Consider the following 43647-nt stretch of genomic DNA (forward strand, 5'->3'; position numbering starts at 1 on the left):
CCGCACCGCGGGGGCACCGCGGTGCGGGAGGTCGGCGTGCTCAGGCGGTGAGGGTCTCCTTGAGCTCGGCGATGCGGGCCAGCAGGCCGTTGACGAACTTCGGCGACTCGTCGGTCGAGAGCTCCTGGCTGATCTCCACGGCCTCGCTGACGGCCACGTGGTCGGGCACGTCCGCGGCGTACAGGACCTCCCAGGTGCCGATGCGCAGCACGGCCCGGTCCACCGCGGGCATCCGGTCGATCGTCCAGCCCATCGAGTACGTGGAGAGCACCTCGTCGATGCGCGCCTGGTGCTCGACGACGCCCTCCACGACCGTCACCGCGTACTCGCCGATCGGCGGGTCGGCGCGCACGATCCTGTCCTTGAGGACGGTCAGCGGGTCCAGCTGGCGCTGGTCGGCCTCGAAGAGGACCTCCAGCGCGCGCTTGCGCGCCTTGCGGCGGGCAGCCATCTCAGATCACGACCCTCAGTCGTTGACGCGGCCGAGGTAGTCGCCCGAGCGGGTGTCGACCTTGACCTTCGTGCCGGTCTCCAGGAACAGCGGGACCTGGATCTCCGCGCCGGTCTCCACGGTGGCCGGCTTGGTGCCGCCGGTGGAGCGGTCGCCCTGCAGACCCGGCTCGGTGTAGGTGATCTCCAGCACCACGGAGGTCGGCAGCTCCACGTACAGCGGGGTGCCCTCGTGGGTGGCGACCATGACCTCGAGGTTCTCGAGCATGTAGTCGGCGGCGTCGCCCACCGTCGCGGCCGGGATGGTGATCTGGTCGTAGGTCGAGGAGTCCATGAAGACGAAGTCCTCGCCGTCCTTGTACAGGTACTGCATGTCGCGCTTGTCGACCGTCGCGGTGTCGACCTTGGTGCCGGCGTTGAAGGTGCGGTCCACGACCTTGCCGGAGAGCACGTTCTTGAGCTTGGTCCGGACGAAGGCGCCGCCCTTGCCGGGCTTGACGTGCTGGAACTCGACCACCGACCAGAGGTTGCCGTCGAGGTTCAGCACGGTGCCGTTCTTCAGGTCGTTCGTCGATGCCACGTCGTCTCTCAGTCCGTCTCGTCTGCGTCTGTCGCGTCCCGCGGACCGGGACCGGACGCGGGTGGGGCGGGGCCATCGTACCGAGCGGGGCGAGGGCGCCCGCCTGCGCGCGTGGCGAGCAGGCGCGCCGGGCGTTGCGCCGGACGGTGGAGAGCCCGCGCGCGTCCGGGTGGCGCGCACGCCCACGACCTCAGTCGCCGCCCCCGGCGCCCGATGCCCGGAGGAGTCCACGGAGGGTCCGCACGAGAGCGCCGGAGGAGGCAGCGGATGCACGTCCCCACGGGCGCGGCCGCAGGCGGCGCCGCGCACGACGCCGGGCTGGGCACCCCCGGCGAGGGCACGGGCGCGCCCCGGCCGCGCCGGGCCGTCGTCGCGCTCGCGAGCGCCGCGACCGTCCTCGCGCTCGCGGCGGCCGTCGTCGCCCCCGTCGTGATCGGCGGGCAGCACGCCGACGCGGCCACCTCGCTGCGCACCGGACTGCAGCAGGTCGCCACCGCCCAGGCGGCCTGGAAGGCCGAGAACGGCCGCTACACGACGCGGCTGGACGACCTGGGGCTGGCGCAGGTCCCGCAGGACGTGGCGATCGTGCACGCCGACGCGACCTCGTTCTGCGCCGGCGCCTACGACGCCTCCACCCGCTCGGTGCTCTTCTACTCCTCGGTCTCCGGCTTCTCCACCACCGCCTGCTCCTGAGGGGCGCGCCCGGCGCCCGGCGTCCGAGCGGGTGAACCCGCCGCCGCGGGCTGCAGGAGCGCCCCGCGGCGTCCGATGCCTGTCCGGAGGAGCGGAGGTCGACCATGTCGCAGGCAGTCCCCACCGGGGAGCACCCCACACCGGACGGCGAGTCCGCCCCGCGCCGGTACCGCCGCTCCGACGGCGTGCTGCTGGACTACGTGCGCGAGGCCGTGCCCGCCCCCGTCGACGAGGAGGTCGGGCACGAGACCGGGCACGAGACCGGGCACGAGACCGGGCACGCCGGTGCGGCCGCGCCCGTCCCCGTGCCGCCGGCCGTGCCGCTGCTCGCGCCCCCGGCGCCCGTCGCGCGGCCGGGCGCCCCGCGCAGCCCCGAGACGCCGGCGGCGCGGGCCCGGGCCCGCGCGCTGCCCGCGACCCCCGCGCCCGTGACCGCGCCGCCCCCGGTGCGCGACGCGTCCTTCGCTCCCGTCGTGGGCCGTCCCGCCCCGTTCAACCCCGGTGGCCGCTCGCAGGCCGCCTACGCCGCCGGCATCGGCCGCGCGAGCACCGACACCTCGGCCCCGGTGCGCCGCAAGCGCCGCGGCTCGGCGCTGCGCGCGCTCGCCACCGTCGGCGTCCTGCTCGTCCTGGCGGGTGCGGGCAAGGTCGCCGGCCCGGGCGTGTGGCAGGCCGCCCAGGACTGGTCGCGCGCGAGCGTGGTCTCGGACCTGGACGGCCTGGCGGCCGCGGAGGCCAGCTACCGGGCGCTCAACGGCACCTACGCCTCGGACCTGTCGCAGCTGTCCGTCCCGGACTCCTTCAACGACGTGCGGATCCTCAGCGCCGGCGCCGACGACTTCTGCCTGCGGGGCGAGGGGCTGGTCGGCGCACCGGTGCACTACTCCCCGCGGACCGGCGTCAGCGACGTGCCGTGCGCCCGCCCGTGATCAGCTCGCGCTGATCTCCGCGTAGGCCGCCTGCAGCAGCGCCGGGTCCGGGCCCTCCAGGCGCGAGGGGCGGCCGATGCCGTCGAGCACGACGAAGCGCAGCAGCGCCCCCCGGGACTTCTTGTCCCGCTTCATGGCGTCCAGCAGCTGCGGCCAGCGGTCGCCGCGGTAGGTCGTCGGCAGGCCCAGCGAGGTCAGCACCGCGCGGTGCCGGTCGGCGTCGGCGTCGGAGAGGCGCCCGGCCATCCGGGCCAGCTCGGCGACGTAGACCAGGCCGACGCTGACGGCGGCGCCGTGGCGCCACTGGTAGCGCTCGACGAGCTCCACGGCGTGGGCGAAGGTGTGCCCGTAGTTGAGGATCTCCCGCAGGTCGGACTCCTTGAGGTCCTCCCCCACGACGCGCGCCTTGACGCGCACGGCGCGCTCGACGAGCTCGGCCAGCACCGACGAGCGCGGGTCGGTGGCCGCCTGCACGCCGGCCTCGACGAGCTCGAGGATGCGCTCGTCGGCGATGAAGCCGCACTTGACGACCTCGGCCAGCCCGGCGCGCAGGTCGTGCGGCGGCAGCGTGTCGAGGGCGTCGAGGTCGCACAGGACGCCGGCGGGCGGGTGGAAGGAGCCGACGAGGTTCTTGCCCTCGGCGGTGTTGATGCCCGTCTTGCCGCCCACGGCGGCGTCGACCATCGCCAGCAGCGTCGTCGGCACGTGCACGACCCGCACCCCGCGCAGCCAGGTGGCGGCCACGAACCCGGCCAGGTCGGTGACCGCTCCCCCGCCGACGCCGACGACGGCGTCGGAGCGGGTGAAGTCCGACTGGCCGAGCACGGTCCAGCAGAAGGCGGCAACCTCGGCGGACTTGGCCTCCTCGCCGTCGGGCACCTCGGCGAGCACGGCCTCCAGCCCCTGGGCGACCAGGTCGTCGCGCACGGCCTCACCGGTGGTGCGCAGCGCCCGCGGGTGCACGACGAGCACCTTGGCCACCTTCGGGCCCAGCAGGCCGCGCAGCTCCCCCAGCAGCCCCCGGCCGATGAGGACGTCGTAGGGCGCCTCGCCCGGGACGGGGATGCGGACGGTCTCGGTGCTCATGGCTCCTCCGGGGAGTGCTGCGGCGCACCGGGCAGCGCGCCGTCGGGAGCGGGCGTGCCCGCCCGGGTCGTGTCGAGCACGGCGAGCGCGCCCAGCACCGCCGCCGCGACATCGGCGGCCGGCCGCCCGTCGGTGAGGACCTCGACGTCGGCGAGCGCCGTGAACACCGCGCGCCGCTCGGCGTGCAACTGCTCCAGGTCCCCGCGCTGCAGCACCGGCCGGCCGGTGTCGCCGCGGGTGCGCTCGCGGACCTGCGTCAGGGAGACGTCGAGGTGGACGACGGTGTGCCCGCGCAGCCGCGCGCGGGTGCCCTCGCGCCCGCACGCCCCGCCGCCGAGGGAGACCACGGCCTGCGGGCCGGCCAGCACGTCGGCGACCGCGGCCTCCTCGAGGTCGCGGAAGGCGGGCTCGCCGTCGGTGCGGAAGATCTCGGGGATGCCGCGGCCGGTGCACTGCTCGATCACCGCGTCGGTGTCGGTGGAGGGCAGCCCCAGCTGCGCGGCGAGCAAGCGCCCCACGGTGCTCTTGCCGGCGCCCATGAAGCCGACAAGCACGATCACGGGGAGGCTCCTGCGGTCGGGGACGGGCTGCGTCCCGCATCCTAGGCCGGGACGCAGGAAGGGCCCGCACCCCGAGGGGTGCGGGCCCTGCGCGCAGCGGCCGGCGTCAGCTGACGGCGGCGTCGCCGAAGTAGACGCGGTTGACGTCCGGGGCGGCCGGCGTCAGCGCCGCGTTGGGCGACGTGGTGACGACCTTGAGGTTGTCGACACCGCGCACATCCACGTCGAAGGCCACCGGGGCGCCCTTCGCGACGACGCCCGAGGCCAGCAGCTTCTCGTCGCCGTAGACGGCGACGGTGGAGGTCAGACCGCTGGTGTTGCCGTCGGCGATCCCGGCCACCATGGTGAAGCGGGAGCGCTTCGCGCCCAGCGACCAGGTGCCGTAGTCGGAGTTGCGGGGATCGGCGTCGAAGGCGGTCGAGCGCGGGTAGAAGCGCCCCGCGATCGTCGCGTGGTCGTGGCGGTAGCGACCGCTGCCCTGCACGTAGGGGAGGCCGTCGAGGTAGGTCTTCGGCGCGGTCCCGGGCGGCTGGCAGTTGGTGCGCTTGGCCGCCTCCTCGGTGATGCGGCTCGGGCCGCCGATCGCGTCGAGGTCGGCGTCCTCGCCGTACGGAGCCTGCAGCCGCTCGATCTCCAGGTTCGTCTGCTCGGTCAGGCAGGTGCTGGCCGTGAGCAGCAGGGGTCCCTCGTGACGGCCGGCGCGCGCGCCGGCCGCGAGGGCGTCGGCGAACGTCTCCCCGGAGGCGAGCGTGACCTCCTCCGCGTCGCGGAAGAACGCGGCGCTGACGCGGTTCGCCGTGTCGTAGCGGTCCGTGCCCGCGATGCGGGTGACCGGGCCGGAGGTGAACTCCCGCAGGCGTGCCAGCACCGCGTCACCGACCCGGTTCGCGCCGCCGACGACCGTGATGGCCTGCGGGCGCAGCCGCTGCAGCTCGGCGACGACGGACGCCGGGACGCTGTCGCCCTGCACGAGCAGCAGGGGCGAGTCCACGTGCGCGGCCGCGGCGCTGCCCGCCAGCGCGTCCGGGTAGTCGTACCCGGTGGCGATGACGACGTTCTGCACCCCGGCCGCCCCGGCGGCCGGGGTCGGGTACGAGACCGCCGACAGGGCCGCGGCGGTATCGAAGCGGTCCGCACCGCTGACCCGGCTGAGAGCGGCCCGAGTGTTCTGCTGCAGCCAGGTCATGACGTCGGCGCCGACGGAGGCCTCCCCGCCGACGACGACGACCTTGGAGGCGTAGACGATCCGCTCGCGGACGGCCTGCGGGAGCGCACCGCGTTCGGTGAGGTAGACGTTGCCACCCTCCACCGGCTTGCCCTTGCCGGCCACCGCGCCGGCGGTCAGGCCGTCGGGGTAGTTCGTGCCGGACACCACGTACGCGGTGTTCGTGGGCAGGTCGTCGACGAGCGCGGAGGTGATGTAGCGGTCCGCGCCGTAGACCTGGTGGAAGCGGACGGGAGAGGCGTCCGCGGCCGTCGCAGCCGCTCCACCGACGAGGCCGGCGAGGACGACCGCGGCCGTGGCACGCCGAGTGGCGGCGGGGGACGTGCGGATCATGGTGGTCTCCGAGGTGGTGGAGGGTCTGGTCGGGGTGGGCGGCGTCTCAGAAGGTGATGCCGGCGTTCTCGCCGCCACCGATCACGGTGAAGTACTGGGTGCCGCCGGCGGTGAAGACCGCGACGTCACCGCGCGCGATCGAGTCCAGGCCGATGCCCTTGAAGACCAGCGGGGTTCCGGGGACGGCCTCGCCGGCCTCGACCCAGACACCGGGCTCGTCGTTCACCTGGACGAGGTACTTGTCACCGCGCCCGCCGATCCAGCGGATCGTGCCCGTGACCTTGCCGACGACCGCGTCCGCGAGCTTGGTGTCCGCGGCGACGATCCAACCGAAGGCCTCGGTGTTGGTGTCGGCGAGCTTGGCCTGGCTGCTGGGCACGAAGACGGCCTGCCACACGTAGTCGTCGGTCACGCTGCAGTTCTTCGTCGTGCGGTTGATCCTCGCCGCGTCCTCGGAGGTGGCGGCGTTCTTGACCTGCTGCTCGCAGGCAGCCTTCTCCTCCGCGGTCATCGGCCGTTCCGTCGTGATGCCCCACGGGCGGTACACGGTCGAGGTGGAGGGGACGAGCGAGCCGGCGGTGAGCGAACCGGCGACGGGGTTGGTGCCGTCGGCGTCGAGGGTGAAGCCGCCCTCGCCGGTGGTGCTGCCCTCGGGGATCCCGTCGAACCTGACGACCCCCTTCTGCCAGGCGGGAGCGGTCGAACGGCTGACGGTCGGCGTCGCCTTCGGCGGGGTGGCGGGCGTCGTGGTGGTCGCCGTCGGGGCCTTCGTCGTCGTAGCGGTGGCCTTCGCGGTCGCCGACGGCTTGACGGTCACCGCAGAACCCCCCGCCGCCGGGGCGCTCGTCCCGGTGACGCCGGTCGAGCCGGTCGAGCCGGTCGAGGTGCCGCTCCCCTCCGCCTGCGCGGTCGATTCCACGTCGGCGGCGGCAGCGGGGGTGGCCAGCTGGTCGAAGATGTCGCGGCCGTTCGCCGCGAAGGCGACGGAGGAGGACGGTCCCGTCGTCTCGGACACCGAGGGTGTCGCGAGAGCCCCCGGTGCGCCGACGGCGGAGGCGTCCGCGGAGGGGACGCTGCCCAGCCACAGGAACGCACCGGCACCGCCGGCGAGGACGGCCACGGCCGCCACGCCCCCGAGCACGGCGCGCACCGGCCGGCGGTCGCCCGGCACCTCGTCGAAGAACCCGGGCAGCTCGACCTCGGGCAGCTCGGCGGACTCGTCAGCGGGCTTGCCCCACATCAGCTCTCACTCCCGTCGGTCGTGGTGGTGGCGGTGCCGGCCTCGGTGGTGCCGGCGGTCTGCGCGTCGCGCATGACGAAGACGCGGCCGGTCACCGTCGTGGTCACGCCCTCGCCCCCGTCCGTCGTGCTGGTGGCGAGGCTGAGGTCGTCGACCAGCAGGAAACGGCCCATGTCGGCCTGCAGCTGCTTGAGGAACAGCTCGGTGCCGGCGAAGGCGCCCTCGGTGGTCAGGGTGATCGGGAGGTCCACGACGACGGGACCGCTGGTGTCGGCCGCCGCGCCCGTGGCGTCGACGCCGTGCAGCACCGGGGCACCGGGGGCGACCGACAGCAGGGTGATCCCGCTGGCGGTGGCGTAGGTCTCAACCTGCCGCAGCAGCTGCTGCGTCTGCGCCTCGGCCGGCAGCTCGGCGGTGATCGCGGCGATCTCGGCGCGGCGCTCGTCGAGGGTCGCGAACTGCGCCTCGAGCAGCGCCGTCTCCTGCTCCAGCACCTGGTTGTCCTGCTGCGCCTGCAGCGTCTGGGTCGCCAGGTCCGCCGCCTCCGCGCGCTTGGGCGCGATCAGCAGGAAGTAGGTCGCCAGCAGCACCAGCACCGCGAGGACGCCGGTGCCGGCGATCCAGACGGTGTTCTTGTTCTGCGTCATCTCGTCGGGCCTCCTGTCGTCTCTCGGGTCACCGCGTCGACGACAGGGCGTCGTCGGTGAGCGTGGTGGTGGTGGTGAAGGTGATGAGCCCGGTGGCGGGATCGAGGGTGGAGCTGCTCAGGCGGGTGCCGGTCATGCCGCCGATGGTGTCCACCGCGTCCATGAACGCCGCCACCTGCGCCTGGCTCCTCGTCTGGCCGGTCACCGAGACCGTGCCGATGCCGGCGACCGCGAGGGGGTCGGCGCCGACGACCTCCTCCGCCGCACCCGTCGCCGCACCGGTCGCCGCACCCGGGGTGACCTTCAGGTCGACGGCCGTGAGCGCCAGGTCGAGCGGTGCTCGGCCGGCGAGCTGGTCCAGGAGCAGGTACGTGGGCACGTCGCCGGCCGTGACCTGCCGCTGGACGTCCTTGGCGTCCTCCAGCTGGCCGAGGACGACGGGCACGTCGGCGTAGGCGCGCTGGGCCTGCTGCAGCTGCAGCGTGCGCTGCTGCTCGGCGGCGAGGGCCTCCTTGGCCGTCGAGACGTGCCCGGCCGTGACGAGGGTGGCCGCGCACGCGACGCCGGCGACGGCCGCCAGCCCCGCGCCGAGCCCGATGCGCAGCAGCCGGCTGCCGCGGGCCGCGGCGACCTCGCGCGGCAGCAGGTCGACGCGGACCACGCTGGTGCGCGTGGTGAGCGCGTCGAGCGTCTGGAGGCTCATGAGACCGCTCCGAGGGCGAGGCCGACGGGCACCGCCGCCAGCGGGTGGATGGCTGCGAGCTGGTGCTCGTCCAGGCCGGTGCGGCCGAGGCGCACGTTGGAGAGCACGTCGGCGGGGGCGACCGGCTTGCGGGTGACCTGCTGCAGCTTGTGCGAGACGTCCGCCAGCAGGGACCCGCCGCCGGAGACGAGGATCCGCTCGACGGGGAACTGGGGGTTGGAGGCCGCGTAGTAGTCCAGCGAACCGCGGACCTCGTCGACGAAGACCTCGGTCATCAGCTCCACGGCCGAGGCCGCCAGCTGGGCCTCGGCGTCCGTCAGCTCCTCGGCGTTGCCGCGCTTGACCGCCTCGGCCACCGAGGAGGGCAGGCCCACGCGCTCGGCGATCGCGTCGGTGATGTCCTGACCGCCCATGAGCAGGATGCGGACGAAGCGGGGCGAACCGCCGGAGTGGATGACGAGGTTGCTGACCCGGGCGCCGATGTCCAGCAGCGCCTCGGTCGCGACGTCGCTGTGCTGCTTGCCCGCGGCGCGCAGCACGGCGAAGGAGGTCAGGTCGACCGACGTCGCGCGCAGGCCGGCCGCCTCCACCGCGTGCACGTTGGACAGGACCGCGTCGCGGGTCGCGGCGACGAGCAGGCCGCGCAGGCGCCGGCCGTCCTCGTCGTTGAGCTCCTCGGTGACGTGGAAGTCCAGGACGGAGTCCTCGACGGGCATCGGCAGGTACTCCTGCACCTGCAGCGGCAGCGAGGACTTCAGCTCGGCCCGAGGCAGCCACGGCAGCTCGAGCTGGCGCACGACGACGCGCTGGCTGGCGACGCCGAGGGCCACGCGCTTGCCCTTGAAGCCGCTGGCCTTCCACAGCGTCTTGAGCGCCTCCACGACCGCGGGGCGGTCGAGCACCTCGCCGTCGCGGACCGCCCCCTCGGGGAGGGCGACCTGCCCGAACTTCTCCAGCGTGATGCCGTCACGTCCGTAGGACAGCTCGGCGGCGCGAACGCCCGAAGTGCCGATGTCGAGACCGACGGCGGTTCGTCCGGGCACGTCGCCTCCTCCAGAGTCGGTGGGTGGTGGGCCCGGTGGGGCCCGAGGTGATGATCGGAACCGCCGGCACCCTCCTTGAGGCCGCTGCGGCGATGTCGCCCGATGGGACCCGGGCGCGCGGGTTCAGACGGTGCCCAGTCCCACGAGGGAGAGGTACCAGTCCCCGACCGGCTCGGCGACGACGAGGGCGAGCAGCGCGCCAACCAGCATCGCCGGCCCGAAGGGCATCTTCGAGCGCCGGCCCGCGGCGGTGAACAGCACGAGGGGGACGGCGACGAGACCGCCGAGCAGGAAGGCCAGGAAGCCGCCGACCGCCAGCGCGTCCCAGCTCCACCAGGCGAGGTAGAGACCCAGGACCCCGGCCAGCTTCACGTCCCCGAGGCCCATGCCGCCGGGTTTCACCACGAAGACGACCGCGTACAGCAGGAAGAGCGCGCAGCCGCCGGCCAGGGCGCGCAGCAGGGCCGCCCAGTCCCCCGACCCGGCGCTCGCCGCGGTCAGCAGGACCAGGGCGACGCCGTAGGACGGCAGGACGATGCGGTCCGGCAGCCGGTGGACCTGGAGGTCGATCAGCGTCAGGGGGACGGCGATCCCGGCCAGGTACAGGTACGCGGGCAGGGCCCAGGTCGGCCCCACCACGGCGGCGGTGGCGGCGAACAGGACCCCGGTCGCGAGCTCCACGAGGGGGTAGCGGACGCTGATGGGCGCTGCGCAGTCCCGGCAGCGCCCGCGCAGCAGCACCCACGAGAGCACCGGCACGTTGTCGCGCCGGCGCACCTCGTGGCCGCACCCGGGGCACCGGCTGGCGGGACGCACGACCGAGAGCCCGAGCGGCACCCGGTGGGCGACGACATTGAGGAAGGAGCCGACGAGCAGGCCGAACAGGCCGGCGGCGACGACCTCAGGCGACATCGTGCTGGACCTCGCGCACCGCGCTGACGCCAGGGTCGCTGATGAGCTGCGGGGCGTTCCACTTCTGCGCCGAGCCGCCGTTGCAGGCCGCCGAGACCATGCGGGAGAAGTTCCCGTTGTTCCACCTCGGCCCGACGCTCAGGCAGCGGCCGGAGAAGTCCACGAACGTGTAGCTGTCGGCGTAGTCCGGCATCTTGTAGAAGCGGGTGAACCGCTGCTCGGCGCGGCCATCGCAGGTGCGGAAGACGAGGTTGGCGTCCGCGTCGGCCACCGACGCGGCCGCCGCGGTGAGGCAGTACTTCCTCGCCGGGTCGTTGTGCTGTAGGACGTAGATGCTCTGCGTGGCGGCGATGTTCTCGGTGTAGTACCACTTGTGGTTCCACTTGAGCTTGCTGCCGCCCGACGGGTCCTGCTTGCAGGGATAGATGATCATCAGCGAGTAGTTGATGTCCTCGTTGGTGACGTCCATGCAGCGGCCGAATTCGAAGTAGTTGACGATCTGCTTGGTCTGGTAGGACGCCGCACCGGCACCGACGCTGGGGTCGGGGGCGAAGGAACCCCACTCCTGGTCGCTGGCGCAGGCGCCGTTGCGCAGGACCCTGCCGGCCATCGCGGTGTCCGCGACGTTCGAGCCGGTCCCCAGGCAGCGGCTGCCGTAGTCGGTGTTGCCGTTGTTCTGCCCCTTGAACCGGGCACCACCCTCGTAGCTCCACAGCTGTGCGGGCTTCGCCGGGTCGCACACCGCCAGCTCGACGTCGGCGTCGGCGTTAGTTTTGCCCTGCAGGCACAGGCGCGTGGCCTTGAGCGTGCTGGCGAGCACGATGGTGTAGTCCGTGTTGTAGACCCACATCTGCCTGACGTCGTTGAAGGCGCAGGCGCCGGACGCGACGTACTTGACCTTGGCGCCGACCGTCGCGGACTCCGCCTGCAGGCAGTACTTGCTCCCGGGCGCGCTCCACATGATGCCGCCGGCGATGTTGCCGTTGTCGAGCTGGAAGGAGTAGAGCGCCTTCAGCTTGCGGTTGCCCACATCCGCGGCCTGACCCTTCACGGCGGGCGCCGCGCCCTCGGAGGTGATGACCGCGTGCGAGGGGACGTACTGCGTGCCGCCGCCGGGGGTGCAGGTGATCCTGCGGATCGCCTGCTCGGCGGCCGACAGCTCGGTCGGGTCGGTGTCGTAGTAGGTGATGGACACCGAGTAGTTCTGGTTCCCGACGGCTCCGGTGAGCGAGCAGGGCAGCTTGTTCTTGCCCCCGAAGGCGACGTTGTCGGCGTTGTAGGTGCCGATGGCCGCCCGCATCTGGGAGGTCGCCGCGTCGATCCCCGCCTGCGCGGTGGCCAGGGTCGCGGTGCGCTTGGCCTGCACGCGCGTGGGCAGCATCTGGCTGAGGACGAGGCCGAGGATGACGACGCTCAGCGCCGCCGTCACGAGCACGCTCGTCATGACGATGAGCAGCGCGGCGCCCTCGTCCTGCCGGCCGTGCTGCGCGTCGAGGCGGGTCCGCAGGATCCGCACGAGTCCAGTCATCGTCCTCACCGGGTCCGGTTGGTCGTCGGGGAGCAGACCGCGGACCCGAGGTTCGAGTCGGACTGCGAGCTGCTGTTCTGTGCCGTGAAGGTGGTCTGCAGGACGTCCACCGCCCGGCGGCTGCCGTCGGAGGCGCGGCGCGGGGACTCCAGGCGCACGGCGATGGTCTGCTGCCTCAGCTCGTCCGTCGTCCCCGCGGCCTGGGTGGCCAAGGTCCGGGTGAAGGGCTGCCGGGTGGCGTCCGTCAGCAGCGCCGCGTCGGTGGACAGGCCCGTCGCCAGCGTGCGCCAGGTGGACCCCGCGGGTTGCGTCGAGTCCCACGACCGCTCCTCGAGCAGGCCGGAGGAGACCGCGTAGCGCCACTGCGTGCACCGGGGGTTCCCGCCGTCGACGATGGGGTCGCGGAACTCCACCCACCACGCGCCGTCCACGACGGCCGGCGCGTTGACAGACTCCGCGTAGCGGGCCTCGAGGTCCATCGCCTGGAACGCCTTGCGCATCTGGTCGGTGGCGTCCGACACCTGCTGCGTGCGGTTGGTGTCGCGGACCATCAGCTGCAGACCGGCCACGAAGACGGCGAAGCAGATCGAGAAGATCAGCATCCCGACGAGGGTCTCGACGAGGGTCATGCCCTCGTCGGCGGGCTGCTCGCTCACGCGATCACCTGGACCGTGAGGTTCGTGGCGGCGGTCCTGAGGTTGCTGGAGTCGCCGACACCGCGCAGCACGTACGTCCACCGGCACGTCTCCAGCGCGTTCGCCGTGGTGACGGTGAACCGGTTGCTCGTGCCGACGCGGGTCAGACCGCAGCTGCCGGCCGTGCGCACGGGGGTCTCGACGTACACGGACGGCCCTCCGGTGGGCTTGTCGTTGGCGAGCACGTCGATCGTCGTGGCGCTCGTCAGGAGCTTGGCGGTGAAGGTGTCGGCGGTGGCGACCGGCTGCACCGGGACGGTCATCGTCACCGTCTTGGAGGCCTGGCCGTCGTTGTTGCGCACGAACCAGCGCACCCAGTAGGTGCCCACCGTGTTCAGCGGCGGCGTGAACGTGAGCTCCTTGCCGGAGAAGCGGGTGGCGGCGTCGTAGGGCGCGCCGTCGATGTTGAAGCTGCCGGTGCCGGCATTGGTGGAGCTGACGTAGATCCGGGAGTACTGGTCGGTGTTGCCGGCGTCCACGAGGGTGCGCAGCGACACGGCGCTGGAGGTGCCGGTCTGCGCGGTGGTTCCCTGCGTGCTCGGCTCGATGACGGGAGCCGGCGTGACGCTCCAGCGCAGCTCGGCGGAGGGGTCCACGAGGGTGTCGGTGCGGTAGGTGCAGGTGCCGGCCTGGCAGCGCGAGGAGCGGGCGCCGTTGGACCAGCTCACCTCGACGATGACGCGGTACATCCGGACGTGGCCGGTGACGGTGCTCTGCGCGTTGCTCGCGCCGGCCCTCGTGCACTGCTCGTTCGAGACGCTGCCGGTCGGCCGGAAGCAGACCCCGACGAGCGTGGAGATCCGGTAGGTCTGCCCCTGCTGCTGCACGGTCGACGTCAGCGGCAGCGCGGGCACGGAGGCGGCACCGGCCGAGGAGTCCCAGGCGGGGAGCGTGCTGGTCTTGAGCGGCGCGGTGGAGGCGCTCCACTGCGTGTTCACCGCGTTCTCTGAACGGCCGGCGAGGAGGTACTTGACCTGGACGGCGCGCGCGGAGTCCATGGCCTGGGTCGCCAGCGCGGTGGCGGCCTGGTTGCGCTGCTGCTCGCTGGCGGCGACGGAGCCGCGCAGGAAGAAGGCGGCGGTCGAGGCGGCGATCGCCGCGAGCAGCACGAGGGCGACGACCACCTCGACGAGGGAGAAGCCGGCATCGCGGTGGTCTCCCGGCGACGGGTCCGTCATGTCCGGCCCTCCCTGAACGTCGTGCGCCCCGTCGGGCGGTCGGTGCACCACGGACCTGCCGCGGGGCCTTCGGAGTGGTGATCGGTGCCCGTTCCGCACGTCTTGAGCGCGCGCCACGGCCAGGGGGCCGGGTTCACCCGAGCGGGCTCGTGCAGGCCTGATCCTGGCTCACCGCACCGGAGCGGCTGCTCGTGATGGCGATCCAGGACCCGGAGCGGGAGCGGACCGAGATGCAGTAGTCGTCTCTGCTGTGCTGGTAGACCAGGGATGCGGCTCCGGCGGCGACGTCCTTGGACCGCTTGACGGTGGCCGCGTTCGCCGGCACGGGGGTGGTGTCGGACCACACCACGGCGTCGGGATAGGTCTGCGACCCGCTGAAGTACGCCTCCAGCTCGTTCTGAGCAGCGCGTACGTCGGCGCGGGCCTGGGCATCGAAGGCGCGATTGCGCTGCGCGAGGAAGCTGGGGATGGCGATGGCGGCCAAGATCCCGATGACGATCATGACGACGAGCAGTTCGATCAGGGTGAAACCCCCGTCCTGCGCACACCGATTCCTACGCACCGCAACATCTCGATTCTTCGATGGGAACGACGAACGGCGCCCGACTCATGGCCGGGCGCCGTTCGACGTGCTTCAGGGTCAGGCGGTGGCGCTGGTGCAAGCACCGGTGACGACGCCGGAGGTGGCGTTCGTCACCTTCCAGAAGGTGCCGGACTTCGACTTCACGGAGACGCAGTAGTTGCCCGTGGCGTCGTCCTTGAAGTAGGCGGGAGCCGCGGTGTCGACGTTGGCCGAGCGCTTGATGTAGACCGTGGTGGCAGAGGCGTTGGTGGTCGGCGCCGGGCCCCAGGCCACAGCCGTCGGGTACGCCTGAGCGTCGGTGTAGTAGGTCTCGAGCTCGGTCTGAGCAGCACGCACGTCGGACTTCGCCTGGGTGTCGTAGCCCTTGTTGCGCTGGTTCAGGAAGGTCGGGATGGCGATGGCGGCCAGGATCCCGATGATGATCATGACGACGAGGAGCTCGATCAGGGTGAAGCCCTGGTCCTTCTCGTCCATGGCCTTGCGGATGCGAGCGAGCATTCGACGCTCTCCTTCGTGAGTGTGAGTACCGGAGCCGCTCGCGTCTCGCGCACCGGCTGGTGTGCGGCTCTGATGGAGGTATCGGTGCGGCCCGCGGAAGCTTGAGCACCTTCGTCACCGCGTCACCCGAACGGTGCATCCGCCGGCGGGCAGGAGAACGCAGACGGCCCGTGCGCCATCGCGCACGGGCCGCCGGAGGTGCTGGGATCAGCCCTGGACGAGGTCCATGACCTTGAAGATGGGCAGGTACATGGCCACGATCATCGAGCCCACGATGCCGCCCAGGAAGGCGATCATGAGGGGTTCGATGAGGCTCGTCAGGGCCTCCGTGGTCGCCTCGACCTCCTGGTCGTAGAAGTCGGAGATCTTGTGCAGCATGGCGTCCAGGGCACCGGTGTCCTCGCCGACGCTCATCATCTGCACGACCATCGCCGGGAAGACGGCGTGCTCGGCGAGCGGGCCGGCCAGCGAGCGCCCCGAGCGCACGCTCTCCATGACGTCCTTGGCTGCGCGCTCGATGACGACGTTCCCGCTGGCGTCACCGACGATCTCCAGGCTCTGCAGGATGGGCACGCCCGAGCGCAGCATGGTGCCGAGGTTGCGGGTGAAACGGCTGAGCGCGATCTTCTGCGACAGCAAGCCGAAGATGGGCACCTTGAGCTTCAGCGGGTCGACCAGCTCGCGGACCTTCCGCTCGTCCTTGACCTTGCGCCAGACGATCGGAGCGACGATCGCCAGCACCACGCCGATGGGCGCCGCGTACTTCATGAGGTGGGAGAGCACCACGAGGATCCGGGTGGGCAGCGGCAGCGTCCCGCCCATGTCCGCGAACATCTGCGCGAAGATCGGGACGATGAACAGCAGCATCCCGACGACGGCGAGGATGGCGATGACGAAGACGACGACCGGGTAGGTCATCGCCGCCTTCACCTTGGCCTTGAGCTTCACCTCGGCCTCGAAGTTGTCCGCGATCTGCACGAGGACCTGGTCGAGGAAACCGCCGACCTCGCCGGCCCGCACCATGTTGACCATGAGCGGGGGGAAGACGTCGCGGTGCTTGACGAGGGCGCTCGACAGCGAGGTGCCCGCCTCCACCTCGGCGCGGCACTCCTGCAAGGTGGCGGCGAGCTTCTTGCTCTCGGTCTGCTCCGCGAGGATCGACAGCGCCTTGAGCAGGGAGAGGCCGGAACTGACCATCGTGGCGAACTGCCGCGACATCAGCGCCAGGTCCTTGAGCTTGACCCGGTTCCCCCCGGGCAGGTTGATCTCCATCTGCATGCCCTTGCCGGCCTGGCTCTGGGCGATGGAGACGGGGGCGAGCCCCTGGCTGACGAGGCGCTGGGCGACGAGCGAGCGGTCGTTGGCCTCGAGGGTGCCCTTGACGAGCTTTCCGGTGCGGTCGCGCGCGGAGTAGTCGAACGTCGTCATGCCCGGCTTGGCAGCCGGCTTCGCGGGCGCCTTGGTGGCGGTGGCCATCGTGTGTCGTCCTCTCAGCGCCCGGTCAGGCGACGGAACTCGTCGGCGGCGTGGCACTTCTCCAGGCCGTGTTCGAACGTGATCTGGCGGGTGCGCACGAGCTCGGCGAGGTGCTGGTCGAGGGTGTGCATGCCGAACTGGGCGCCGGCCTGCATCGCGGAGCCGATCTGGTGGGTCTTGCCCTCGCGGATGAGGTTGCGGATGGCGGGAGTGGCGACGAGCACCTCGGTGGCGACGACGCGGCCTCGGCCGTCGGCGCGCTTGCACAGCGTCTGGCAGACGACGCCCTGGATCGCCGAGGCGAGCTGGACGCGGATCTGCTGCTGCTGGTGCGGGGGGAAGACGTCGATGACGCGGTCGATGGTCTGCGCGGCGTCCTGGGTGTGCAGGGTGCCGAAGACGAGGTGGCCGGTCTCGGCGGCGGTCAGGGCCACCGAGATCGTCTCCAGGTCGCGCATCTCGCCGACGAGGATGATGTCGGGGTCCTGGCGCAGGACGTGCTTGAGGGCGTTGGCGAAGGACTTGGTGTCCTCCCCCACCTCGCGCTGGTTGATGAGGCAGCTCTTGTGGCGGTGCAGGAACTCGATCGGATCTTCCACCGTCATGATGTGGTCCTTGCGGGTCCGGTTGGCCAGGTCGATGATCGACGCGAGCGTCGTCGACTTGCCGGAGCCGGTCGGGCCGGTGACGAGGACGAAACCCCGCTGGAGGTTGGCGAAGGAGCCGACGACGGGCGGGACGCCCAGGTCCTCCAGCGGCTTGATCTCGAACGGGATGCGCCGGAACGCCGCGCCGACGGACTCGCGCTGGCGGTAGACGTTGACGCGGAAGCGGGAGTGCCCGGGGACCTGGTAGGCGAAGTCCAGCTCGAGGTTCGCCTCGAAGACCTCGCGCTGCTTCTGCGTGAGGATCGCGTAGACCATCTCCTGCAGCGAGCGCGAGTCCAGCTTCGGGAAGCCCTCCATCGGCGTCAGCTCACCGGACAGGCGCGCGGTGGGGGCGGCGCCGCTGGTGAGGTGCACGTCGGAGGCGCCCAGCTCCAGGCCGGCGATGAGGACGTCGTTGACGCGGACCTTGCCGCCCTCGTCGGGCTCGCCGCCCGCGGTGACGAGGACCTCGGTGGGGGTGGCGACGGGTTCGGGTTCGGGGGCCAGCAGGGGGCGCACCGGCTGCGGCGGGGCGGCGGGCGCCAGGGAGTGCCGCGCGGGCTCGGCCGCGGCGGGTGCCAGGCCCACGCCGCCGGTGATCTCCTGGGAGTCGTTCTCCAGCTGGCGCAGCAGGGCGCTGATGTTCGGGCGCGGCGCGGGGACGCCGTCCTCGGGGCGCATGTTCACCGGGACGTACGGCTGCACCGGCTGCCCGCCCTGACCAGCGTTGTCCATCTCGCTCCCCACACCCGACACGACCGAGCACGCGCACGGCAGCGCTGGGTCCCCAGCGCTCTCCGGTGCTCATCGGCGCCGGGCGAGGGCCTCTTGAGGTCGGCGATCACCGGTGTCAGCCGTTCGGGTGCCCTCCCCGGGTGGCCGCCGGAGCGCGCCCGGGGCACCGTGGAGGCCTGCCGCCCCGCTCGGGGAGCGGAGCGAGCGGGAGGGGCGGCGGTGGCGGCGAGGGACCGGGGGCCGGGCGCGGTGCGCCGCCGGGACCGCGACCTGTTCGTGGTGCGCGAGGAGCGCCCGCGGGGCGGGCCGCTGGGCTGGGCCGCCCTGGTCGTCGGCGTGCTCGCCGCGTTCGGGCTCCTGGCGCTGGCCCTGACCGTCGTGGGCGCCGTCCGCAGCCGCGACGAGGTGCAGCGGGCCGAGCGGAACCTGCCGGCCGTCGGGCGCTACGACTTCGCGGCGGCCCCGGCCGACCTGCGCAGCGGCTCCCCCGCCAGCGCGCCGGACCTGCGGGTGAGCGTGGTCTCCGTGCTCGTCGACGAGGACGCGGTGCGGGTGGACCTCCGCTGGACCACCACCGGGGACGCCCCCGCGAGGTGGGACTGCGGCCGCGACACGCTCCAGGCGGGCCGGTGGGAGGTCTACTCCCCGCGCCTGGAGCGGGAGGCCTCCGACGACACCGCCTCGCTGTGCGCTCAGGCGCGGGACGCGGCGCCGGTCGTCCTCGCGCCGGATGCCGAGCTCGCGGACTTCCACGTCTTCCCCCGCGACGCCGCGTGGGGGGCCGGACCGGCGCTGATCGGCGCGCGCACCCGCGAGCAGACCTCCCCGAGCGGCGACGACCCGGCCGACCTCACCCTCACCGTCGACCTGAGCACCGCCGAGCGCCGCTGAGCACGGGCGCACCCGCGGGCCCGCTCACCCGGCGGTCCTCGGCGGAGGGTCTGGTTCAGGCCCGGGCGCGCTCGGCCAGCGCCGCGAGCCCCGCGGCGCGCATCGCCGCCACCGGACCGGGCCGGCCGGTCATCAGCTCCACCTGCGCGACGGCCTGGTGCAGCAGCATCTCGAAGCCGCCGACGACGGTGCCGCCCCACTGCCGGGCCAGCGGCGTCGGCCAGGGCGCGTAGACGACGTCGAGCAGCAGCGGCCACCAGACGGGGCGGAAGGCGCCGAGCAGGGCCTGCGCCATGGCCTCCGAGCCGCCGATCGGCACGGTCGACAGCACGACGTCGGCGGTGAGGGCGACCGGCAGCTGCGACCAGTCGCGGACCTCCACCTCCCCGCCCAGGCGGGCCGCGACCGCGCGCAGCTCCAGCGCGCGGTCGGGGCTGCGCACGACGACGACGGGCCGGGGGCAGCCGGCCTGCAGCAGCGCCACCACGGCCGAGCGGGCGGTGGCCCCGCCGCCGAGGACCACGCCGCGCGAGATGCGCTCCGCGCCGGCCTCGGCGAGCGCGGTCACCAGGCCGATGACGTCGGTGTTCTCGGCCCGCAGCCGCACCCCGCGCCGGCCGGGGGTGTTGCGGCGGTCCAGGCGGGGGGTGACGACGACGGTGTTCACCGAGCCGACGGCGCGGGCGAAGTCGCTGACCTCGTCGACCAGCGGCACGACCGCCTGCTTGAGCGGCATCGTCAGGCTCAGCCCCGCCCACGAGGCGTCCAGGCCCTCGACGACGGCGGGCAGGCGCTCCTCGTCGACCTCCAGCAGGTCGTAGGTCCACCCGGTCAGGCCCAGGGCCTCGTAGGCCGCCCGGTGCAGGGCGGGCGAGAGGGAGTGCTGGATCGGGGAGCCGCAGACCGCCGCCCTCACGGTGCGGCCCCGCGGCCCGCCGACCGCCCCCGCCTGGGCGGCGGAGCCGGGGTCGGCGTCGGAGTGGGGGTCACTGGTTCTCCGGGTGCTCCCGCAGGTACGTGCGGAACAGCTCGACGTTGGCGGCGTGCTCGGTGTCGGTGGTCGCGAAGCGCGTCTCACCGGTGGCCAGGTCCACCGTGACGAAGTACAGCCACGGGCCGGGCTCGGGGTTCATGGCCGCCCGCAGGGCGTCCTCCCCCGGGTTGCTGATGGGCCCGGCGGGCAGGCCCGGGTGCAGGTAGGTGTTGAAGGGCGAGTCCGTGGCGCGCTGCTCGGCGGTCGTGGTGACCTTGGAGGAGCCGACGGCGTAGCTGACGGTGGAGTCCAGCTGCAGGTTCATCCCGATCGCCAGGCGGTTGGCCAGCACGCGCGTCACCTTGGCCATGTCCTCGGCGGTGCGGGCCTCCTTCTGGGCGATGCTGGCCTCCACGACGACGTCGTGGACGCGCTCGGCGGGCACGCCGAGGTTGGCCAGCACCTTGTTGGTCTGCCCGACCATCGCCGACAGCAGCTCCACGGCGCTCTCGTCGGGGTCGACGTCGTAGGTGGCCGGGAAGAGGTAGCCCTCCACGTTGCCGTTCGCGGCCGCCGGCAGGCCGAGCGCGGCCGGGTCGGCCAGGGCCGCCTGCAGCTCCTCGGCGCCGATGGACGTCTCGCGGCCGATGAGCTCCAGGACCTGCTGGGCCCGCAGGCCCTCGGGCACGGTCAGCTTGGTCGTCACCTTGGAGGCGGGGTCCAGCAGCAGGGCGACGGCCGCGGCCGAGGACATGCGCTCCCTGAGCCGGTAGGTGCCCGGCTGGATGCCGGCCATGCCCGGCTGGGCCTGGGCGGCGGAGACGAAGGCCCCGGACGTCTTGACGACACCCGCCTCGGCGAGGGTGCGGCCGATGGCGCGGCCGCTGTCGCCCTGGGAGACCTTCACGTCCACCGATCCGGTGCCCGAGCCCTCCCAGTCGTCGCTCTCGGTCAGCCGGGCGACGACGGGCCCGAGGGTGCCCCAGGCGGCCCAGGCGCCGCCGCCGACGACGCAGACCGCCAGCAGCAGGGCCACCAGGGCGCGCCGGCGGCGCACGCGGCGGCGCCGGCGGGCGCCGTCCGAGCGGGTGTCGGCAAGATCCATCAGGTCCATCATGAGCCTCAGCCCTCCGTGGCGTCGGGTCGTGCTCCGCCTGCGTCGAGTTCCGGGTGCGCGTGCTGCTGGTGGTGCTGGTCGTGCCGGTCCGCGCCAGCCTGCCCGCGGTGGCGGCGCTTGGTGCGGCCCTTCGGCGGCTGCACCACCCGTCCGGGGGCACGTCCGCTGGAGCGCTCGGCGTCGAGCGCCGCCTGCAGCAGCACGACGGCCGCCGCCTGGTCGACGACGGAGCGGAACTGCTTCTCCTTCTTGCCCGCGGCGTGCAGGACCCGGTGCGCGTCGACGGTGCTGAGCCGCTCGTCGACCATGCGCACGGGCACACCCGGCACGGACCGCACGATCTTCGCCGCGTACTCGAGCGCGCGCAAGGCCGCGGGGCCCTCGCTGCCGTCCAGCGACAGCGGCAGCCCCACGACGACCTCGACCGCACCGCGCGAGGAGACCTCCGCGGCGATCTCCGCGACGTCGGCGTCGTGCTCGGCGTCGCGGGCGAGCGTCCGCACCGGTGAGGCGATCACACCGGCAGGGTCGCACGCCGCCACGCCGACGCGGACGCTGCCGACGTCGACGGCGAGTCGGACTCCCGGGCGCACCCGCTGCCCGCCCCGGTCCCCGAGCCCGCTCAGCGCGAGCCGGTGACGCGCTGGCCGACGGCGTGCTCGATGCCCGCGAGCGCCTCGGCGACCTTGGAGGCGTCCTGGCCACCGCCCTGGGCGACGTCGTCCTTGCCGCCCCCGCCGCCGCCGAGCACCTGCGCGGCGGCGCGGACGAGCTCACCGGCCTTGACGCCCCAGCGGCGGGCCTCCTCGTTGGTCGCGACGACGACGACGGGGCGCTCCTTGGCGATCCCGGCGACGGCCACGACGCTGGGGCGCGCGTCCCCCAGGCGCGAGCGCACGTCGAGGACGAGCGTGCGCAGGTCGTCGGCGGAGGCCGGCCCGGCGTCGTGGGTGACGACGCTGACCCCGAAGGTGTCCTTGGGCGCCGCGGCGATCTGCGGCGCGAGGGCGAGGACCTGCCCGCCGCGCAGCCTGGCGATCTCCTTCTCCGCCTCCCCCAGCCGCGTCAGCAGGGAGCCGATGCGCTCGGGCAGCTCCTCCGGGCGCGCCTTGACGACGTCGGTGAGCTGGTTGACCAGCAGGTGCTCGCGGGTGAGGAAGTCGAACGCGTCGGCCCCGACGAGCGCCTCGATGCGGCGGGCGCCGGAGCCGATGGAGGACTCAGCGACGATCGAGACGAGCCCGACCTGCTGGGAGGTCAGGGTGTGGGTGCCGCCGCACAGCTCCTTGGACCAGTCCTCGCCGATGGAGACGACGCGCACCCGGTCGCCGTACTTCTCCCCGAAGAGGGCCATGGCGCCCGAGTTCAGCGCCGACTCGCGGTCCATGACCTGGGCGGAGACCTCCAGGTCGTCGTGGATGCGCTCGTTGACGACGGCCTCGATCTCGCGCACGACCTCGCCGCCGACCTGCGCGGTGGAGCGGTAGTCGAAGCGCATCCGGCCCGGGGCGTTCTGCGACCCCGCCTGGGTGGCGGTGTCGCCGAGGTGCTCGCGCACGACCTGGTGCACGAGGTGGGTGGCGGTGTGGGCGCGGCTGATGGAGCGGCGGCGGCCCGCGTCGACGACGGCGTGCACGGCGTCGCCGGCGACGAGCTCACCGCCGGTGACGGTGCCCCGGTGCACGTACAGCCCGCGCACGGGCTGCTGCACGTCGGTGACCGTGACGACCGCGCCGGAGGCCGTGGTGATCGTCCCGTGGTCGGCGAGCTGGCCACCGCCCTCGGCGTAGAAGGGGGTGCGGTCGAGGACGACCTCGACGTCGGTGCCGGCGGGCGCCGACGGGGTGCTGACCCCGCCCTGCAGGACGACGGAGACCCGCGCCTCCTCGGAGGCGACCTCGTAGCCGGTGAAGACGACCGGGCCGGTGAGGCCCTCCAGCGTCGAGCGGTAGATCGACAGGTCGACCCCGCCGGTCTTCTTGGCCTTCGCGTCCGCCTTCGCGCGCCCGACCTGCTCGGCCATCAGCGCGCGGAAGCCGGCCTCGTCCACGCCGACACCGGCCTCGGCGGCCATCTCCAGCGTCAGGTCGATGGGGAAGCCGTAGGTGTCGTGCAGCGCGAACGCGCGCTCGCCCGACAGCGACGAGCGGCCCGCCGCACGCGTCTGCTGCACGGCGGTCTCGAAGATCGCGGTGCCGGAGACGAGGGTGCGCCGGAAGGCGTCCTCCTCGGCGTAGGCGACGCGGGAGATGCGCTCGAAGCCGTCGCGCAGCTCGGGGTAGGAGGCGCTCATGACCTCCATCGAGGCCGGCAGCAGGTGCGGCAGCGCGGGCTCCTCGACGCCCAGCAGGCGCATCGCGCGCACGGCGCGGCGCACCAGGCGGCGCAGCACGTAGCCGGCGCCCTCGTTGCCGGGGGTGACGCCGTCGCCGATGAGCATGAGCGCGCTGCGGACGTGGTCGGCCACGACGCGCATGCGGACGTCGTCCTCGTGCACCGCGCCGTAGCGCTTGCCGGACAGCTCCGCGGCCTTGTCGAGGACGGGGCGCACCTCGTCGATCTCGTACATGTTGTCGACGCCCTGCTTGAGGAACGCCACGCGCTCCAGGCCCATGCCGGTGTCGATGTTCTTGGCCGGCAGCTCGCCCGCGACGTCGAAGTCGGTCTTCGTGCGCACCGCGGACAGCTGGTACTGCATGAAGACGAGGTTCCAGATCTCGATGTAGCGGTCCTCGTCGGCCTCGGGGCCGCCCTCGGCGCCGTACTCGGGGCCGCGGTCGAAGTAGATCTCCGAGCACGGGCCGCCGGGACCGGGCTGGCCGGTGTTCCAGTAGTTGTCGGCCTTGCCGCGGCGCTGGATGCGCTCGGCGGGCACGCCGACCTCGCGCCACAGCTGGAAGGCCTCGTCGTCGTCGAGGTAGACCGTCGTCCACAGCCGCTGCGGGTCGAATCCCAGGCCGCCCTCGGCCTCGGGGGTGGTCAGCAGCTCCCAGGCGAAGGCGACGGCCTCGCGCTTGAAGTAGTCGCCGAAGGAGAAGTTGCCGTTCATCTGGAAGAACGTGCCGTGCCGGGTGGTCTTGCCGACCTCGTCGATGTCCAGGGTCCGCAGGCACTTCTGCACGCTGGTGGCGCGCTTGTACGGCGCGGGCACCTGGGCGGTGAGGTACGGGATGAACGGCACCATGCCGGCCACGGTGAACATGAGGCTCGGGTCGGTCGACACCAGCGAGGCGCTCGGCACGACCACGTGCCCCTTGCGCTCGAAGAAGTCGAGCCACCGGCGACGGATCTCTGCCGTCTGCATCGGACGTGCCTCCTGTGTCGGGACTGCCGCGCGCGGGCCCGGGGGTGCGCGCGCGAGTGCTGCGGATCGTGCTGCGGAACGAGGTCCGACCCTACCCGCCCGGCCGGGCACCGGTGCGGTCGCGGTGCACGGGGTGATCACCGGGTGACCACCCGCCGATCACGGGCCGAGCACCTCGCGGGCGCGGCGCGCGACGGCCTCGAAGCGCTCGCGCCCCAGCGCCGCCCCCTCGCGGCGCACGTCCGCCGCGGCCACCCGCAGCAGCCGGTCCAGGCGCACCTCGCTGGGACGGCCCTGCCGGTCCCAGGCGCCGGAGCCGACGTCCATCCACACCCGCCCGCGGCGGGCCTCCTCGGCGGCGTCGCGGTCGTGGTCCTTGCTCGTGAGCATCAGCGCCAGCAGGTCCGCTCCCGGCTGCGGGCCGGTGCGGCCGACGACGAGCACGGGCCGGTCCTTGCCGCGCCCGTCGCCCTCCTCGTAGGGCACCCACGCCCACACGACCTCCCCCGGGTCGGGCCGGCCGTCGGCGCGCGGGGCGTACTCGATGCGCAGCGCCCCCGGGGCTGCGCCCGCGGCGGCGGGGGCGGCGGCCGACCCGGCGGGGCGGGCGACGTCGACGGCCCCGCCCGGTCGGCGGCCGGCGCGCGGACGGGGGCGCTCGGCGCCCGCGTCGGCCGCCGGCGGCGTGCTGCGGGGCGCGGCGCCGCGGGGGGCGGCCGAGCGCTGCAGCTCGCGCAGCGCCACCTCGCCGGCGCTGCGCAGGACCGAGGACAGCAGGCGGGTCAGGGCGGGCACCCGCGCGACGCTAGCGCGACGCCGGCGACGGGCGCCCGCCGCCGCTCAGCGGCCGCGCACGATGCGCCGCAGCCGGGCCACCCGCTCGCGCAGCTGCGCCTCGAAGCCGCGGTCGGTGGGCCGGTAGTAGTCGGTGCCGACGAGCTCGTCGGGGGCGTACTGCTGCTCGGCGACCCCGCTGGGCACCTCGTGCGCGTAGACGTACCCCCCGCCGTGGCCCAGCCGCTGCGCGCCGGCGTAGTGGCTGTCGCGCAGGTGCGCCGGCACCGACCCGCCCCGGCCGGCGCGCACGTCGGCGATGGCGGCGTCGATCCCGGCGTACGCGGCGTTGGACTTCGGGGCCGTCGCGTTGTGCACGACGGCCTGCGCGAGCACGATCCGCGCCTCCGGCATGCCGATCTGCGCGACGGCGTGCATCGCGGCCACCGCGGTCTGCAGCGCGGAGGGGTCGGCCATCCCGACGTCCTCCGCGGCCGAGATGACGATGCGGCGGGCGATGAAGCGCGGGTCCTCCCCCGCCTCCACCATCCGCGCCAGGTAGTGCAGCGCCGCGTCCACGTCGGAACCGCGCATCGACTTGATGAACGCGCTGGCGACGTCGTAGTGCTGGTCCCCGGCGCGGTCGTAGCGCACCGCGGCCCGGTCCAGCGCCCGCTCGGCCAGCGCGAGGGTGATCCGCGGGCGGGCCTCGGCGCCCCGGTCGTCGAAGGCGGCGCCCGCCGCGGCCTCCAGCGCCGTCAGCGCGCGGCGCGCGTCGCCGTCGGCCACCCGCACCAGGTGCTCGAGGGCGTCCTCGTCGACGTCCAGCTCCCCGGCCAGGCCCCGCGGGTCCGCCAGCGCGCGGTGCAGCAGGCCGCGCACGTCCTCGGGGGTCAGCGGGCGCAGCGTCAGCAGCAGCGAGCGCGAGAGCAGCGGCGTGACGACGGAGAAGTTCGGGTTCTCCGTCGTCGCGGCCACGAGCACGACCCAGCGGTTCTCCACCCCCGGCAGCAGCGCGTCCTGCTGGGCCTTGGTGAAGCGGTGGATCTCGTCGAGGAAGAGCACCGTCTGGCGGCCGTACAGGTCGCGCTCCCGGCGCGCGCCCTCCACGACCCCGCGCACGTCCTTGACGCCCGCGGTCACCGCCGACAGCTCGGCGAAGGTGCGGCCCGCGGCGTGCGCGAGCACGTGCGCCAGCGTCGTCTTGCCGGTGCCCGGGGGCCCCCACAGGACCACCGACGCCGGCCCGGCGCGGCCCAGGTCGCCGTCGGCGGCCAGGCGGCGCAGCGGGGACCCGGCGGCCAGCAGGTGCTGCTGGCCGACGACCTCGTCGAGCGAGCGCGGCCGCATCCGCACCGCCAGCGGGGCGCCGGCCAGGACCGCGGGCACGCCCGGGGCGCCGGCACCGGCCGCGGTGCCGTCCGCGGCGTCGGGGGAGAACAGGTCGGCCACGCGCCGACCGTACGTCCTGGCGGACCGGCGCCGGCACGACCCCCGGCGGCACGACCCCCGGCGGCGCGACCGGCCGCCGCGCGGGCGCCGGCCCGGTCGCCGACGGGCCGGTCCACCGCCTCCCGGGGCCCGCGCACACCCGGTGCACGCCCCCGGCACGCCCGGCGCTGGTCCGATCCGGTGACGACGCACAGGAGAAACCCAGCGTTCACCCCACCCGCTGGCAGGTCGCGGGCCGAGCATGGAGGCATGACCGCTCCCACCACCGGCCGCCGCTCGGAGCTCACCCGCCCCGACGGCACCCCGCTGCGCGTGCTCGTCGTCGACGACGAGTCGACGCTGTCCGAGCTGCTGAGCATGACGCTGCGCTACGAGGGCTGGGAGGTGCAGACGGCGGGCAACGGCCTGGACGCGGTCCGCGCCGCCCGCTCCTTCCGCCCCGACGCGGTGGTCCTGGACATCATGCTGCCGGACATCGACGGCCTGGAGGTGCTGCGCCGGCTGCGCGCCGACGCCACCGACGTCCCCGTGCTGTTCCTGACCGCCAAGGACGCCGTCGAGGACCGCGTCGCCGGGCTGACCGCGGGCGGTGACGACTACGTGACCAAGCCCTTCAGCCTGGAGGAGGTCGTGGCCCGGCTGCGCAGCCTGCTGCGGCGCTCCGGCCTGGCCGCCGCCAAGCAGGAGCCCGTGCTCGCCGTCGGCGACCTGCTGCTCGACGAGGACAGCCACGAGGTCTCCCGCGCCGGTCAGGAGGTCCGCCTGACGGCGACCGAGTTCGAGCTGCTGCGCTACCTCATGCGCAACCCGCGCCGCGTGCTGTCCAAGGCGCAGATCCTGGACCGGGTGTGGAACTACGACTTCGGCGGACAGGCCAACATCGTGGAGCTGTACATCTCCTACCTGCGCCGCAAGATCGACGCCGGGCGCGCCCCGATGATCCACACCGTCCGCGGCGCCGGCTACGTCCTCAAGCCCGCCGACGTCGGCTGAGCCCGCACCGCCGGCGCCGACGCACCACCCTCGGACCGTGACCTCCGCACCGGCCGGCCCACCGGCCACCCCACCGGCCACCCCACCGGCCACCCCACCGGTCAGCGCCCCGCGCCGCCGCCTGCGCGCGCCCACGACGCTGCGCAGCAGGCTGCTGCTGACGACCACCGCGCTGCTGGTGGCCGTCGGCCTCGTCATCGGCGTGGTGACGACGCTCGCGCTGCACCACGAGCTGTCCCAGCGGGTGGACCAGCAGCTGGCCGACGCGGTGCAGCGCTCGCAGGTCCTCGGCCGCGGGGGACCACCGGGCGGCGGACGCGGCGGGGCCGGGGTCTACACCGGGTGCGGCACCGGCGCGGTGGCCTCGTTCGTGGGCCCCGGCCAGGCGGACGGCACCCTCAACGCCGTCTTCGCCGACGGCGCGTTCGCCGCCGGGCAGTCCGGGGTCGTGGACACCGGCTCCGACGACGCCGTCGGCTGCCGGACGCCGCTGACGGCCGCGCAGGCCGAGGTGCTGCGCGGGGTGGGCCTGGACGAGCGCGAGAGCGTGACGCTGCCCGGCCTGGGCGCCTACCGCGTCCAGGCCGCGCTGCGCGAGGACGGCTCCCTCGTGGTCGTCGGCCTGCCGCTGGCCGACGTGCGCGGCACGCTCGCGCGGGTCGTCGCCGTCGAGGTCGCCGCCGTCCTGCTCGGCGTGGCCGCGGCGGCCGGCGTCGGCGGCGTCCTCGTCCGCCGCGACCTGGCGCCGCTGCGCCGGGTCGCGGCGACCGCCGCGCGCGTGTCCGAGCTGGAGCTGGACCGCGGCGAGGTGGACCTGGAGCACCGGGTGAGCCCCGCCGACGCCGACGAGCGCACCGAGGTCGGCCGGGTCGGCGCCGCGATCAACCGGATGCTCGACCACGTCGGCTCCGCCCTGGCCGCGCGGCACGAGTCCGAGCAGCGGGTGCGCCGCTTCGTCGCCGACGCCAGCCACGAGCTGCGCACCCCGCTGGCCGCGATCCGCGGCTACTCCGAGCTGACCCGCCGCAGCCGCGACGCCGTGCCCGCGGACGTGCTGCACGCCATGGGCCGGGTGGAGTCCGAGGCGCTGCGGATGACGGGCCTGGTGGAGGACCTGCTGCTGCTGGCGCGCCTGGACTCCGGCCGGCCGCTGGAGCGCGAACCGGTCGACCTGACGATGACGGTGCTCGACGCGGTCGGCGACGCGCAGGTCGCCGGCCGCGAGCACGTGTGGCGCCTGGACCTGCCCGCGCAGGCCGTGGAGGTCGTGGGCGACCCCGGCCGGCTGCACCAGGTCCTGGCGAACCTGCTGGCCAACGCGCGCACCCACACCCCGCCCGGCACCACCGTCACGGTCGGCCTGCACCCCGACGGCGACCGCGTCCACCTCGACGTCGTCGACGACGGCCCGGGGATCCCGCCGCAGCTGCTGCCGCGGGTCTTCGAGCGCTTCGCCCGGGGGGACTCCTCGCGCTCGCGCGCGGCCGGCAGCACCGGGCTGGGCCTGGCGATCGTGCAGGCCGTCGTCGCCTCCCACCACGGCGTCGTCGGCGTCGACAGCCGGCCCGGGCGCACCGCGTTCCGCGTCACGCTGCCCGCGCACGAGCCCGCCGCCGCTCCGGGCGGAGGTGGGCGGCCGGCGGTGAGGGCGTGACGGCGACCACCGCCGGCGAGCGCCGGCCGGTCCCGGGGGCGGCCGCGGTGCCCCCGGCGGCGCTACCGGTCGGCGTCGGCGCCGCCGACGGCGCGCAGCGGCGCACCGGTGCCGTCGCCGTGACGCTGCGAGCGAGCGCGCCACCAGGCGGCCGCGCCGACCAGGGCCGCCGCCAGCAGCCAGCCGCCCAGCACGTCCGTGGGCCAGTGCGCTCCCAGCCACACCCGGTCCACGGCGACCACGAGCAGCAGCAGCGCGCCGAGCACGCCGACGAGGCGGCGCAGCGCCCCGGGGCGCAGCAGCAGCACGACGGCGATCAGGACGACGGTCGCCGACGACATCGCGTGCCCGGAGGGGAACGAGCCGCCGCCGGCGCTCGTGAGCCCCGCCTCCAGCGCCGGGCGCTCGCGGGCCAGCAGCAGCTTCAGCGCCGGCGACAGCAGGGCGGCGACCGCCCCGGTGACCAGGGCGGTCAGCGCGTCGCGCCCGCGGCCCGCGCGGGCGCACCAGGCCGTGGCGAGCGCACCGAGCAGGTACAGCCACACGGGCTGGGTGAGCGCCTCGACGACCTGCGCGACGCGGGTGGGTCCCGGGTGCTCCAGCGCCGCGGAGACCGCCGCGCGCGAGAGCGGCCCGTCCAGGCCGGCGCTCGCGCCCGTGGAGACCAGCACCGCGAGCGCGGCGGCCGCGGCCGCGCAGACCACGGCGACCGCGGCCGCGCGGCCGGACCTCACGCGGGCTGCTGCCCGGGTTCCTGCGCCCGCTGCTGCGGCGCCTGGCCGGTCTTCGCTTCCGGCTTCGGCTCCGGCGTCGCGTCGACCCCGGCCTCCTTGCGCTGCTGCGCGGTGATGGGCGCGGGCGCGGAGGTCAGCGGGTCGAAGCCCCCGCCGGACTTCGGGAAGGCGATGACCTCCCGGATGGAGTCCGCACCGGCCAGCAGGGACACGACGCGGTCCCAGCCGAAGGCGATGCCGCCGTGCGGCGGGGCGCCGTAGGCGAAGGCGTCGAGCAGGAACCCGAACTGCTCGCGGGCGGTCGCCTCGTCGATGCCCATGACCGCGAACACGCGCTCCTGCACGTCGCGGCGGTGGATGCGGATCGAGCCGCCGCCGATCTCGTTGCCGTTGCAGACGATGTCGTAGGCGTTGGTCAGCGCCGAGCCGGGGTCGGCGTCGAAGGTGGCCAGGTGCTCGGGCTTGGGCGCGGTGAAGGCGTGGTGCACCGCGTTCCACTGACCGGCGCCCAGCGCGACGTCGTCGTCCTCGGCGGCGGGCTTGAACATGGGCGCGTCCACGACCCACAGGAACGACCAGGCGGACTCGTCGACCAGGCCGCAGCGGCGGGCGATCTCACCGCGGGCGGCGCCCAGCAGCGCCCGCGAGGGGTTCACCGCGCCGGCGGCGAAGAAGACGCAGTCGCCGGGGGCCGCGCCGACGTGGGCGGCCAGACCGGCCCGCTCGGTCTCGGAGAGGTTCTTGGCCACCGGGCCGGACAGCTCCCCGTCCTCGCCGACCAGGACGTACGCCAGGCCGCGGGCGCCGCGCTGCTTGGCCCAGTCCTGCCAGGCGTCGAGCACCTTGCGCGGCTGCGAGGCGCCGCCGGGCATGACGACCGCACCGACGTAGGGGGCCTGGAAGACGCGGAAGGAGGTGTCCGCGAAGTACTCCGTGCACTCCACGAGCTCCACGCCGAAGCGCAGGTCCGGCTTGTCGCTGCCGTAGCGGGCCATCGCCTCGGCGAAGCTCATCCGCGGGATCGGCAGCGGCACGTCGACGCCGATGAGCTTCCACAGCGCCGCGACGATCTCCTCGCCGAGGGCGATGACGTCGTCCTGCTCGACGAAGCTCATCTCGATGTCGAGCTGGGTGAACTCCGGCTGCCGGTCGGCGCGGAAGTCCTCGTCGCGGTAGCAGCGGGCGATCTGGTAGTAGCGCTCCAGGCCGCCGACCATGAGCAGCTGCTTGAACAGCTGCGGGCTCTGCGGCAGCGCGTACCAGGAACCGGGCGCCAGGCGGGCGGGGACGATGAAGTCGCGCGCGCCCTCGGGGGTGGAGCGGGTCAGGGTGGGCGTCTCGACCTCGGTGAAGCGGTGCGCGTCGAGCACGGCGCGGGCCGCGCGGCCGGCGTCGCTGCGCAGCCGCAGGGCGCGGGCGGGCCCGCTGCGGCGCAGGTCCAGGTAGCGGTGCTTCAGCCGCACCTCCTCGCCGACGTTGAGGGTGTCGTCGATCTGGAAGGGCAGCGGCGCGGCCTCGGAGAGGACCTCCAGCGCGGTGGTGTCGACCTCGACCGCGCCGGTGGGGATGGCGGGGTTCTCGTTGCCCTCCGGGCGCAGCCGCACGTCGCCGGTGATGCGCACGCAGTACTCGTTGCGCAGCTCGTGCGCGCCGCCGGCGTCGAGGATCTCGTCGCGGGCGACGACCTGCACGACGCCCGAGGCGTCGCGCAGGTCCAGGAAGGCCACTCCCCCGTGGTCCCGACGACGCGCCACCCAGCCGGTGAGCGTCACGGTCTGTCCGGCGTGACCGGCGCGCAGGCTGCCGGCCTCGTGGGTGCGGAGCACGGGGAGTCCCTTCGATCGTCAGTGCGCGGGGAGTGCGCAGCGACGATCCTACGGACGTCCGCGCCGGGGCGTCCTCGAGCGGGCGCCCCGGCGCGACGGCGTCAGCGGCGCGGCCCGGGGACCCCGGCCTCCGCGCCCGCCAGCTCGGCGACCAGCCGGCGGGCCAGGCGCTCCAGCAGCACGAGGTTCACCTGCGGGTCGACGACGACGGCCAGCAGGTGCGCGGCGCCGACGGCGTGGACGACGAGGGTGCCGTCGGCGCCCTTGACGGTCGTGGAGGAGAAGGCGCCCAGCCCCGCGGTGCCGGCGGCGCGCTCGGCGATGCCCAGGACGGTGGCGACGACGGCCGCGGCGGAGTCGTGGTCGCTCTCGGGGCCGTCGTCGTGGAAGGCCAGGCCGTCGGTGCGGGCGATGAGCACGCGGCGCACCCCGGGGACGTCCCGCTTCAGCGCCAGGCTCACGCGCGTGGCGTGGTACTTGACGATCACGCGTGCGCTCCACCGGTCGTGGCCGCGGACGCCGCGGACGCCGCGGCGGCGCGGGCCGCCAGCACGGCGACGCCGTCGAGCAGGACCTGCAGGACGGCGGTGCAGTCGGCGGGGTCGCGGGGGTCGCAGGCCGCGAGCGCCTGGGGCGAGGTGCCCAGCTGCGCCGCCAGCCGCGCGCGGGTGCCCGCGGGGTCGGCCCAGCGGCTGACGGCGACCAGGCGGGGCGTGCTCGGCGCGGTGCGGGCGAAGGCGGCGACGATGCCCGCGGCCTCGGCGACGCTCTCCGGGCGGCTGGCGTCGACGAGGACGAGGTAGCCGTCCATGCCGCGGGCCAGCAGCTCCCACGTGAACGCGAAGCGCTCCTGGCCGGGCGTGCCGAAGAGGGCGATCCGGGTGTCCGCCCAGGACGCGCCCGGCGGGGCCGGCACCAGCGCGGTGGTGTGGTCCAGCGCGACCGTCGTCGACGTCTTCAGCGCCGCGGTCGCGTCGCTGACGCCGGTCTCGGTGGTGACCAGCGGGCCGGAGCCCAGGGCCCCGGTCACGGTGGTGGCGAACGTCGTCTTGCCGGCGCCGAAGGGACCGGTCACGACGATCTTGCGGGTGGTGGGCACGGCGGCTCCTCGGGCGCTGGGCCGGGCGGCGGCTGCGCCCGGGCGGGGTGCACCGACGGCGGCCGGCCGGGCGCTGGGCACGGTCCGGCCGCCGTGGGCTGGTGCGGTGGGGCCGCGCGGGGCGGCGGCGGCCTCGGACGGCCTCGGACGGCCTCAGATGGCCAGGTCGCGCTCGAGGATCGTCAGCTGGCGGCGGGCCATGGCCAGGTTCGACTGGGCCTTGTTGAGGACCAGGTAGAGGAACAGGCCCTGGCCGGACTGCGACTGGATGAGGCGGATCAGGTGGATCTGGGTGCCGAGGGTGATGAGGATGTCCTCGATCGACTCGCTCAGGCCCAGGCGCTGCATCGTGCGCAGCTTGGCCCGCACGACGTCGGTGTTGCCGGCGGCGGCGACGTCGAGGTCGAGGGCACCCCCGCCGGCCTGGCCGAGCGACATGCCGCTCTCGTAGTCGACGAGGGCGGCGGCGGTGGCGCCGTCGATCTCGAGGCAGGCCTTCAGGGTGGCGTCGACGTTGGTCACGTCCGGTCCTTCCGTTGCGGGCTCCCGGACCGCGGCTGTTCCCCGGTCCGTTGCTGTCCTCCAGTGCTTCGACGTGCGAGCACTTCGACTGAACGGCGCCCGCCGTGCCGACCGGGTGAACTCGGCTGCGACGAACGGGTGAGCGGGCTCTCCGCGGGCGGTTCCGGCCCGTCCGGCGCAGGGGTCCGCGCACCCCGGCCCGTGCGGCAGGCTGGGGCCGTGAGCGCACCGAGGAGGGCGGCCGGCGGCCGCGGGCTGCCCGCGCTGCCGCAGCCGGACGTGGCGCGGCTGCAGCCGGCCGCCGGCCCGCCCGCGAGCGGGGCCCTGCACGACGGGCTGCTCTTCGACGGCGTCGACCTGACCGGCGTCGACGCCGGTGACGGCCGCTTCCTCGGCTGCGTCCTGCGCTCCGCGGCCGCCGACGGCCTGCGCCTGGCCGGTGCCCGGCTGGTGGACTGCCGGCTGAGCGGGCTGGAGGCCGGCGAGGCGCCGTGGGCCGGTTCCAGCTGGCAGGAGGTCGTGCTCGGCGACTGCCGGGTGGGCGCGTGGGGCCTGGCGGGCGCGCAGTGGACGCGCGTGGCGGTGGAGCGGGTGCGGGTCGACTTCGCCGACCTGCGCGGCACCACCTTCACCGACGTCACCTTCCGCGGCTGCGAGCTGCGCGACGTCGACGCCTCCGCGGCCCGCTGGACGCGGGTGCGCTTCGAGGACTGCCGCACCGGGCACCTCGAGGTCACCGGCGCACGGCTGCAGGACGTCGACCTGACGGACTGCGAGCTGGAGGCGGTCTCCGGCGTGGGCGACCTGCGCGGCGCCGTGGTCAGCCAGGTGCAGCTGGCCCGGCTGGCGCCGCTGCTCGCCGCGCACCTGGGCGTGCGCGTGGCCGGCTGAACCGCGGGCGCCGGCTGAACCGCGGGCCGGCGCGCCGGTTCAGCGCCCGCGCAACCCCGCCAGCTGCACCAGGTACGGGTTGCTCGCGCGCTCCCGGCCGATCGTGGTGGCCGGGCCGTGCCCCGGCAGGACCTCGGTGGCGTCCTCGAGCGGCAGCACCCTCGTCAGCAGGCTGCGCAGCATGGCCCGGGAGTCGCCCCCGGGCAGGTCGGTGCGCCCGATCGAGCCCGCGAACAGCACGTCCCCGGACAGCAGCAGGTCCGCCTCGCCGGGACGCTCGACGGTGAACAGGACCGAGCCCTCGGTGTGGCCCGGCGCGTGCGCCACCCGCACCGACAGCCCCGCCACCTGCAGCCGCGCGCCGTCGCCGACCAGGACGACGTCCTCCGGCTCCCGCCACGGCTGGGCACCGGTCGCGGCCCGCAGCGCGGAGCGCAGCGACGCGTCGAGCCCGGCCAGCGGGTCGCGCAGCAGGTGCGCGTCGTCGGCGTGGACGGTCGCGGCGACGCCGTGGGCGCCGCAGACGGGGGTCACCGACCAGGTGTGGTCGAGGTGGCCGTGGGTCAGCAGGACGGCGGCCGGCCGCAGGCGGTGGCGCGCGAGGACCTCGGCGAGCCGGTCGACCACGCCGACGCCGGGGTCGACGACCACGCACTCCTGCCCCGGCCCCGGTGCGAGGACGTGGCAGTTGGTGCCGAACGCGCTCGCCTCGAGCGTCTCCACGAGCATCCGGCGACTGTAGTGAGCCCCGCGGGGCCTCGCAGACCGTCACCGTGCGCGAACCGGGACGGGCACGCCGTGACCGACTGCTCCGATCGAACGACCTGGCACCTAGAATGCCGCGGGTGAGCGAGCACCCCCAGGAGCCGGCGTCCTCTGCGGACGTGGCGGACACCCCCGACAGCCCGACCACGACGACCGGCGCGAGCACCGAGGAGGCGCCGCAGGCGGCACCCCCGGCGCCCGAGGCGCAGGCCGACCAGCCGCAGGAGGCCCAGCCGCTCGACGAGGTCCACCCGCTGGACGGGGCGGACGCGCCGGCCGCGGACGTCACCGCCGACGTCACCGCCGACGTGCCGACGGGCGGGTCCGCTGAGCCTGCGGAGTCCGCGCCGGCGCCGGGCGGCGCCGTCGAGGGTCCCGGCGACGCCGCCGGTGGGGGCACGAGCACCGATGCCGGCTCGCCCGCCGCGCCGGCCGCCCGACCGAGCCCCGCGCGGCTCGCGGGCCGCCCGGCGCCGCGGCCGGCGCCCGCGCCCTCGCCCGCCGCCGAGGCCTCCGAGACCGCTCCCGCGCTGGAGGCCGCGCACACCACGACGGTGGACCGCGAGGCGGCCGCCGCCTTCGGCCGGGTCGACGAGAACGGCACCGTCTGGGTGCGCCGCGCCGACGGCGAGCACGAGGTCGGCGCCTACCCGGACGCCACCCCCGAGGAGGCCGTCGCCTACTTCGTGCGCAAGTACGAGGAGGTCGTGGCCCAGGTCGACCTCTTCGAGCAGCGGCTGCGCAGCACCGAGCTGGCCGGCAAGGACATCGTCAGCGGGGTGAGCGCGCTGCGGACCGCGCTGGCCGAGACCCGCGCCGTGGGCGACCTGGACGCCCTCGCCGCCCGCGTGGAGGCCCTGGCCACCGTCGCCGACGAGGCGCGGGCGGCGGCCGACCGCGCCCGTGCGGCCAACCGCGAGCGGCTGCGCGCCGCCCGGCTGGCCATCGTGGAGGAGGCCGAGGCCATCTCCGGGCAGGACCCGGAGAAGGTGCAGTGGCGCACCGCCGGCGAGCGGCTGCGGACGCTGTTCGAGGAGTGGAAGGCCGCCCAGCGCGAGGGCCGGCTGGACAAGCGCAGCGAGGACGAGCTGTGGAAGCGGTTCAGCCACGCCCGCAGCGCCTTCGACAAGATGCGGCGCCACCACTTCGCCGCGCTCGGCGAGCAGCGCTCCGGCATCCGCGCCGAGAAGGAGAAGCTCGTCGCCGAGGCCGAGGCCCTGTCGACGTCGACGGACTGGCGGGGCACCACGAACGCCTACCGGGCCCTCATGGACCGCTGGAAGGCCGCCGGCCGCCTGGGGCGCAAGGACGACGACACGCTGTGGGAGCGCTTCCGCGCGGCCCAGGACGTCTTCTTCGCCGCGCGCAGCGCGGCCAACGACGAGGTCGACGAGGAGTTCCGCGGCAACCTGCAGGTGAAGGAGCAGCTGCTCGTCGAGGCGGAGGCGCTGCTGCCGGTGCGCGACGTCAACGCCGCCAAGGCGGCGCTGCGCGGGATCCAGGACCGCTGGGAGGCGGCAGGGAAGGTCCCCCGCGCGGACCTCGGCCGCGTCGAGGGCCGCCTGCGCGCCGTCGAGACGGCCGTGCGCGACGCCGAGCAGGCCCGCTGGGCGCGCAGCAACCCGGAGGCGCAGGCGCGCGCCGGTGGGCTCGCCAGCCAGCTGGAGAACGCGATCCGCGACCTCGAGGCGGACGTGGAGAAGGCGCGCGCCTCCGGTGACGCGCGCGCCCTGGCGCGCGCCGAGGAGGCGCTGCGGGCGCGCCGGGCGTGGCTCGACGCCGCGCAGGCGACGCTGCGCGAGGTCCGCTGACCCGGCGCCCGACCTCCGGGAGCTCCGGCCGCGCCACCGCCGTCCGCACAGGACGGCGGGGGCGCGTGCTCGTCCACAGCGGCGCGGCGGCCGCTGGCGGCAGGCCGCGGCGGGCGGTGCACTGCCGGGTGTGAGCTCCACGACGCACCTCCGCAGCACCCCCGCCCGGGAGGGCGGGCAGGGCGGCGGCAGCTGGCTGACCGCCGTCCTGCAGCGCGGCGCCGATCCCGACCCGGCGCTGCCCTGGCGGCCCCGCGGCGCCGGGGAGCGCGCGTGGACCGAGCGCGACGTGCGCGACGGTCTGCTGCGGCGCGTCGTCGGTGACGTCGTGGTGGGCGCCGACGTGCCGCTGGAGCTGCCCGTCCGCGCCCGCGCGCTGGCCCTCCTGGTGCCCGCGGGCGGTGTGGTGCTCGCCGGTGCGGCCGCGTGGGTGCACGCGGGAGCGCCGCTGCCCGCCCCGGCTCAGCTGCTCGTGGGCGGTGTGCGCCTGCCGCCCGGCGCCGGGACGGGGTTGCCGGTCACGGCCTCGCGGGTGCGCCCCGACGAGCGCGACGTCGTCGCCGTGGCCGGGCTGCTGCTGACGAGACCGGCCCGCACGCTGCTGGACGTGGCCCGCACCAGCCCCCACCAGGCCGAGCGGGTGCGCGAGGCGCTGGAGGCGGCCGGTGCGCTGGAGGCCGGAGCCCTGGCCGAGGCCGCCGGGCGCGCCCGCGGCCGGGCCCACGTGCGGACGGCCCGCGAGGTGCTGCGGCTGGCGGGGCCGGCCGCGCCGGTCAGGGCTTCTGCTGCTGGCGCGAGGCCATGACCCGGTACGCGTCGAAGACGCCGTCCACGCGGCGCACGGCGTTGAGGACGTGACCGAGGTGGTTGGGCTCGGCCATCTCGAAGGAGAACTTCGACAGCGCCACCCGGTCCCGGCTGGTGCTCACCGTCGCCGACAGGATGTTCACGTGGTTGTCCGACAGGACGCGCGTGACGTCCGAGAGCAGCCGCGCGCGGTCCAGCGCCTCCACCTGGATCTGCACGAGGAAGAGGCGGGACTGCGCCGACGGCAGCGCCGTGGCCCACTGCACGTCGACGATCCGCTCGGGCTCCTGGCGCAGCCGCACGACGTTCTCGCAGTCCTCGCGGTGCACCGACACCCCGGCGCCGCGGGTGACGAATCCGACGATGGGGTCCTGCGGCACGGGGGTGCAGCAGCGCGCCAGCTTCACCCACACGTCCTCGGCGCCGCTGACGACGACCCCCGCGTCGCCGCTGCTGCGCCCGGGACGGGCCTGGCCGGGGGTGGTGGCCTCGGCGAGGTCCTCCTCGACGGCCGCCTCGCCGCCGACGGCCGCGATGAGCTTGTCGACCACGTGCTGGGCGGAGACGTGCTTCTCCCCCACGGCGGCGTAGAGCGCGGAGACGTCGCCGAGGTTGAGCTCGCGGGCCACGACGAGGAGGGAGTCGTGCGACATGAGGCGCTGCAGCGGCAGGTGCTGCTTGCGCATGGCGCGGGCGATCTCGTCCTTGCCGTCCTCGATCGCCTCCTCGCGCCGCTCCTTGGAGAAGTGCTGCTTGATCTTGTTGCGGGCGCGGGGGCTCTTGACGAACTGCAGCCAGTCCCGGCTCGGGCCGGCCCCGTCGGCCTTGGAGGTGAAGATCTCGACGAGGTCGCCGTTGTCGAGGGTGGAGTCCAGCGGCACGAGGCGGCCGTTGACGCGCGCACCCATGGTGCGGTGGCCCACCTCGGTGTGCACCGCGTAGGCGAAGTCGACAGGCGTCGAACCGGCCGGCAGGGGCAGGACGTCGCCCTTGGGGGTGAACACGAACACCTGGCTGGCGTTGATCTCCCAGCGCAGGTCGTCGAGGAAGTCGCTGGTCGCCGACTCCCGCTGCCAGTCGACGACCGACTTCAGCCAGTCCATCTCGCCCTGGCGGGCACCGCCGCCGCCGCTGGAGGTGGGGTCGTCCTTGTACTTCCAGTGCGCGGCGATGCCGTACTCGGCGCGCTGGTGCATGTTGTGCGTGCGGATCTGGATCTCGACGGGCTTGCCCTCGGGCCCGATGACCGTCGTGTGCAACGACTGGTACATGTTGAACTTGGGCATCGCGATGTAGTCCTTGAACCGGCCGGGCACCGGGTTCCAGCGCGCGTGCAGCGCGCCGAGGACGGCGTAGCAGTCGCGCACCGAGTCCACGAGGACGCGGATGCCGACGAGGTCGTAGATCTCGGCGAAGTCGCGGCCCCGCACGATCATCTTCTGGTAGATCGAGTAGTAGTGCTTCGGCCGGCCGGTGACCGTCGCGCGCACCCGGGCGCTCTTGAGGTCGTCCTCGATCTGGGCCCGCACGCCCTGCAGGTACTCCTCGCGGGCGGGGGCGCGGTCGGCGACGAGCCGGACGATCTCGTCGAACACCTTGGGGTAGACCGTCGCGAACGACAGGTCCTCCAGCTCCCACTTGATGGTGTTCATGCCGAGCCGGTGGGCCAGCGGGGCGTAGATCTCGAGCGTCTCGCGGGCCTTCTTCTCCGCGGAGGAGGCGGAGACGTAGCGCCAGGTGCGGGCGTTGTGCAACCGGTCGGCGAGCTTGATGACCAGGACGCGGATGTCCTTGGCCATCGCGACGATCATCTTGCGGACCGTCTCGGACTGCGCGGCCTCGCCGTAGGTGACCTTGTCGAGCTTGGTGACCCCGTCCACGAGCAGCGCGATCTCGTCGCCGAACTCCGCGCGCAGGTCGGACAGGGTGTAGTCGGTGTCCTCGACGGTGTCGTGCAGCAGCGCCGCCGCCAGCGTGGACGGTGTCATGCCGAGCTCGGCGAGGATGGTGGCGACGGCCACGGGGTGGGTGATGTAGGGGTCGCCGCTCTTGCGCCGCTGGCCGTCGTGGGCGCGCTCGGCGCGCTCGAAGGCCTTCTCCACCACCGACAGGTCGGCCTTGGGGTGGGTGGTGCGGACCGTGCGCAGCAGCGGTTCCAGCACCGGGGAGACGTTGGACTGCCGGTGCTGGCCGAAGCGCGCCAGCCGCGACAGCATCCGGCTCGCGGTCACCGGCCCCGGGGAGGTCTCCACCCCGCGGCGGCGCTCGGGCCCGTTGGGCCGGCCCGAGGCGGGTGGCCGCGGCGGCTGCGGCACGGGCACGACGGCGCCGGCGGGGCCACCGGCGGAGCCGGTGGTCGGGCCGCCCGTGGAGCCCGCGGTCGCCGTGGCGGTGGGAGTGCTCGACGGCGCGGGCGACCCGCCGCTGGCCGTGGCGCCCGTGGCGCTGGGACCGCCGGTGGGCGCACCCGTGGTCAGGGCGTGGGTCTCGGTGCCGTCGGCCATGCCGCTCCTCCGTGTGGTCCGGAGTCCAGTCTAGGTCGGCCGGGCACCCGCCGCGGTCCGAGCGCAGGACCGCGGCGCGCCACGGGTGGGCCGGCGGGTGCGCCCGCGCCCGCCCGGACGGCTCAGGGGGTCGTGTGCAGCGCCACCACGGGCCGGTCCCCCAGGCGCGGGCGGCCGCCGAGGGCGGCCAGCTCCAGCAGCACCGCGAAGCCCGCCACCTGCGCCCCGGCCTCCTCGACCAGCTCGCACGCGGCGAGCGCGGTGCCGCCGGTGGCCAGGACGTCGTCGACGACGAGCACGCGCCCGCCCGCCCGCGCCGCGTCCGCGCTGAGCTCCAGCACCGCGGTGCCGTACTCCAAGGCGTACTCGCGGCGCAGCACCGCACCGGGCAGCTTGCCGGCCTTGCGCACCGGCCAGAACGCCAGCCGGGCGCGTTCGGCCGCCGGGGCGGCGAGCATGAACCCGCGCGCCTCCACCCCCGCCACGGCGCTCGCCCCGACGGAGCGCGCGAGGTCGGCGAGGGCGGCGACGACGAGGCCGAAGGCCTCGGGGTCGGCCAGCAGCGGGGTGATGTCCTTGAACACCACCCCGGGCTTCGGGAAGTCCGGGACGTCGCGCACGCCCGCGAGGACCGCCGCCTCGACGCGGTCGGCGTCGGGCACGCGCAGCGGTGCGCTCACGCGGTGCCACCGCCACCGAGCGCCGGCTCCGGCTGCGCGGTGCGGCCCTCGCGGACGTCGGCCTCGAGGGCCTTGACCCCCGCCTCCCGCGAGCGCAGCACGACCAGCAGCGGCGTCGCCACGAAGATCGAGGAGTAGGCCCCGACGAGCATGCCGACGAAGAGGGCCAGGCTGATGTCGCGCAGCGTCCCGGCCCCCAGCAGCAGGTCCCCGATGAAGAGGATCGCCGCCACCGGCAGCAGCGCGACGACGGTGGTGTTCACGGACCGGACGACGGTCTGGTTCACCGCCAGGTTGGCCGCCTGGGCGAACGTGCGCTCGCGCGTGGCGAAGGCGGCGGCGGTGTTCTCGCGCACCTTGTCGAAGACCACGACGGTGTCGTAGAGGGAGTAGCCGAGGATCGTCAGGAACCCGATGACCGAGGCCGGGGTCACCTCGAAGCCGACGAGGGCGTACACGCCGGCGGTGATGACCAGGTCGTGGACCAGCGCCACCAGGGAGGCCAGCGCCATCGCCCAGGTGCGGAAGTACAGCGCCATGACGATGGAGACGATGACGAAGAAGACGACCAGGGCAGTGAGCGCCTTGTCGGTCACGTCGGCGCCCCAGCTCGGCCCGATGCTGGAGGAGGTCACGTCGTCGGCGGGCACGCCGAGGCGCTCGACCAGCTCCGCGCGGATCTCGTCGAGCTGAGCGGGGGTCACCGTCTCGGTCTGGATGCGCACGCCGTCGGTGCCGACGGTGGTGACCGTCGGCACGGAGCCGGGCAGCACCTCCTCGACGGCCTCGCGGGCGGTGTCCTGGTCGGAGCTGCCGCTGACCCGGAACTCCGAGCCGCCCTCGAACTCGATGCCGAAGGTCAGCCCCGGCTTCCACAGCAGCAGCCCGGAGACGAGGACGAGCACCGCGGCGACGAGGAACCAGAGCTTGCGGCGGCCCACGAAGTCGAACGAGGACTCACCGGTGTAGAGCCGGTTGCCCAGCTGTGCCATGCCCATCAGGCGTCGTCCTCGCTGTCGTCGCTGTCGCGCGGCCCGGTGGCCGCCCCGTCCCCGCTGCCTGCGCCGGCGCCGCTGTGGGCCTTGGCCCGCTCCTGGGCGCGGCGCTCGGCGACCGTCGGCCGGTGCGCCCCGTGGTGCAGGGCGTGCCGGGCGACCACGGAGCCGAGGTGCTCGGGGTCGAAGCCGGACCACTTGTGCCCGCTGCCGAAGAACTTCGTCCTGGCCAGCAGCGCCACGACCGGGTGCGTGAAGAGCATGACGATCGCCACGTCGACGAGCGTGGTGATGCCCAGCGTGAAGGCGAAGCCGCGGACGTTGCCGACGGCCAGGACGTAGAGCACGACCGCGGACAGCAGGCTGACCGCGTCGGAGATGAGGATCGTGCGCCGCGCGCGGTGCCAGCCGGCCTCGACGGCGGTCGACAGGGCGCGGCCGTCGCGGATCTCGTCGCGCACGCGCTCGAAGAAGAGGATGAAGGAGTCGGCGGTGACGCCGATCGCGACGATGAGACCGGCCACCCCGGCCAGGCTCAGGCGGAAGCCCTGCAGCCAGCTCAGCAGCAGCAGGACGCCGTAGTTCAGCGCCGCGGCCAGCACGAGGCTGCCGACGGTCACCAGGCCCAGCGCGCGGTACTGCAGCAGCGAGTAGGCCACGACGAGCACGAGGCCGACGACGCCCGCGAGCAGACCGCGCTGCAGCTGCTCGGTGCCGAGCGTGGCGGAGACCTGGTCCTCGGTCTGCACCGTGAAGGAGATCGGCAGCGCGCCGAACTGCAGCTGCTGCGCCAGCGCCTCGGCGCTCTCGCGGGTGAAGTTGCCCGTGATGTCGACGTCGTTGGTGAAGGTCTGGTCGACGCTCGGGGCGGTGACGACGAGGCCGTCGAGGACCGCGGCGAACTGGTTCTGCGGCGAGGTCAGCGTGGAGATGCGCGTGGTGAGCGCCTGGAAGGCGTCGGCGCCGGCGGCGTCGAAGTTCAGCCGCACGACCCAGCCGCCGGTGGCGAAGCCCTGGTCGTTGGAGGCCTGGGTCGCGATCGCGCTGTTGAGGTCGGTGCCCTCGATCTCGGCCGGGCCCAGCACGTACTTGGCGAGCCCGTCCTGGCTGCAGGTGACCAGCGGCTTGGCCGGGTCGTCCACGATGCCGCCGGTGCGCTGGGCGGGGTCGGAGCAGTCGAGGTTGGTGAACAGCGGGTACAGGTCCTGGATCGACAGCCACGCCTGGTCGCTGGCGTCGGTCGGGGAGGCCGTGGGGGTGCCCGTGGGCTGGCCCGGACCGGGGGTCGGCGTCGGGGTGGCGATGTCGGCCAGCGACGGCGGGGTGGTCGCCGCGGGAGCTGCCGGCTCCGCGGGCGCGGCCGGCTCGGCGGGCGCGGCCGGGGCGCTGGTGGGCGCGGCCTGCAGCGCGGCCGGGGCGGCGGCGCCGTCCGCGCTCTGCGTGGGCGCGGGCGTCGCGGTGTCCGCGGGCGCACCGGTCGGCGCGGCCGTCTCGGTGGGGGCCGCGGGGTCGACCGGCACCGCGCTGTCCGAGGGGGCTGGCGAGGCCGGGTCGGTCGGCGAGGCCGGGTCGGTGGGGGCCGGCGAGGCCGGCGGGGCGACGTCCTCGGCGTAGAGCACCACGCGCATGCGCAGCTGCGCCGAGGAGGAGATGAGGTCCAGCTGCTCGCGGGTCGCCTTGCCCGGGATGGACACCGAGATGTTGCGCCCGCCCTGGACCTGCACCTCCGCCTCGGCCAGGCCGGTGGCGTCGACGCGCTGGCGGATGATGTCGGCGGCGCGCTGCACCTGCTCCGGCGGCACCTCGGCCCCCTCGGTGGAGCGCGGCGTCAGCACCACCTGGGTGCCGCCCTCGAGGTCGAGCGCGAGGCCCGGTGTCCAGCGGGCCGTGCTCCAGATCGAGCCGGCCGCCACCGCTCCGAAGAGCGCGAGGACGACGAGGACCAGCACCACGAGGGTGCGGCCCGGGTGGGGTCGGCGGATCGGGGGGGGGGGGGGGGGGGGGGGGGGGGGGGCGGGGGGGGGGGGGGGGGGGCGGGGGGGGGGGGGGGGGGGGGGGGGGGGGGGGGGGGGGGGGGGGGGGGGGGGGGGGGGGGGGGGGGGGGGGGGGGGGGG

The 43647-nt window shown here is 74.6% G+C and carries 41 protein-coding genes; 8 read left to right on the forward strand and 33 right to left on the reverse strand.

Annotated elements, in window-relative coordinates; all coding sequences use genetic code 11:
* Nucleotides 1-40: 40 nt before the first annotated feature.
* Together nusB and efp are read right to left on the reverse strand one after the other, a co-directional pair.
* The gene (gene nusB / locus ACRYM2_RS11445) at nucleotides 41-451 is read right to left on the reverse strand and encodes a transcription antitermination factor NusB (protein WP_432522453.1); all 411 of its coding nucleotides are present in this window, start codon (nucleotides 449-451) and stop codon (nucleotides 41-43) included.
* Between the two features lie 15 nt (nucleotides 452-466).
* Nucleotides 467-1030 carry an elongation factor P gene (gene efp / locus ACRYM2_RS11450; protein WP_166617906.1) on the reverse strand — a complete coding sequence of 188 codons (564 nt, stop codon included), beginning with the start codon at nucleotides 1028-1030 and terminating at the stop codon, nucleotides 467-469.
* Nucleotides 1031-1297: 267 nt separating this feature from the next.
* Here efp and ACRYM2_RS11455 point away from each other — a divergent pair, with 267 nt between their 5' ends.
* Together ACRYM2_RS11455 and ACRYM2_RS11460 are read left to right on the forward strand one after the other, a co-directional pair.
* A complete protein-coding gene (locus ACRYM2_RS11455) occupies nucleotides 1298-1723 on the forward strand; it encodes a hypothetical protein (protein WP_432522455.1) in 426 nt (141 codons plus the stop codon).
* A gap of 104 nt (nucleotides 1724-1827) precedes the next feature.
* Nucleotides 1828-2652, forward strand: a complete 825-nt coding sequence (locus tag ACRYM2_RS11460) for a hypothetical protein (RefSeq protein ID WP_432522457.1) — start codon at nucleotides 1828-1830, stop codon at nucleotides 2650-2652.
* On the opposite strand, the gene aroB is transcribed toward ACRYM2_RS11460, so the two are convergent.
* The 15 genes from aroB to ACRYM2_RS11535 form a co-directional block, all read right to left on the reverse strand.
* Nucleotides 2653-3738 (reverse strand): 3-dehydroquinate synthase, encoded by a 1086-nt coding sequence (gene aroB, locus ACRYM2_RS11465; RefSeq protein WP_432522459.1) that lies wholly within the window; start codon nucleotides 3736-3738, stop codon nucleotides 2653-2655. It abuts the gene before it with no gap.
* On the reverse strand, nucleotides 3735-4298 hold the full coding sequence (locus tag ACRYM2_RS11470) for a shikimate kinase (protein WP_432522461.1): 564 nt from the start codon (nucleotides 4296-4298) through the stop codon (nucleotides 3735-3737). Before ACRYM2_RS11470 ends, aroB begins: the two co-directional genes overlap by 4 nt.
* A 106-nt stretch (nucleotides 4299-4404) precedes the next feature.
* Nucleotides 4405-5856: a cell wall-binding repeat-containing protein gene (locus ACRYM2_RS11475; protein WP_432522463.1), complete on the reverse strand. Its 1452-nt coding sequence runs from the start codon at nucleotides 5854-5856 to the stop codon at nucleotides 4405-4407.
* 46 nt (nucleotides 5857-5902) lie between these two features.
* The gene (locus tag ACRYM2_RS11480) at nucleotides 5903-7096 is read right to left on the reverse strand and encodes a hypothetical protein (protein WP_432522465.1); all 1194 of its coding nucleotides are present in this window, start codon (nucleotides 7094-7096) and stop codon (nucleotides 5903-5905) included.
* Nucleotides 7096-7743 carry a type 4a pilus biogenesis protein PilO gene (locus ACRYM2_RS11485; protein ID WP_432522467.1) on the reverse strand — a complete coding sequence of 216 codons (648 nt, stop codon included), beginning with the start codon at nucleotides 7741-7743 and terminating at the stop codon, nucleotides 7096-7098. The genes ACRYM2_RS11480 and ACRYM2_RS11485 overlap by 1 nt, the downstream gene beginning before the upstream one ends.
* Nucleotides 7744-7771: 28 nt before the next feature.
* The gene (locus tag ACRYM2_RS11490; protein ID WP_432522469.1) at nucleotides 7772-8446 is read right to left on the reverse strand and encodes a hypothetical protein; all 675 of its coding nucleotides are present in this window, start codon (nucleotides 8444-8446) and stop codon (nucleotides 7772-7774) included.
* On the reverse strand, nucleotides 8443-9489 hold the full coding sequence (gene pilM, locus ACRYM2_RS11495; RefSeq protein WP_432522471.1) for a type IV pilus assembly protein PilM: 1047 nt from the start codon (nucleotides 9487-9489) through the stop codon (nucleotides 8443-8445). The genes ACRYM2_RS11490 and pilM overlap by 4 nt, the downstream gene beginning before the upstream one ends.
* A 123-nt stretch (nucleotides 9490-9612) precedes the next feature.
* Nucleotides 9613-10401, reverse strand: a complete 789-nt coding sequence (locus ACRYM2_RS11500; protein ID WP_432522473.1) for a prepilin peptidase — start codon at nucleotides 10399-10401, stop codon at nucleotides 9613-9615.
* Nucleotides 10391-11929, reverse strand: coding sequence for a ricin-type beta-trefoil lectin domain protein (locus tag ACRYM2_RS11505; protein ID WP_432522475.1), 1539 nt, complete (start codon nucleotides 11927-11929; stop codon nucleotides 10391-10393). The genes ACRYM2_RS11500 and ACRYM2_RS11505 overlap by 11 nt, the downstream gene beginning before the upstream one ends.
* Before the next feature lie 5 nt (nucleotides 11930-11934).
* Nucleotides 11935-12585, reverse strand: coding sequence for a PulJ/GspJ family protein (locus tag ACRYM2_RS11510; RefSeq protein ID WP_432522477.1), 651 nt, complete (start codon nucleotides 12583-12585; stop codon nucleotides 11935-11937).
* On the reverse strand, nucleotides 12582-13802 hold the full coding sequence (locus ACRYM2_RS11515; RefSeq protein WP_432522479.1) for a prepilin-type N-terminal cleavage/methylation domain-containing protein: 1221 nt from the start codon (nucleotides 13800-13802) through the stop codon (nucleotides 12582-12584). The genes ACRYM2_RS11510 and ACRYM2_RS11515 overlap by 4 nt, the downstream gene beginning before the upstream one ends.
* Before the next feature lie 133 nt (nucleotides 13803-13935).
* A complete protein-coding gene (locus ACRYM2_RS11520) occupies nucleotides 13936-14364 on the reverse strand; it encodes a type IV pilin protein (protein ID WP_432522481.1) in 429 nt (142 codons plus the stop codon).
* A 78-nt stretch (nucleotides 14365-14442) separates the two neighbouring features.
* Complete coding sequence (locus ACRYM2_RS11525; RefSeq protein ID WP_432522483.1) at nucleotides 14443-14883, reverse strand: type II secretion system protein; 441 nt, start codon at nucleotides 14881-14883, stop codon at nucleotides 14443-14445.
* A 207-nt stretch (nucleotides 14884-15090) separates the two neighbouring features.
* The gene (locus tag ACRYM2_RS11530; protein WP_432522485.1) at nucleotides 15091-16359 is read right to left on the reverse strand and encodes a type II secretion system F family protein; all 1269 of its coding nucleotides are present in this window, start codon (nucleotides 16357-16359) and stop codon (nucleotides 15091-15093) included.
* A gap of 14 nt (nucleotides 16360-16373) precedes the next feature.
* Nucleotides 16374-17741, reverse strand: a complete 1368-nt coding sequence (locus ACRYM2_RS11535) for a type IV pilus twitching motility protein PilT (protein ID WP_432522487.1) — start codon at nucleotides 17739-17741, stop codon at nucleotides 16374-16376.
* Nucleotides 17742-17960: 219 nt separating this feature from the next.
* On the opposite strand from ACRYM2_RS11535, the gene ACRYM2_RS11540 reads away from it, so the two are divergent.
* Nucleotides 17961-18632: a hypothetical protein gene (locus ACRYM2_RS11540; RefSeq protein WP_432522489.1), complete on the forward strand. Its 672-nt coding sequence runs from the start codon at nucleotides 17961-17963 to the stop codon at nucleotides 18630-18632.
* Between the two features lie 55 nt (nucleotides 18633-18687).
* Here ACRYM2_RS11540 and ACRYM2_RS11545 read toward each other — a convergent pair whose 3' ends face one another.
* The 6 genes from ACRYM2_RS11545 to ACRYM2_RS11570 form a co-directional block, all read right to left on the reverse strand.
* Nucleotides 18688-19548, reverse strand: coding sequence for a shikimate dehydrogenase (locus ACRYM2_RS11545; protein WP_432522491.1), 861 nt, complete (start codon nucleotides 19546-19548; stop codon nucleotides 18688-18690).
* Nucleotides 19549-19618: 70 nt separating this feature from the next.
* Nucleotides 19619-20710: an endolytic transglycosylase MltG gene (gene mltG, locus ACRYM2_RS11550; RefSeq protein WP_432522493.1), complete on the reverse strand. Its 1092-nt coding sequence runs from the start codon at nucleotides 20708-20710 to the stop codon at nucleotides 19619-19621.
* 17 nt (nucleotides 20711-20727) lie between these two features.
* Nucleotides 20728-21315, reverse strand: coding sequence for a Holliday junction resolvase RuvX (gene ruvX, locus ACRYM2_RS11555; protein ID WP_432522495.1), 588 nt, complete (start codon nucleotides 21313-21315; stop codon nucleotides 20728-20730).
* A 29-nt stretch (nucleotides 21316-21344) separates the two neighbouring features.
* Nucleotides 21345-24026, reverse strand: a complete 2682-nt coding sequence (gene alaS, locus ACRYM2_RS11560; protein WP_432522497.1) for an alanine--tRNA ligase — start codon at nucleotides 24024-24026, stop codon at nucleotides 21345-21347.
* Between the two features lie 159 nt (nucleotides 24027-24185).
* The gene (locus ACRYM2_RS11565) at nucleotides 24186-24821 is read right to left on the reverse strand and encodes a type II toxin-antitoxin system PemK/MazF family toxin (RefSeq protein WP_432522499.1); all 636 of its coding nucleotides are present in this window, start codon (nucleotides 24819-24821) and stop codon (nucleotides 24186-24188) included.
* A gap of 45 nt (nucleotides 24822-24866) precedes the next feature.
* Complete coding sequence (locus tag ACRYM2_RS11570; RefSeq protein WP_432522501.1) at nucleotides 24867-26252, reverse strand: replication-associated recombination protein A; 1386 nt, start codon at nucleotides 26250-26252, stop codon at nucleotides 24867-24869.
* Between the two features lie 249 nt (nucleotides 26253-26501).
* Here ACRYM2_RS11570 and ACRYM2_RS11575 point away from each other — a divergent pair, with 249 nt between their 5' ends.
* Together ACRYM2_RS11575 and ACRYM2_RS11580 are read left to right on the forward strand one after the other, a co-directional pair.
* Nucleotides 26502-27245 carry a response regulator transcription factor gene (locus ACRYM2_RS11575; protein WP_432522503.1) on the forward strand — a complete coding sequence of 248 codons (744 nt, stop codon included), beginning with the start codon at nucleotides 26502-26504 and terminating at the stop codon, nucleotides 27243-27245.
* A 121-nt stretch (nucleotides 27246-27366) separates the two neighbouring features.
* Nucleotides 27367-28899, forward strand: coding sequence for a sensor histidine kinase (locus ACRYM2_RS11580; protein ID WP_432522532.1), 1533 nt, complete (start codon nucleotides 27367-27369; stop codon nucleotides 28897-28899).
* A gap of 62 nt (nucleotides 28900-28961) precedes the next feature.
* Here ACRYM2_RS11580 and ACRYM2_RS11585 read toward each other — a convergent pair whose 3' ends face one another.
* From ACRYM2_RS11585 to ACRYM2_RS11605, 5 genes are all read right to left on the reverse strand, one after another.
* Nucleotides 28962-29633, reverse strand: coding sequence for a phosphatase PAP2 family protein (locus ACRYM2_RS11585; RefSeq protein WP_432522505.1), 672 nt, complete (start codon nucleotides 29631-29633; stop codon nucleotides 28962-28964).
* Nucleotides 29630-31459, reverse strand: a complete 1830-nt coding sequence (gene aspS, locus ACRYM2_RS11590; protein WP_432522507.1) for an aspartate--tRNA ligase — start codon at nucleotides 31457-31459, stop codon at nucleotides 29630-29632. The genes ACRYM2_RS11585 and aspS overlap by 4 nt, the downstream gene beginning before the upstream one ends.
* A gap of 101 nt (nucleotides 31460-31560) precedes the next feature.
* The gene (locus ACRYM2_RS11595) at nucleotides 31561-31947 is read right to left on the reverse strand and encodes a roadblock/LC7 domain-containing protein (RefSeq protein WP_432522509.1); all 387 of its coding nucleotides are present in this window, start codon (nucleotides 31945-31947) and stop codon (nucleotides 31561-31563) included.
* Nucleotides 31944-32558, reverse strand: a complete 615-nt coding sequence (locus ACRYM2_RS11600; RefSeq protein ID WP_432522511.1) for a GTP-binding protein — start codon at nucleotides 32556-32558, stop codon at nucleotides 31944-31946. Before ACRYM2_RS11600 ends, ACRYM2_RS11595 begins: the two co-directional genes overlap by 4 nt.
* Nucleotides 32559-32711: 153 nt before the next feature.
* On the reverse strand, nucleotides 32712-33080 hold the full coding sequence (locus ACRYM2_RS11605) for a hypothetical protein (RefSeq protein ID WP_432522513.1): 369 nt from the start codon (nucleotides 33078-33080) through the stop codon (nucleotides 32712-32714).
* A 219-nt stretch (nucleotides 33081-33299) separates the two neighbouring features.
* On the opposite strand from ACRYM2_RS11605, the gene ACRYM2_RS11610 reads away from it, so the two are divergent.
* Nucleotides 33300-33971 (forward strand): pentapeptide repeat-containing protein, encoded by a 672-nt coding sequence (locus tag ACRYM2_RS11610; protein WP_432522515.1) that lies wholly within the window; start codon nucleotides 33300-33302, stop codon nucleotides 33969-33971.
* Between the two features lie 39 nt (nucleotides 33972-34010).
* Here the strand turns inward: ACRYM2_RS11610 and ACRYM2_RS11615 are convergent, their stop codons facing one another.
* The gene (locus tag ACRYM2_RS11615) at nucleotides 34011-34700 is read right to left on the reverse strand and encodes an MBL fold metallo-hydrolase (protein ID WP_432522517.1); all 690 of its coding nucleotides are present in this window, start codon (nucleotides 34698-34700) and stop codon (nucleotides 34011-34013) included.
* A gap of 116 nt (nucleotides 34701-34816) precedes the next feature.
* On the opposite strand from ACRYM2_RS11615, the gene ACRYM2_RS11620 reads away from it, so the two are divergent.
* Both ACRYM2_RS11620 and ACRYM2_RS11625 read left to right on the forward strand, forming a co-directional pair.
* A complete protein-coding gene (locus ACRYM2_RS11620; protein ID WP_432522519.1) occupies nucleotides 34817-36547 on the forward strand; it encodes a DUF349 domain-containing protein in 1731 nt (576 codons plus the stop codon).
* Between the two features lie 130 nt (nucleotides 36548-36677).
* The gene (locus ACRYM2_RS11625) at nucleotides 36678-37352 is read left to right on the forward strand and encodes a hypothetical protein (protein ID WP_432522521.1); all 675 of its coding nucleotides are present in this window, start codon (nucleotides 36678-36680) and stop codon (nucleotides 37350-37352) included.
* Here ACRYM2_RS11625 and ACRYM2_RS11630 read toward each other — a convergent pair.
* The 4 genes from ACRYM2_RS11630 to secD form a co-directional block, all read right to left on the reverse strand.
* Nucleotides 37321-39858, reverse strand: a complete 2538-nt coding sequence (locus tag ACRYM2_RS11630; RefSeq protein WP_432522524.1) for a RelA/SpoT family protein — start codon at nucleotides 39856-39858, stop codon at nucleotides 37321-37323. The two genes, ACRYM2_RS11625 and ACRYM2_RS11630, sit on opposite strands and share 32 nt — an antisense overlap.
* A 122-nt stretch (nucleotides 39859-39980) precedes the next feature.
* Nucleotides 39981-40538 carry an adenine phosphoribosyltransferase gene (locus ACRYM2_RS11635; protein ID WP_432522526.1) on the reverse strand — a complete coding sequence of 186 codons (558 nt, stop codon included), beginning with the start codon at nucleotides 40536-40538 and terminating at the stop codon, nucleotides 39981-39983.
* On the reverse strand, nucleotides 40535-41536 hold the full coding sequence (secF, locus tag ACRYM2_RS11640; protein ID WP_432522528.1) for a protein translocase subunit SecF: 1002 nt from the start codon (nucleotides 41534-41536) through the stop codon (nucleotides 40535-40537). Before secF ends, ACRYM2_RS11635 begins: the two co-directional genes overlap by 4 nt.
* Nucleotides 41536-43482 carry a protein translocase subunit SecD gene (gene secD / locus ACRYM2_RS11645; protein WP_432522530.1) on the reverse strand — a complete coding sequence of 649 codons (1947 nt, stop codon included), beginning with the start codon at nucleotides 43480-43482 and terminating at the stop codon, nucleotides 41536-41538. Before secD ends, secF begins: the two co-directional genes overlap by 1 nt.
* Between the last annotated feature and the right edge of the window lie 165 nt (nucleotides 43483-43647).

Origin of the sequence: Kineococcus aridisoli (assembly GCF_050871885.1) — a bacterium.
Taxonomy (GTDB): domain Bacteria; phylum Actinomycetota; class Actinomycetes; order Actinomycetales; family Kineococcaceae; genus Kineococcus.

Bases quoted from the DNA above. Each gene is read 5' to 3' on its own strand.
- nusB (WP_432522453.1), bottom strand. From the start codon at position 451: ATGGCTGCCCGCCGCAAGGCGCGCAAGCGCGCGCTGGAGGTCCTCTTC.
- ACRYM2_RS11455 (WP_432522455.1), top strand. From the start codon at position 1,298: ATGCACGTCCCCACGGGCGCGGCCGCAGGCGGCGCCGCGCACGACGCC.
- ACRYM2_RS11460 (WP_432522457.1), top strand. From the start codon at position 1,828: ATGTCGCAGGCAGTCCCCACCGGGGAGCACCCCACACCGGACGGCGAG.
- aroB (WP_432522459.1), bottom strand. From the start codon at position 3,738: ATGAGCACCGAGACCGTCCGCATCCCCGTCCCGGGCGAGGCGCCCTAC.
- ACRYM2_RS11475 (WP_432522463.1), bottom strand. From the start codon at position 5,856: ATGATCCGCACGTCCCCCGCCGCCACTCGGCGTGCCACGGCCGCGGTC.
- ACRYM2_RS11480 (WP_432522465.1), bottom strand. From the start codon at position 7,096: ATGTGGGGCAAGCCCGCTGACGAGTCCGCCGAGCTGCCCGAGGTCGAG.
- ACRYM2_RS11485 (WP_432522467.1), bottom strand. From the start codon at position 7,743: ATGACGCAGAACAAGAACACCGTCTGGATCGCCGGCACCGGCGTCCTC.
- ACRYM2_RS11490 (WP_432522469.1), bottom strand. From the start codon at position 8,446: ATGAGCCTCCAGACGCTCGACGCGCTCACCACGCGCACCAGCGTGGTC.
- ACRYM2_RS11500 (WP_432522473.1), bottom strand. From the start codon at position 10,401: ATGTCGCCTGAGGTCGTCGCCGCCGGCCTGTTCGGCCTGCTCGTCGGC.
- ACRYM2_RS11505 (WP_432522475.1), bottom strand. From the start codon at position 11,929: ATGACTGGACTCGTGCGGATCCTGCGGACCCGCCTCGACGCGCAGCAC.
- ACRYM2_RS11515 (WP_432522479.1), bottom strand. From the start codon at position 13,802: ATGACGGACCCGTCGCCGGGAGACCACCGCGATGCCGGCTTCTCCCTC.
- ACRYM2_RS11525 (WP_432522483.1), bottom strand. From the start codon at position 14,883: ATGCTCGCTCGCATCCGCAAGGCCATGGACGAGAAGGACCAGGGCTTC.
- ACRYM2_RS11530 (WP_432522485.1), bottom strand. From the start codon at position 16,359: ATGGCCACCGCCACCAAGGCGCCCGCGAAGCCGGCTGCCAAGCCGGGC.
- ACRYM2_RS11535 (WP_432522487.1), bottom strand. From the start codon at position 17,741: ATGGACAACGCTGGTCAGGGCGGGCAGCCGGTGCAGCCGTACGTCCCG.
- mltG (WP_432522493.1), bottom strand. From the start codon at position 20,710: ATGGATCTTGCCGACACCCGCTCGGACGGCGCCCGCCGGCGCCGCCGC.
- alaS (WP_432522497.1), bottom strand. From the start codon at position 24,026: ATGCAGACGGCAGAGATCCGTCGCCGGTGGCTCGACTTCTTCGAGCGC.
- ACRYM2_RS11575 (WP_432522503.1), top strand. From the start codon at position 26,502: ATGACCGCTCCCACCACCGGCCGCCGCTCGGAGCTCACCCGCCCCGAC.
- ACRYM2_RS11615 (WP_432522517.1), bottom strand. From the start codon at position 34,700: ATGCTCGTGGAGACGCTCGAGGCGAGCGCGTTCGGCACCAACTGCCAC.
- ACRYM2_RS11630 (WP_432522524.1), bottom strand. From the start codon at position 39,858: ATGGCCGACGGCACCGAGACCCACGCCCTGACCACGGGTGCGCCCACC.
- secF (WP_432522528.1), bottom strand. From the start codon at position 41,536: ATGGGCATGGCACAGCTGGGCAACCGGCTCTACACCGGTGAGTCCTCG.